Annotated in this window: 52 protein-coding genes and 1 pseudogene (1 of these 53 running past the window's edge); 19 read left to right on the top strand and 34 right to left on the bottom strand. The window is 57.9% G+C overall.

Annotation, left to right across the window (positions count from 1 at the left end; translation table 11 throughout):
* The 5 genes from dusA to VJ956_RS04345 all read left to right on the top strand — a co-directional run.
* A protein-coding gene (gene dusA / locus VJ956_RS04365) for a tRNA dihydrouridine(20/20a) synthase DusA (RefSeq protein WP_324082035.1) crosses the window boundary here: on the top strand, positions 1 to 754 show its 3' portion. 305 nt of this gene lie to the left of the window's left edge; only the last 754 of its 1,059 coding nucleotides appear in the window; its start codon lies off the left edge, out of view; it ends in the stop codon at positions 752 to 754.
* A gap of 241 nt (positions 755 to 995) precedes the next feature.
* A complete protein-coding gene (gene tal / locus VJ956_RS04360) occupies positions 996 to 1,961 on the top strand; it encodes a transaldolase (protein ID WP_324082033.1) in 966 nt (321 codons plus the stop codon).
* Between the two features lie 23 nt (positions 1,962 to 1,984).
* Complete coding sequence (locus VJ956_RS04355) at positions 1,985 to 2,431, top strand: TerB family tellurite resistance protein (protein ID WP_324082030.1); 447 nt, start codon at positions 1,985 to 1,987, stop codon at positions 2,429 to 2,431.
* Between the two features lie 47 nt (positions 2,432 to 2,478).
* A complete protein-coding gene (locus tag VJ956_RS04350) occupies positions 2,479 to 3,606 on the top strand; it encodes a 3-deoxy-7-phosphoheptulonate synthase (RefSeq protein ID WP_324082028.1) in 1,128 nt (375 codons plus the stop codon).
* Positions 3,603 to 4,382, top strand: a complete 780-nt coding sequence (locus VJ956_RS04345; protein WP_324082026.1) for a glycerophosphodiester phosphodiesterase — start codon at positions 3,603 to 3,605, stop codon at positions 4,380 to 4,382. The genes VJ956_RS04350 and VJ956_RS04345 overlap by 4 nt, the downstream gene beginning before the upstream one ends.
* Here the strand turns inward: VJ956_RS04345 and VJ956_RS04340 are convergent.
* The 10 genes and pseudogenes from VJ956_RS04340 to VJ956_RS04295 all read right to left on the bottom strand — a co-directional run.
* Positions 4,383 to 4,475, bottom strand: a pseudogene (locus VJ956_RS04340) (oxidoreductase); the annotation flags it as partial.
* The gene (gene nqrM, locus VJ956_RS04335; protein WP_324082024.1) at positions 4,472 to 4,717 is read right to left on the bottom strand and encodes a (Na+)-NQR maturation NqrM; all 246 of its coding nucleotides are present in this window, start codon (positions 4,715 to 4,717) and stop codon (positions 4,472 to 4,474) included. The pseudogene VJ956_RS04340 and the gene nqrM, both read right to left, overlap by 4 nt.
* A gap of 13 nt (positions 4,718 to 4,730) precedes the next feature.
* Positions 4,731 to 5,774 (bottom strand): FAD:protein FMN transferase, encoded by a 1,044-nt coding sequence (locus VJ956_RS04330; protein WP_324082022.1) that lies wholly within the window; start codon positions 5,772 to 5,774, stop codon positions 4,731 to 4,733.
* A 21-nt stretch (positions 5,775 to 5,795) separates the two neighbouring features.
* Entirely contained in the window at positions 5,796 to 7,022 is a 1,227-nt protein-coding gene (gene nqrF / locus VJ956_RS04325; RefSeq protein ID WP_324082019.1) for an NADH:ubiquinone reductase (Na(+)-transporting) subunit F, read from the bottom strand.
* Positions 7,023 to 7,058: 36 nt separating this feature from the next.
* Positions 7,059 to 7,667: an NADH:ubiquinone reductase (Na(+)-transporting) subunit E gene (gene nqrE, locus VJ956_RS04320; protein WP_324082017.1), complete on the bottom strand. Its 609-nt coding sequence runs from the start codon at positions 7,665 to 7,667 to the stop codon at positions 7,059 to 7,061.
* Positions 7,667 to 8,332, bottom strand: coding sequence for an NADH:ubiquinone reductase (Na(+)-transporting) subunit D (locus VJ956_RS04315; protein WP_324082016.1), 666 nt, complete (start codon positions 8,330 to 8,332; stop codon positions 7,667 to 7,669). Before VJ956_RS04315 ends, nqrE begins: the two co-directional genes overlap by 1 nt.
* 2 nt (positions 8,333 to 8,334) lie before the next feature.
* Entirely contained in the window at positions 8,335 to 9,141 is an 807-nt protein-coding gene (locus tag VJ956_RS04310; RefSeq protein ID WP_324082014.1) for a Na(+)-translocating NADH-quinone reductase subunit C, read from the bottom strand.
* Positions 9,134 to 10,339 (bottom strand): NADH:ubiquinone reductase (Na(+)-transporting) subunit B, encoded by a 1,206-nt coding sequence (locus VJ956_RS04305; RefSeq protein WP_324082012.1) that lies wholly within the window; start codon positions 10,337 to 10,339, stop codon positions 9,134 to 9,136. Before VJ956_RS04305 ends, VJ956_RS04310 begins: the two co-directional genes overlap by 8 nt.
* Before the next feature lie 3 nt (positions 10,340 to 10,342).
* A complete protein-coding gene (locus VJ956_RS04300; protein WP_324082009.1) occupies positions 10,343 to 11,689 on the bottom strand; it encodes a Na(+)-translocating NADH-quinone reductase subunit A in 1,347 nt (448 codons plus the stop codon).
* Between the two features lie 248 nt (positions 11,690 to 11,937).
* The gene (locus VJ956_RS04295; protein ID WP_324082007.1) at positions 11,938 to 13,407 is read right to left on the bottom strand and encodes a glyceraldehyde-3-phosphate dehydrogenase; all 1,470 of its coding nucleotides are present in this window, start codon (positions 13,405 to 13,407) and stop codon (positions 11,938 to 11,940) included.
* 204 nt (positions 13,408 to 13,611) lie between these two features.
* On the opposite strand from VJ956_RS04295, the gene mfd reads away from it, so the two are divergent.
* Together mfd and VJ956_RS04285 are read left to right on the top strand one after the other, a co-directional pair.
* Positions 13,612 to 17,163, top strand: a complete 3,552-nt coding sequence (gene mfd / locus VJ956_RS04290; protein WP_324082005.1) for a transcription-repair coupling factor — start codon at positions 13,612 to 13,614, stop codon at positions 17,161 to 17,163.
* Positions 17,160 to 18,197: a CsiV family protein gene (locus VJ956_RS04285; RefSeq protein ID WP_324082003.1), complete on the top strand. Its 1,038-nt coding sequence runs from the start codon at positions 17,160 to 17,162 to the stop codon at positions 18,195 to 18,197. Before mfd ends, VJ956_RS04285 begins: the two co-directional genes overlap by 4 nt.
* Here the strand turns inward: VJ956_RS04285 and VJ956_RS04280 are convergent.
* Genes VJ956_RS04280 through VJ956_RS04260 form a run of 5 tightly spaced genes read right to left on the bottom strand, consistent with a single transcriptional unit; the run spans position 18,154 to position 22,296 of the window.
* Positions 18,154 to 18,939 carry an S-methyl-5'-thioinosine phosphorylase gene (locus VJ956_RS04280; RefSeq protein WP_324082001.1) on the bottom strand — a complete coding sequence of 262 codons (786 nt, stop codon included), beginning with the start codon at positions 18,937 to 18,939 and terminating at the stop codon, positions 18,154 to 18,156. The genes VJ956_RS04285 and VJ956_RS04280 overlap by 44 nt on opposite strands.
* Positions 18,932 to 20,143 carry a mechanosensitive ion channel family protein gene (locus VJ956_RS04275; protein WP_324081999.1) on the bottom strand — a complete coding sequence of 404 codons (1,212 nt, stop codon included), beginning with the start codon at positions 20,141 to 20,143 and terminating at the stop codon, positions 18,932 to 18,934. Before VJ956_RS04275 ends, VJ956_RS04280 begins: the two co-directional genes overlap by 8 nt.
* 20 nt (positions 20,144 to 20,163) lie before the next feature.
* Positions 20,164 to 20,670 (bottom strand): L,D-transpeptidase, encoded by a 507-nt coding sequence (locus VJ956_RS04270; RefSeq protein ID WP_324081997.1) that lies wholly within the window; start codon positions 20,668 to 20,670, stop codon positions 20,164 to 20,166.
* Between the two features lie 56 nt (positions 20,671 to 20,726).
* Positions 20,727 to 21,404, bottom strand: coding sequence for a TetR/AcrR family transcriptional regulator (locus tag VJ956_RS04265; protein ID WP_324081995.1), 678 nt, complete (start codon positions 21,402 to 21,404; stop codon positions 20,727 to 20,729).
* A 16-nt stretch (positions 21,405 to 21,420) separates the two neighbouring features.
* Positions 21,421 to 22,296: a hypothetical protein gene (locus VJ956_RS04260; protein ID WP_324081993.1), complete on the bottom strand. Its 876-nt coding sequence runs from the start codon at positions 22,294 to 22,296 to the stop codon at positions 21,421 to 21,423.
* A 132-nt stretch (positions 22,297 to 22,428) separates the two neighbouring features.
* On the opposite strand from VJ956_RS04260, the gene VJ956_RS04255 reads away from it, so the two are divergent.
* Entirely contained in the window at positions 22,429 to 23,055 is a 627-nt protein-coding gene (locus VJ956_RS04255) for a riboflavin synthase subunit alpha (RefSeq protein WP_324081991.1), read from the top strand.
* On the opposite strand, the gene VJ956_RS04250 is transcribed toward VJ956_RS04255, so the two are convergent.
* From VJ956_RS04250 to VJ956_RS04230, 5 genes are all read right to left on the bottom strand, one after another.
* Entirely contained in the window at positions 23,034 to 24,221 is a 1,188-nt protein-coding gene (locus tag VJ956_RS04250) for a class I SAM-dependent methyltransferase (protein WP_324081988.1), read from the bottom strand. The two genes, VJ956_RS04255 and VJ956_RS04250, sit on opposite strands and share 22 nt — an antisense overlap.
* Positions 24,222 to 24,471: 250 nt before the next feature.
* The gene (locus VJ956_RS04245; RefSeq protein ID WP_324081986.1) at positions 24,472 to 25,518 is read right to left on the bottom strand and encodes a class I SAM-dependent methyltransferase; all 1,047 of its coding nucleotides are present in this window, start codon (positions 25,516 to 25,518) and stop codon (positions 24,472 to 24,474) included.
* Between the two features lie 115 nt (positions 25,519 to 25,633).
* Complete coding sequence (locus VJ956_RS04240; RefSeq protein WP_324081984.1) at positions 25,634 to 25,810, bottom strand: hypothetical protein; 177 nt, start codon at positions 25,808 to 25,810, stop codon at positions 25,634 to 25,636.
* Between the two features lie 124 nt (positions 25,811 to 25,934).
* Positions 25,935 to 26,612, bottom strand: coding sequence for a carbonate dehydratase (can, locus tag VJ956_RS04235; RefSeq protein WP_324081981.1), 678 nt, complete (start codon positions 26,610 to 26,612; stop codon positions 25,935 to 25,937).
* 81 nt (positions 26,613 to 26,693) lie between these two features.
* Entirely contained in the window at positions 26,694 to 31,583 is a 4,890-nt protein-coding gene (locus VJ956_RS04230; protein ID WP_324081979.1) for an NAD-glutamate dehydrogenase, read from the bottom strand.
* Between the two features lie 143 nt (positions 31,584 to 31,726).
* On the opposite strand from VJ956_RS04230, the gene VJ956_RS04225 reads away from it, so the two are divergent.
* From VJ956_RS04225 to VJ956_RS04190, 8 genes are all read left to right on the top strand, one after another.
* On the top strand, positions 31,727 to 32,689 hold the full coding sequence (locus VJ956_RS04225; RefSeq protein ID WP_324081977.1) for a MoxR family ATPase: 963 nt from the start codon (positions 31,727 to 31,729) through the stop codon (positions 32,687 to 32,689).
* Between the two features lie 11 nt (positions 32,690 to 32,700).
* A complete protein-coding gene (locus VJ956_RS04220; protein ID WP_324081975.1) occupies positions 32,701 to 33,648 on the top strand; it encodes a DUF58 domain-containing protein in 948 nt (315 codons plus the stop codon).
* A gap of 21 nt (positions 33,649 to 33,669) precedes the next feature.
* Positions 33,670 to 34,137, top strand: coding sequence for a DUF4381 domain-containing protein (locus VJ956_RS04215; protein WP_324081973.1), 468 nt, complete (start codon positions 33,670 to 33,672; stop codon positions 34,135 to 34,137).
* Positions 34,131 to 35,153, top strand: coding sequence for a VWA domain-containing protein (locus tag VJ956_RS04210; RefSeq protein ID WP_324081971.1), 1,023 nt, complete (start codon positions 34,131 to 34,133; stop codon positions 35,151 to 35,153). Before VJ956_RS04215 ends, VJ956_RS04210 begins: the two co-directional genes overlap by 7 nt.
* Positions 35,146 to 36,954 carry a VWA domain-containing protein gene (locus VJ956_RS04205; RefSeq protein ID WP_324081969.1) on the top strand — a complete coding sequence of 603 codons (1,809 nt, stop codon included), beginning with the start codon at positions 35,146 to 35,148 and terminating at the stop codon, positions 36,952 to 36,954. Before VJ956_RS04210 ends, VJ956_RS04205 begins: the two co-directional genes overlap by 8 nt.
* Positions 36,948 to 38,696 carry a BatD family protein gene (locus VJ956_RS04200; RefSeq protein WP_324081967.1) on the top strand — a complete coding sequence of 583 codons (1,749 nt, stop codon included), beginning with the start codon at positions 36,948 to 36,950 and terminating at the stop codon, positions 38,694 to 38,696. Before VJ956_RS04205 ends, VJ956_RS04200 begins: the two co-directional genes overlap by 7 nt.
* 245 nt (positions 38,697 to 38,941) lie before the next feature.
* Entirely contained in the window at positions 38,942 to 40,267 is a 1,326-nt protein-coding gene (locus tag VJ956_RS04195) for a flagellar hook-length control protein FliK (protein ID WP_324081966.1), read from the top strand.
* Complete coding sequence (locus VJ956_RS04190; protein ID WP_324081964.1) at positions 40,264 to 40,569, top strand: EscU/YscU/HrcU family type III secretion system export apparatus switch protein; 306 nt, start codon at positions 40,264 to 40,266, stop codon at positions 40,567 to 40,569. Before VJ956_RS04195 ends, VJ956_RS04190 begins: the two co-directional genes overlap by 4 nt.
* Positions 40,570 to 40,578: 9 nt before the next feature.
* Here the strand turns inward: VJ956_RS04190 and VJ956_RS04185 are convergent, their stop codons facing one another.
* From VJ956_RS04185 to flhA, 14 genes are all read right to left on the bottom strand, one after another.
* Complete coding sequence (locus VJ956_RS04185) at positions 40,579 to 40,971, bottom strand: DUF2802 domain-containing protein (protein ID WP_324081962.1); 393 nt, start codon at positions 40,969 to 40,971, stop codon at positions 40,579 to 40,581.
* Between the two features lie 61 nt (positions 40,972 to 41,032).
* Positions 41,033 to 41,521 carry a chemotaxis protein CheW gene (locus VJ956_RS04180; protein ID WP_324081960.1) on the bottom strand — a complete coding sequence of 163 codons (489 nt, stop codon included), beginning with the start codon at positions 41,519 to 41,521 and terminating at the stop codon, positions 41,033 to 41,035.
* Positions 41,522 to 41,657: 136 nt separating this feature from the next.
* A complete protein-coding gene (locus tag VJ956_RS04175; protein ID WP_324081958.1) occupies positions 41,658 to 42,410 on the bottom strand; it encodes a chemotaxis protein CheW in 753 nt (250 codons plus the stop codon).
* Positions 42,403 to 43,200: a ParA family protein gene (locus VJ956_RS04170; RefSeq protein ID WP_324082182.1), complete on the bottom strand. Its 798-nt coding sequence runs from the start codon at positions 43,198 to 43,200 to the stop codon at positions 42,403 to 42,405. The genes VJ956_RS04175 and VJ956_RS04170 overlap by 8 nt, the downstream gene beginning before the upstream one ends.
* 181 nt (positions 43,201 to 43,381) lie before the next feature.
* Positions 43,382 to 44,164 carry a flagellar motor protein MotD gene (gene motD, locus VJ956_RS04165; RefSeq protein ID WP_324082180.1) on the bottom strand — a complete coding sequence of 261 codons (783 nt, stop codon included), beginning with the start codon at positions 44,162 to 44,164 and terminating at the stop codon, positions 43,382 to 43,384.
* Positions 44,164 to 44,904 carry a flagellar motor protein gene (locus tag VJ956_RS04160; protein WP_324081956.1) on the bottom strand — a complete coding sequence of 247 codons (741 nt, stop codon included), beginning with the start codon at positions 44,902 to 44,904 and terminating at the stop codon, positions 44,164 to 44,166. Before VJ956_RS04160 ends, motD begins: the two co-directional genes overlap by 1 nt.
* Entirely contained in the window at positions 44,904 to 46,046 is a 1,143-nt protein-coding gene (locus VJ956_RS04155; RefSeq protein ID WP_324081954.1) for a chemotaxis response regulator protein-glutamate methylesterase, read from the bottom strand. The genes VJ956_RS04160 and VJ956_RS04155 overlap by 1 nt, the downstream gene beginning before the upstream one ends.
* Before the next feature lie 50 nt (positions 46,047 to 46,096).
* Positions 46,097 to 48,214, bottom strand: coding sequence for a chemotaxis protein CheA (locus VJ956_RS04150; protein WP_324081952.1), 2,118 nt, complete (start codon positions 48,212 to 48,214; stop codon positions 46,097 to 46,099).
* 16 nt (positions 48,215 to 48,230) lie between these two features.
* Positions 48,231 to 49,025 (bottom strand): protein phosphatase CheZ, encoded by a 795-nt coding sequence (locus VJ956_RS04145; RefSeq protein ID WP_324081950.1) that lies wholly within the window; start codon positions 49,023 to 49,025, stop codon positions 48,231 to 48,233.
* A gap of 20 nt (positions 49,026 to 49,045) precedes the next feature.
* Positions 49,046 to 49,429 (bottom strand): chemotaxis response regulator CheY, encoded by a 384-nt coding sequence (gene cheY, locus VJ956_RS04140; protein WP_324081948.1) that lies wholly within the window; start codon positions 49,427 to 49,429, stop codon positions 49,046 to 49,048.
* Positions 49,430 to 49,535: 106 nt separating this feature from the next.
* Positions 49,536 to 50,261, bottom strand: coding sequence for an RNA polymerase sigma factor FliA (locus VJ956_RS04135; protein WP_324081946.1), 726 nt, complete (start codon positions 50,259 to 50,261; stop codon positions 49,536 to 49,538).
* A 36-nt stretch (positions 50,262 to 50,297) separates the two neighbouring features.
* Entirely contained in the window at positions 50,298 to 51,110 is an 813-nt protein-coding gene (locus VJ956_RS04130) for a MinD/ParA family protein (RefSeq protein ID WP_324081944.1), read from the bottom strand.
* Between the two features lie 55 nt (positions 51,111 to 51,165).
* Positions 51,166 to 52,455 (bottom strand): flagellar biosynthesis protein FlhF, encoded by a 1,290-nt coding sequence (flhF, locus tag VJ956_RS04125; RefSeq protein ID WP_324081943.1) that lies wholly within the window; start codon positions 52,453 to 52,455, stop codon positions 51,166 to 51,168.
* A 60-nt stretch (positions 52,456 to 52,515) separates the two neighbouring features.
* On the bottom strand, positions 52,516 to 54,681 hold the full coding sequence (gene flhA, locus VJ956_RS04120; protein WP_324081941.1) for a flagellar biosynthesis protein FlhA: 2,166 nt from the start codon (positions 54,679 to 54,681) through the stop codon (positions 52,516 to 52,518).
* A 222-nt stretch (positions 54,682 to 54,903) separates the two neighbouring features.
* Here flhA and upp point away from each other — a divergent pair, with 222 nt between their 5' ends.
* From upp to VJ956_RS04105, 3 genes are read left to right on the top strand one after another with little or no spacing between them, the layout of a single operon-like run.
* Positions 54,904 to 55,542: a uracil phosphoribosyltransferase gene (gene upp / locus VJ956_RS04115; RefSeq protein ID WP_324081938.1), complete on the top strand. Its 639-nt coding sequence runs from the start codon at positions 54,904 to 54,906 to the stop codon at positions 55,540 to 55,542.
* A gap of 2 nt (positions 55,543 to 55,544) precedes the next feature.
* Complete coding sequence (locus tag VJ956_RS04110) at positions 55,545 to 56,798, top strand: uracil-xanthine permease family protein (RefSeq protein WP_324082178.1); 1,254 nt, start codon at positions 55,545 to 55,547, stop codon at positions 56,796 to 56,798.
* Positions 56,779 to 57,648, top strand: coding sequence for a class I SAM-dependent methyltransferase (locus VJ956_RS04105; protein WP_324081936.1), 870 nt, complete (start codon positions 56,779 to 56,781; stop codon positions 57,646 to 57,648). The genes VJ956_RS04110 and VJ956_RS04105 overlap by 20 nt, the downstream gene beginning before the upstream one ends.
* Positions 57,649 to 57,671 lie beyond the last annotated feature (23 nt).

Below are 57,671 nucleotides of genomic sequence, written 5' to 3'. Positions count from 1 at the left end.
GCAATATGGCTTTGATGAAGTGAATCTTAACGTCGGCTGCCCCAGTGACCGGGTGCAGAACAATATGATGGGCGCCTGCCTGATGGAACATCCGGACCGGGTTGCTGAAGGGGTAGCGGCGATGATCGCGGCCACCAGTCTGCCGGTCACGGTAAAACACCGGATTGGCATTGACGGTCACGAATCCTGGGCGAATCTCTGTGAGTTCGTCGAAAAGGTCTCCGCCGCTGGCTGCCGGACCTTTATTGTTCATGCCCGAATCGCCGTGCTTGAAGGCCTGAGCCCGAAGGAGAACCGGGACATCCCGCCGCTGAAATACGCCTGGGTTTACGATCTGAAAGCACGCTATCCACACCTGGAAATCATCATTAACGGTGGCATCAAAACCTTTGATGAGTGTCATCAGCACCTGCAACACACGGATGGTGTGATGCTGGGGCGCGAGGCTTACCATAACCCCTGGCTACTGGCCGGGGTCGATGCCGAGTTCTTCGACCAGCCAGCTCAGGTCGGTTCGCGCCACAATGCGCTTCGCCAGGTATTACCCTTTATTCAGGAAGAACTGGACCGGGGTGTTTATCTCGGTCACATAACCCGTCACCTGATGGGCCTGTTTCATGGCCAGCCCGGCGGCCGCCAGTTCCGGCGTTACATCAGTGAAAATGCGCACCGGCCGGGCTCAGGTATTGAGGTGATTGAGGCGGCCATGGCGAAAGTCCCGGAGCCGGGAGTCAGGGCCCCAATCCCCGCATGACACCTTTTGCCATCTTGTTACCGCAGTATCAGGCCGTTATTGTAGGCGTAATATGAAAGCGTCGGCAGACCGGCCAAGCTTACTAAGCTGAAAGAAAGTAGGCGGACAAGTCCATTCAGGACACGCCGTGAATACATCCATGTAGGCTCGGATGCAGCATCCCTGCTGCATACGGTCCTGAATGGACTTGTCCGCCTACTTTCTTGGTCTCTACTAATAAAATATCAGGATGCGAGGACGAATGACCAGCAAGCTCGAACAACTGAAAACCATGACCTCGGTCGTCGCCGACACCGGCGACCTCGATGCCATTGCCCAATGGCAGCCTCAGGACGCCACCACCAACCCGTCGCTGTTGCTGAAAGCCGCCGCATCGGACGCCTATCGGCCGATGCTGGACGAAGCCGTCGCGGCCGCGCGGACACAGGGCGGGTCTGACGCAGAGCAACTGACCCATGCCACCGACATGCTGGCCGTGCTGGCGGGGCGGGAAATCCTTGGGCGGGTGCCCGGCGTGGTTTCCACAGAAGTGGATGCCCGCCTGTCTTTTGACACCGACGCCACTCTGGCAAGGGCTCGCCGTCTGATAGAGCTTTATGACAAGCTTGGCATGGACACCAGCCGCGTGCTGATCAAGATTGCCTCGACCTGGGAAGGCATCCGCGCTGCCGAGCAACTTCAGCGGGAGGGCATCAACTGCAACCTTACTCTGCTGTTTTCCTTTATTCAGGCAGCCGCCTGCGCCGATGCCGGTGCCTTCCTGATCTCGCCTTTTGTTGGCCGTATACTGGACTGGCACCTGGCCGCCTCCGGACGGGACAGCTTCCCTGCCGATGAAGACCCGGGAGTTCGGTCGGTCGCGCGCATCTACAATTATTACAAGGCCAATGGCTACAAAACCGTGGTTATGGGCGCCAGCTTCCGCAATGCCGGCGAGATTGAAATGCTGGCAGGTTGTGACCGGCTGACCATCAGCCCGGCCCTGCTGGAAAAGCTTGATGATGACTCCGGCGAACTGACACGCCGGCTCTCTCCGGACACTGCCAGGAGCCATGACGACCCCGGCCGGATCGATGAAAAACTGTTCCGCTGGGAATCCAACGAAGACGCCATGGCGACCGAGAAGCTTGCGGAGGGTATTCGCCGCTTTACCAGCGACCAGATCGAACTGGAAAACCGGGTCAGACGTCTGTCCAACGCAGCCTGACTCTGCCGAACGCGAGGAGCAACATGATAGAGCGCCTGAAGCAGCTGTTCTCAACCGCTGACCAGAAGCCCGGAAAGCCTGACGCCCATCAGCTGACCGTGGCCGCAACAGCGCTGATGGTTCAGCTTTCGCGGGTAGATAACGATGAAGACCAGGCCGAGCTGAAAACCATTGTCGACTGTGCTGTGCGCAGCCACGAAGTTACCCGTGAGGAAGCCGAAGAGATACTGGAAGACGCGCTGAGTCAGGCCGACGATTCCACCTCTCTCTACGAGTTTACCGGACTGATCAATGAGCATCTCGATCAGCAGGAGAAACAGGCTTTGCTGGAGAGCATCTGGCGGGTTGCCTTTGCTGACGGACGCATTGACAAGTATGAAGAGCACCTGATCCGGCGCATGGCGGACCTGCTTCACCTTAACCACCGGGAATACATGCAGGCCCGCCACCGGGCTGAAGGCCAAAGCTGAGACCGGCAGATCAACCATGCAAGTTCAAGAGCGCCTGAGGAGACACCATGTTAGCGATACTCCATCCTGATACGGCCAGGGACAGCGAAGCCTATCGACAGACCATGCACTTTCTCGAAAACCTGCCGGGCGTGTCGGTGCGGGTGCATGAAATTCAGGGCGAAAGGCAGCGCCTGACCGAAATTTATCTTCTGGGCGACACCAAGGGCCTGAACAAGGAAGAGATTGAGGCGCTGCCTGCGGTTGAACGCGCTATCCGCATTTCCGATGACTACCGCATACTTGGCCGCCACAAGGACGACCTTCGCCAGAGTGGCTTTACCTACAACGGCGTCACTTTTGACCAGAGCAATCTCAATGTCTTTGCCGGCCTTTGCGCGGTTGATGTACCGGAACACGTTGAACAGATGATGCAGGCACTGCAACAGCATGGCGAAGTCTGCACCCGCATGGGCGCTTACAAGCCCCGGACCAATCCCTATTCGTTTCAGGGCCACGGCAAAGGCTGTCTGCCCTGGGTTTTCGATAAAGCCGGCAAGCATGGCATCAAGGTGATCGCCATGGAAATCACCCATGAAAGCCATATTGAAGAGATTGATGAATGCCTCGAAAAACTGGGGCGGCCCACTGGTGTCATGCTGCAGGTGGGTACCCGCAACACCCAGAATTTCGAGCTGTTGAAAGCCATCGGCCGCCAGAACACCTACCCGGTGCTGCTGAAAAGAGGCTTCGGGATTACCCTCAACGAATCATTGAACGCGGCTGAATACCTCGCCAGCGAGGGTAATGCCAACGTTATTTTCTGCCTGCGCGGTATGAAGACAGAGGCCGGCCAGCCGCACCGGAACATGGTGGACTTCGCTCATGTGCCGGCCGTCAAACGGCTGACCCGCATGCCGGTCTGCGTTGACCCGTCGCACTCTGTCGGCAGTCGTGAAAAATCGCCCGATGGCATCCTTGATGTCATGCATGCCACCGCCCAGGGCGTGATTGCCGGCGCCAACATGGTACTTGCAGACTTCCACCCCAAACCCGAAAAAGCGCTGGTCGACGGACCCCAGGCACTGCTGATGGACGAGCTTCCGGCTTATCTGGAAGACATCCATCTGTGCCACGAGACCTGGAAGAAACGTCAGCAGATCTACCGCAGAATGAAGGATGCCCGGGCAGAATGATTGTTTACGGACACCGTGGCGCAAAAGGTGAAGCGCCGGAGAACTCCCTGGCGGGATTCAGGCATGCCTTTCGCCACGGCATACGTCATTTCGAGCTGGACCTGGTGCTGTCAAAAGACGGCAAACCGGTAATTATTCACGACCTGACCGTTGATCGCACCACCGACCAGACCGGCGAGGTGTATAAATACACAGCCTCAGAGCTGGCGGGCATGGACGCCCGTCGCAACACCACGGCGTGGCCCTCAAGTGTCGGGGTACCAGGCCTGGAGGACCTTCTGAACGAGTTTCCGGAAATCGAGCACCTGCAGCTTGAGGTAAAGAAGGATGCCCGCCAGCGCCTTAACGTGCTTTGCAACCGGATAATAGAGGTCATACAACGTCGCGGACTCTATGGGCAGGTCGTAGTCACCTCCTCCGACACCCGCTTCCTGCGCGAGGTCCGACGGCGGGACCGGAAGGTGAAAACAGGCCTGGTCAGCAACCGGAAATTTCCGCGACCAACCAAGGTAGCTGCAAGAATGCATTGCGACTATTTGTGTCTGGGCTGGAGAATCTGCAGCAGGGGACTTGTTGACGAGGCCCACCGTCGAGACATGAAAGTGTCAACATGGACCGTCAACCGGATTCACGACATGCTTTATCTTGAGGACATGGGCGTGGACAGCATTATCACCGACTACCCGACCAGTACCCGCATATACTTCGATAACCGCGCTCGTAACCCGTTACCGCTGGCGACCGGCACCAGCCGCGAATCCGCAACCACCGCCTGATCAGAAAATACGATTCAGACCGTTCAGCGCCGCGAGCCGGCAGGCTTCCGCCATCAACGGATAGTTAAACGTCGGGTTAATGAAATAATTCATTTTCCGGATTTTGATGCATCATAGGTAAGCTCGTCTGCAGACTGCCCCCCTGCGGACCTGCGTTCATTTTCTTCTTCGCATTTCTGGGGGCTACCGCCGCAGATATCACACGTTTTACTGATGCCCATGGCGCCGAGACCGCCGCAGGAGCCACTAATGGGCTTGCGCCCCATCATGACGCCAACGGACATGGCAGCGACCAGAAACATCACAATCATCAAAACCAGCAGAAAAGTACCCATAGCACCCTCCCCATCATTGAGTCAGAAACGAGGAAAAAGCCGGCGAATAATCCGTTTCAAAACCGTCTTCTCCACGAACAATAAAGTAAGCGGCGATATTCTCCCGTGTCGCCAACGCTATCGCTTTGTCAGAACCCATCACATTGAACGCCGTTGCCAGCGAATCTGCCGTCATGCAATCCTCGGCAATAACAGTCACGGACGCCAGATCATGATCGATCGGCCTGCCATCAACGGGGTCAATTGTATGGGAAAAGCGCTTTCCATCCGATTCGTAATAGTTACGATAGTCACCCGATGTTGCCATGGCCCTGTCACCGATCACAACCACCCGGTTGACCTGACGCTGAGCAGACAGAGCCGCTGGCTCCTCAATGGCAAGACGCCAGGCATTGCCGTCGGGCTTGCGGCCCTGAACGCTGACTTCGCCACCAATTTCAACCAGAAATGCCGACAAACCCTCCGACTCCAGGTAACGGGCAACCTCATCCACCGCATAACCCTTGGCAATGGCAGACAGATCCACATACTGCCGTGGCTCCGCCCGTAATGCTGGTGGTTCAGCTCTGAGATCCAGCTTCTGATACCCGATCCGCGACAGTAATAACGCCAGTTGCTCTTCTGTGGGGACGTCTTCCGGCCTTGCCTCCGGACCAAAACCCCAGAGGTTGACTACCGGACCGATGGTAACATCAAAAGCTCCTTCGGTTAGATCCGAGATCTGGCGGCTTCTGGCCAGTACCCGGTAAAGCCCGGGTGAGATGGTTGTCCACTGACTCTGATCTGGCAACTGGTTGAAGCGCGACAGTTCCGAGTCGTCGCGCCACGTGGACATGGCCCCATCCACATCCTTGAGGACCTCTCCAATCCCCCTGGCGACGGATTCCAGCCTTGCCTGATCGTCTTCCATGACCACGTTGACGTGATACCCGGTCCCGAACACAGGGCCGGATATTTCCCAGACTTTTTCCTCTGCCTCGAACGAGCAACCCGCCAGCACAACCAGGGCCAGAACCCCCAAGGTTCTGGCCACTGCTACCCTGACGGGCCCGGTCATGCAGCACGCCATGCGAGTTGCTTAACCCCCGAAGTCATCCAGCATGATGCTTTCGTCCTCGACACCCAGATCCTTCAGCATCTTGATGCAGGAAGCATTCATGATGGGTGGCCCGCACATGTAATACTCACAGTCTTCAGGAGCCGGGTGGTCCTTCAGGTAATTTTCATACAACACATTGTGGATGAACCCGGTCGGACCCTGCCAGTTATCGGAAGGCAAGGCATCGGACAGGGCCACATGCCACTCAAAGTTGTCATTTTCTTCCTGCAGCATGTCGAAATCCTCGACATAGAACATCTCGCGTACACTGCGGGCGCCGTACCAGAAACTGATCTTACGATTCGTATTCAGGCGCTTGAGCTGGTCAAAAATGTGTGAGCGCATGGGTGCCATACCGGCACCACCACCGATGAAAATCATTTCCGCATCGGTCTTCTTGGCGAAGAACTCGCCGAATGGACCCATAACGGTGATCTTGTCGCCCGGTTTAAGAGCGAACACATAGGAGGACATGATACCCGGCGGATGATCTGTGCCCGGGGGCGGCGTTGCTATACGGATATTGAACTTGAGAACGCCCTTCTCTTCCGGATAGTTGGCCATGGAATAGGCACGAATGGTCTCTTCCTTGTTGACCGCCTTGTAACGCCAGATATCGAGCTTGTCCCAGTCTCCCCGGAAATCCTCTTCGATATCGAAATCCTTGAACTCGATTTCGTAGGGAGGACATTCCAGCTGGACATAACCTCCTGCCCGGAAATCCACTTCCTCTCCTTCCGGCAGCTTGAGCACCAGCTCCTTGATGAAGGTGGCCACGTTGTGGTTAGACTCTACAACGCATTCCCACTTCTGCACACCGAAGAATTCTTCCGGAACCTCTACTTTCATATCCTGCTTCACCGGAACCTGACAGGAAAGACGCCAGCCCTCCTTTTCTTCGCGGTTGGTGAAATGAGTCTTTTCCGTGGCCAGCATGGCACCGCCACCTTCCAGAACCTTGCACTTACACTGGGCACAGGTCCCGCCGCCACCACAGGCAGAGGACAGGAAGATACCGCTGCCGGCAAGCGTACCCAACAGCTTGCCACCGGCTTCGGTTGTTACCGTATGTTCCGGGTCGTCGTTTATTTCAATCGTCACGTCACCAGTGCTAACGAGCCTGGATCTTGCCGCGAGGATGACTGCGACAAGGGCCAGCACGATAACGGTGAACATGACCACGCCGAGAATAATTTCTGTATTCATGGTCTCGCCTTTTCGTTAAACCCAATCACCGGGTTGTTACAGTGAAATACCTGAGAATGACATAAAGCCAAGGGACATCAGCCCAACCGTGATGAAGGTGATGCCGAGGCCCCGCAGCCCTTCGGGTACATCGCTGTACTTGAGTTTTTCACGGATACCGGCAAGGGCAATAATGGCAAGCGCCCAGCCAACACCGGCACCGAATCCGTAAACCAGGCTTTCGCTGAAGGTGTAATCACGTTCAACCATGAACAGTGAGGCACCCAGAATGGCGCAGTTCACTGTGATCAATGGCAGGAACACGCCCAAAGCAGCGTAGAGAGCCGGAATATACTTATCCATGATCATTTCCATGATCTGGATAAGAGCGGCTATTACCCCGATATACGTGAGCAGGCCCAGAAAGCTCAGATCGACATTGGGCAAACCTGCCCAGTCCAGTGCGCCTTCTCTAAGGATGGTGTTATAGAGCAGGTTATTCACCGGCACGGTAATCGTCAGTACTACAATAACCGCGATACCGAGACCCGTTGCCGCTTCAATCTTCTTGGAGATCGCCAGGAATGTACACATTCCCAGGAAGAAGGCCAGCGCCATGTTTTCGACAAAAATAGCCTTCAGAATCAGACTGATATAATGTTCCATCAGAATGCCTCCTTGACGGTATGGCGTGACATCTTGAAGTCAGCCTCTTCAACCTGCTCAGGCTTCCAGACCCGCAGTCCCCAGATTGCCAGGCCGATAATAAAGAACGCACTCGGCGGCAGCAGCAACAGACCATTGGGAATGTACCATCCGCCTTCGTTGACAACCGGCATGATGGAAACCCCGAACAGCGAGCCCGCGCCCAACAGTTCGCGGAAGAACGCCACAAAGATCAGCAGGACCGAATAGCCCAGGCCGTTACCGACGCCGTCGAGGAAGCTCAGCCAGGGGCCATTCTGCATCGCAAAGCCTTCAGCCCGACCCATAACAATGCAGTTGGTAATGATCAGGCCAACGAACACCGAAAGCTGCTTGCTGATTTCATAGGCATAAGCCTTGAGTAGTTCATCAACCACGATAACCAGTGAAGCGATGATCGTCATCTGAACGATGATCCGGATACTTCCGGGAATCTGTGCCCGAACCAGCGAAACTGCAAGGTTGGAGAAAGCTGTAACCGCAATAACGGCTGCACACATGACCAGCGTCACGTTCATGCTGGTGGTTACCGCCAGCGCGGAACAGATTCCGAGAATCTGCAGAGCGATGGGGTTATTACTGAAAATCGGTTCGAAGAGAACCTGTTTGGCGGTTGCGTCTGCCATGGTCAGACCTCCCCTTGGCGAAGTTTTTTCAGGTAGGTTTGGTAGCCCCGGTCACCCATCCAGTAGTTGACCAGATTCTCAACGCCCCGGCTTGTCAGTGTAGCGCCGGAAAGCGAATCAACCTTGTGTTCCTTGTCAGCCGCATCAGCGCTTACGCCACCTTTGACCAGCCTGATTTTGGGCTCCTGCAGTTGATCACCATACACTTCCTTGCCGACCCATTGCCTTTTCCAGCGAGGGTTATCAACCTCGCCGCCCAGACCGGGGGTCTCGGCATGGTCATAAAACCCGAGTCCCTCAATGGTATTGGCATCGCCTTTCAACGAAACAAAACCATAAAGCGTGGACCAGAGACCATAACCGTGAACCGGAAGTACAACCCGAACCAGCTCGCCATTCTCCGACAGAGTGAAAATCTTGGCTACGTCGGGACGGCTTTTGATACCGGCCGGGTCCTCCGCCGCAGACAGAATTCTGGTGGACATTTCCGGGTCCGATGCTGCTTTGTACATGTCGTACTTCATCGGGTCATCAACGCCTACTGCACTCGGATCGACATACTCACCGGAATCCAGATCCAGTAGACGAACATCAAAGCGGGAGAACGCCTGCTCAATCTCTTCCGGACTTGCGCCCGGCTCGAGCATCCCGGCAGCCGCCAGAATGTTCGTACGGATATCAAGATTCTGGTTCTTGATCTGGGCTGGCCGCAGCAAAACCGCAGCCGTTGAGACCACAACAGAAAATGCAATACTCAGCACCAACGCTACCATCAGCGTTCTGGAGACAGTTTCTTTAGCTTTAGCCACGTGCAAGCCTCCGTTTGATGTTGGCCTGGACCACATAATGATCCATCAGCGGTGCAAATAGGTTGGCAAACAGAATTGCCAGCATGATGCCTTCAGGAAATGCCGGGTTAACCACGCGAATCAGCACCGTCATTACGCCCACCAGGATACCGAAGCCCCAGCGGCCGGTATTGGTCATGGCGGCAGACACTGGGTCCGTGGCCATGAACATCATGCCGAAGGCAAAACCTCCCATAACCAGATGCCAGTGCGCGGGCACATCGAACATCGGATTGGTTTCGGATCCGACGATGTTCAGAAGCAGCGTCATGCCGATCATGCCAATCAGCACGCCGCCGACGATACGGTAGGAAGCAATTCGCATCACCACCAGTACTATGCCGCCGAGCAGTATGGCCAGCGTGGAGGTTTCACCGATCGAGCCCTGGATCGAGCCCATGAACGCGGACATCCAGCCAATCTGGGTTTCAAGGGCTTCAAGGCCGCCGCTGGCAGCCCAGCTCAGGGCCGTTGCCCCACTGAACCCATCCACCGCAGTCCAGACCGCATCCCCTGAAATCTGTGCCGGGTAGGCAAAATACAGGAAAGCACGGCCGGTAAGCGCCGGGTTAAGAAAGTTCTTGCCGGTACCACCGAACACTTCCTTACCGATCACCACACCAAAGGTGATGCCCAGCGCAGCCTGCCATAACGGAAGGTCCGGCGGACAGATAAGTGCAAACAGAACCGAGGTGACGAAGAAACCTTCGTTTACTTCGTGACGGCGAACTGTTGCAAACAGAACTTCCCAGAAACCACCAACAATAAACGTTACTGCGTAAATCGGCACAAAATACGCCAGGCCGTAAACGAAGTTATCCCAGATGCTGGCCGCGTCGTTTCCGGCCAGTGCGCTGATGAAAGCCGTTCTCAGCCCGCCATCAGCCATCATTGCGTCGGGGTTTTCGGCCAGGAAACTGTTGGCCTGAAAGCCGATATTCCACATGCCGAAGAACATGGCCGGAAAGGTACATATCCACACCGTGATCATGATGCGCTTCAGGTCCACGCCATCGCGGACATGAGAGGTCGTCGATGTCACCTTGCCAGGTGTATAGAAAATTGTATCGACCGCTTCGAAGAGCGCGTACCAGCGCTCGTACTTGCCACCCTTCTCAAAGTGGTGCTCGATGCCATCGAGAAACTGCCGAATTGCCATCTGTTAGCCCTCGATCTCGATTCGGGTCAGATTCTCACGGAGAATCGGACCGTATTCATATTTACCCGGGCACACGAAGGTGCAGAGCGCCAGATCTTCTTCAGCCAGTTCAAGCGCACCCAGTTTCTGCGCCATTTCGGTGTCGCCTACAATCAGCGAGCGCAACAACTGGGTTGGCAGAATGTCCAGTGGCATCACTTTTTCGTATGACCCGACCGGAACCATGGCCCTTTCGCTGCCGTTGGTGGTGGTGGTGAAGTTGAACAATCGGCCCTTGGTCAGACTGGACAGGTAGATGTTCAGCACCGAGAAGCGATTGGACCCTGGTGACAGCCAGCCCATGAATTCGCGTTTGGTGCCCTCTTCAAGCACGGAGATCTGATTGGCAAACCGCCCCAGATAGGCACAGGCGTCATCGCCCCGACGACCACCGAAAACAGACCCGGAAATCGTGCGCACTTCGCAGTCAGTGGCAATTTCACCTTCCAGCAGTTCAGTCAGGCTTGCACCGATACGGGTGCGAAGCAGGCGGGGCCTGGTTGCCATCGGTCCACCGACGGCGACAATCCGGTCAACCGGCAATTCACCGGTTTCAAACAGCCTGGCTATATCAATGACGTCCTGATAACCAATACTCCAGACCACCTTGTCCCCCACAATCGGATCAAGGTGATGAATATGCGTTCCGACGTTACCGGCCGGGTGCTTTCCATCAAACTGATGAACTTCCACCGAGTCCGACTTGGGCACCGGAACATCAGATCCGGGCCTGCCTGTCACGAATACCTTGCCATTCGTCAGTCGGGTGAGAATTTCCAGGCCATGCTCGAACGCTGACTTGTTTTCGCCAATGATGACCGTCGGGTCTGCGGCAAGCGGATTGGTATCCATGACCGAGACAAATATCGAATGGGGTGCAGAGTCAATCGCCGGGACCTTGCTGTAAGGCCGCGTCTTGAACGTTGTCCACAAGCCAGATTCCACCAGATTATCAACTACTTGCTGTCGCTCCAGAGAGGCAAGATCAGACTCGCTGTAACGGGCAAATGATTCTGCTTCGTCGCCTTCGACTTCGATCACAATGGACTGGAACACGCGGCGTTCGCCGCGGTTGATTTCTTTTACCACACCGGCAGCCGGTGAGGTGTAGCGAACGCCCTCGGTCTTCTTGTCCGTAAACAGCAACGTGCCGCGCTTGACGCGGTCTCCTTCTGATACAGCCATGGTCGGTTTCATACCGATGTAGTCAAAACCGATCAATGCCACATGGCGAACGGGATTGCTATCTGTGATGGTCTGCTCAGGAGCGCCGCTGATGGGAAGATCCAGGCCTTTTTTGATTTTGATCATTAGCCTATCCAATCATCAGAACTGTTCGATGGATTTGACCGTCCGGCTTCCCGTGCCAATCGCCTGTCGGAAACTTCGGTGGCTGCGTGCCGGAGGTACCTAAAATCATCGCAATTATAGGGTCTAAGGAACACTATTTCCACTGAAAACCCGGTCGAGTGTTCCGGTGGCAGCATATTCCCACCATAAAAAAACCCCGAACGCTGAAAGGCCGGGGTTTTATTCTGGAGCATGAGTCAGCCCGGGAGTCAGCCGCGAACCCGCTTGGGAAAAATCGCATAATCCACGCCGGCCATCTGACTGACAACGCGAATCACCTGCGCGCTGTAACCTGCCTCGTTGTCATACCAGACGTAAAGGATCAGACGTTTGCCGTTAGCAATGGTTGCCTGCGCATCCACGATGCCTGCATGGCGGGAACCCACAAAGTCGGTGGAAACCACTTCCGGAGAGTTTACAAAATCAATCTGCTTCTGCAGCTCGGAGTGCAGGGCCATATCCCGGAGATAATCATTCACACCCTCAACTGTCACCTCTTTTGAAAGATTCAGATTGAGAATCGCCAGCGACACGTTCGGCGTCGGTACCCGGATAGCGTTACCAGACAGCTTGCCCTTGAGTTCCGGCAACGCCTTGGCAACTGCCTTGGCGGCGCCGGTCTCGGTAATGACCATATTGAGAACCGCGCTGCGGCCGCGGCGGCTGCCCTTGTGATAATTATCAATCAGGTTCTGGTCGTTGGTGTAGGAATGGACTGTCTCTACATGACCATCTTCCAGACCATACTCATCGACAATGGCCTTGAGCACCGGCGTAATGGCGTTGGTGGTGCAGGAAGCGGCCGAGAGGATCCGGTCCTCCTCGGTAATCCAGTCGTTGTTGATGCCATAGACAATATTCTTGATCTCGCCTTTGCCCGGCGCTGTGAGTATGACCCGGCTCACACCCCTGGATTTCAGGTGCAACCCGAGACCTGCATCATCACGCCAGATACCGGTGTTATCGATCACGATGGCATTATTGATGCCATACTCGGTGTAATCCACCTGATCCGGGCCCGGCGAGTAGATCACCTTGATAAAGTTGCCATTGGCAATCAGCGCCGAATTTTCCTCGTCCGCGGTGATGGTGCCGTTGAACGGCCCGTGAACCGAATCCCGCCGCAGCAGGCTCGCCCGCTTCTGCAGATCGTTGGCTGCGCCGCCGGGGCGGACCACAATGGCACGCAGGCGCAGGTTGTTACCGCCACCGGCTTTCTCGATCAAAATGCGCGCAATCAGCCGGCCAATACGGCCGAACCCATACAGCACGACGTCCTTGGTATCACGCTCTGCATCCTCGGCGGACTGGGCATGATAATGCCCGACAATCGGCCCGATTTCCTGCCTGAGAAAATCCTCAAGCGAACCACCAGTTTCCTTGAACTTCACCGCCAATTTGCCGATGTCCACATGGCCGCGGCCCAGCTCCATGCTGTCCATGGCCTGCAGAATAGGTAGCGTGTCATGAACGGACAGCCCGCGATCCTCAACCTGACGCACAAAACGATGCGCACGGATGATGTCGATCACCGACTGGTTGATCAGTTTTCGGCCGTAAACGGAGGTCACCACATTGTTCTTGCGGTAGAGCCGGCCTATGAGCGGAATCATTGCTTCCGCTGTCGATTCCCTCTCCGTCCAGTTGGACAGGTGCTGATTGATCTGCTCGTGACTCACGCTTTAACCCCTACGTTTTTTTGAACCTGGAAAAGTGGGCGCACATTATCCAACGGAATTGCCCCCACGGCAAATACGCAATGCTCCTGAGTAAAAGGACACTCGCTTGCCTGCCATGACAGTAGCTTTATGGGCGGTTAGAATACCCGGTTTCCGACATCCACATCGAGCTCGGACAGCCATCCCGGGAGTTCCAGATCGGCCATGATTAATGCTGAAAAACAGCCCAGCTCACAGCTCAGACTGGTATCGCCACCGGCTCCGGTCAAGCCCTCAGATCACCGGCACTGGGGACAGCTTCATGGCAGCAGTGACGCCCTGGCCATTTGCGAAAGCGCCCGGGAGCATCATGGCCTGACCCTGGTCATCACCCGCAACACCGACGAAGCTATCCGCCTTGAGCAGGCGATGCGGTTCTACCTGGGGCTGCCCACTGACGAAGACCAGCCCGCTGTTACGGCAGAAGGGCTGGAACTGTTGTCCCTGCCCGATTGGGAAACCCTGCCCTACGATCTGTTTTCACCCCATCAGGACATTACATCCAGGCGTATCCGCGCGCTGCACCGGCTACCGGCTACCCGTCATGGCGTTCTGGTAGTACCTGCCAGAACCCTGATGCACCGGTTGCCACCGGTCAGTTTCCTGCAGGGCAATACACTGCTGCTGGAAGTCGGTCAGCCGCTGGACATCAGCAACTGGCGCCGGCAACTGGAAGCGGCGGGCTACCGCCACACCGAGAACGTCTATGAGCATGGGGAGTACGCCATCCGCGGCGCTATCCTCGATATTTTCCCGATGGGCGCCACCCGACCGTTCCGCATCGACCTTTTTGATGACGAGATTGAAACCCTGCGCACCTTCGATCCTGAAACCCAGCGCTCCATCGACAGGATCGGGAAAGTCGAGCTTCTGCCCGCCAATGAATTTCCCTGGCATAAAGAAGCCCGGTCAGGATTCCGCAACCGCTGGTTTGAAGCCTTTCCCCATGCGGATAAAGACGCTCCGATATATCAGGACGTAACCCGGGCGATTACGCCGCCCGGCATTGAATACTATCTGCCCCTGTTTTTTGACGAGACAGCCACGCTGTTTGACTACCTGCCCGAAGAAACGCTGGTATTCACCGCCGCCGGGCTAACCACGGCGGCCGAACAGTTTACAGCTGACACTGCAGCCCGTTACGAGGAGCGCCGCCATGACCGCATGCGGCCTATCCTGCCGCCCTCCCGGCTGTTCCTGAGAGACGAGGAACTGTTCGCCCGACTCAAGCACTACCCGCGAATCACCACCAGCGATCAGCCGGCACAAGGCGCGGGAGCCGTAAACTGCCAGACCGAACCGCTACCGGATATTGCCATGGACGGGCGAGCCGCTGACCCTGCCGGCCGGCTCAAACGTTATATCAGGGAATTTCATGGCCGGGTGCTGATTGGCGCTGAATCCTCCGGCCGTCGGGAAGCACTGATCAGCACCCTGGCGGATCATGGCCTGTCCCCGGACACCCTGGACAGCTGGCAGTCTTTCCTGTCAGAGCCGGATTGCTCGCTGGGCATTACCATTGCACCCATGGAACTCGGGCTGGTGTTGCCCGCACAGCACCTGGCACTGATTACTGAAACTGCATTGTTCGGCGAGCGTGTGCTGCAGCGCAGGCGCCGGCAGAAGCCAACGGAAGCTGACGATGCCGGTTACCGTGACCTTTCCGAACTGCGTATCGGCGCGCCGGTGGTCCACATCGATCACGGGGTCGGTCGTTACCGTGGGCTGGAAACCATTACCCTGGACGGCGATGCCAACGAATTTCTGATGCTCGAGTACGCCGGCGGCTCGAAGCTCTATGTTCCGGTGTCCAGCCTGCACCTGATCTCCCGTTATACCGGCTCCGACATTGATCATGCGCCGCTGCATAAACTGGGCACCGAGCGCTGGAGCAACGCCAAGCAGAAGGCTCTGGAAAAAATTCGCGACACCGCGGCCGAACTGCTGGACGTCTACGCCCGTCGCGAGGCCCGCAAAGGCTTCGCGTTCGAGGATCCGAAAGAAGCCTATCGCGCCTTCGCAGCAGGGTTTCCCTTTGAAGAGACCCCGGACCAGCAACTGGCCATCGAGTCCGTGTTTGCCGACATGATCAGCGAAAAACCCATGGACCGGCTGGTTTGTGGCGATGTTGGTTTTGGCAAGACCGAGGTGGCCATGCGCGCGGCCTTCATGGCGACATATTCTGGCAAACAGGTAGCCGTGCTGGTACCCACAACCCTGCTGGCGCAGCAGCACTACGAATCCTTCCGCGACCGCTTTTCCGATACTGCGGTCAGCATTGAGCTGCTGAGCCGCTTCCGCAGCGGTAGCCAGACCAGCAAAGCGGTGCAAGCCATCGAGGAAGGCAAGGCCGACATCGTGATCGGCACCCACAAGCTGCTGCAGGGGGATGTGAAGTTCAGGAATCTCGGCCTGGTGATTATTGACGAGGAACACCGTTTCGGCGTCCAGCAGAAAGAAAAGCTGAAAGCGCTGCGGGCAGAAGTGGACATGCTGAACCTGACCGCAACTCCGATTCCCCGAACCCTGAATATGGCCATGGGTCACCTGCGGGATCTGTCGATCATCGCCACGCCACCCGCCCGCCGCCTGTCAGTGAAGACCTTCGTGCGCCAGCGTGACGAGGCCATGGTGAAAGAAGCCATCCTGCGGGAAGTGTTGCGTGGCGGTCAGGTGTACTTCCTGCACAACAACGTGGCAACGATAGAAAAAACCGCAGAGGACCTGCGCCGGCTGATTCCGGAAGCGCGGGTCGGGGTCGCCCATGGTCAGATGCGCGAGCGTGAGCTGGAGCAGATCATGTCGGACTTCTACCACAAACGCTTCAACGTGCTGGTGTGCACCACCATCATCGAGACCGGCATCGATATTCCCAGCGCCAACACCATCGTGATCGAGCGGGCGGACAAGTTCGGACTGGCACAGCTACACCAGTTGCGGGGCCGGGTCGGCCGTTCGCACCATCAGGCCTACGCCTATTTGCTGACTCCGCCACCCAGGGCTATCACCGCCGATGCCAGAAAACGGCTGGAAGCCATTGCCGAGGCCCAGGACCTGGGTGCCGGGTTCATGCTGGCCACCCACGATCTCGAAATCCGCGGTGCCGGAGAATTGCTCGGGGAGGAACAGAGCGGACAGATCGAAAGCATCGGCTTCACGCTATACATGCAGTTGCTGGATGAAGCTGTCGAGGCGATCCGCGAAGGACGTACCCCCAACGCCGATTTGCCACTGAGCCACGGCACCGAAATGAATCTCAGAATTCCGGCCCTGATTCCGGAAGACTATCTGCCGGATGTCCATAACCGGCTGATGCTTTATAAACGCATTGCCAGCGTGGATAACAGCGAAGGATTAAAAGAACTTCAGGTAGAAATGATCGACCGCTTCGGATTACTGCCGGAACCGGCGAGGAACCTGATGCACCAGTCGGAACTGAGAATCCGGGCAGAAGCCCTCGGCATCACCAAAGTCGATGCCGGCGGGGAATGGGCAGGATTTGAGTTCGGCAGCTCAACGCCGGTTGACCCGCTGGTTCTGGTTAAAAAAGTGCAATCCGCGCCCGATGACTATCGGTTGGAAGGTGCCAACAGTTTCCGTTTCCGGCTGAACGATACTTCAACCAGTGGTAAGCTTGAGGGCATTTCCAACATGCTCGGGCAGTTAGCACCGGCAATGAGCCAGCAGCCTGCCCCCGGTAAAAAGAAGCGCCGATGAACAACAGCCAAAGTGAGTCCAGACCCTTGCAGACACCCGGTAGACCAACATCCAGAACTCTGGTTCTGACGATTGCCGCGATTGCCGTCACCCTGGTGTTTGCACCGACATCCCGGGCCCAGGAGACGGCTGCAACTCCGGCCCCGGCCGAGGTTCCCGGCGTTATGCCGCCAGCGCCTGAATTGACGCCGGAACAACAGGCCCTTGCCGAGGATTTCTATCGGGCAGAGTTCATTATTCTCGAGCGCATGATAGAGCCCTCCGCCGTTGACGAAAAGATGGCCAATAGAGTGCCAGAGCCACCGGATCTGGAAGCCGAAAAAGTCCTGCGTCATACCGATCACAACGGAGACGTTCAGACCACGCTGGAGCTGGTCCCTCGCGCCGAGCTACACCTGAACAGCGCAGCAGAACGTCTGGAACGCAGTGGCCGCTACCGCGTTTTACTGGCTGAGGGCTGGTACCAGGCATTTCCACCGGATTTCACGGGTAAACCGCTGTGGGTAACGATCGGGGACTGGTTGCCAGGCGCGGAGCACACCGACGTTCAGGGCATGATCACCATCGACCGGCAGCGCTATCTGCACGTTGATGTCCGGCTCAATCACTGGGTGCCTGAAGCCCCGACGGAAAGCCTTCTGGGCATTGACCTCAATGCCGAAACCCCGACCCGGCCCCACCCGCCAAGGATCGCAATCGAACCGGCAGGCCTGAAAGACACTCCCCCGGAAGATGAGACCGCTATTGACCCAGCGGAAGCACAAGCCGGTACAGCTGATTTAACGCCGGATAACGCAGAGACCGGGCAACCACGGGCACTGATCGCGGGCCTCAACTGGCCCCGTGCAGAACTGCTGACCTGGATACGGGAAACCCGCCGTATGCGCAGTGAAGAGGTGCATTTTCTCGACGCCCCTACCCTGGGGGTGCTGATTTTCTTCAAAAAGATCGAGCCGGAGGATGCCGCCCCACTGATCCGGAAACTGGGCCTTACGGGCGATCAGGAGCCGGAAGAGTCCCAAGAGGCGCCATAGCAACCTCCAGCAGTTTCCGGACACCGGACATGCCGGTAGCAATGGCCGCTTCAATGTCCGCCATGGTGATGACCTGATCGGTTTTTCCCGCTGCCCAGTTAACGACCAGCGCCAGGCAGACATAATTCATGCCCAGTTCAGCGGCCAGCGCGGCCTCAGGCATACCGGTCATCCCGACCAGGTCGCAGCCATCGCGCTCCAGCCTGCAGACTTCCGCCGCCGTCTCCAGGCGTGGACCCTGGGTGGCCGCGTATACGCCAAAGTCAGAAACTGACATGGATTCATCGACTGCGGCACGGATCAGTAGCTGGCGCGCGCGCTCTGAATAGGGGTTGGTAAAGTCGATGTGGGTGGTACGGTCAAGGTCGTCTTCAAAAAAGGTGCTCGCCCTGCCCCAGGTGTAATCAATCAGCTGGTCCGGTATTACAATCCGGGCCGGGCCCATTTCCGGATGAATGCCACCCACGGCATTGACACCGACAACCGTGCGAACGCCCGCATCGTATAGCGCCTGCAGGTTGGCCCGGTAGTTTACCCGGTGCGGGGGTATCCGGTGCGGGTCGCCGTGCCGGGCGATAAAAACCACCGGCTGGTGCCGGATAGCACCCTCTGCAAGCGCTGATGAAGGCGATCCCCAGGCGTTCTTGACCTCATACCGACGGCTGATTTCCAGCCCGGCAAGCGTGGTCAGGCCGGTGCCACCAATAACACCGACCGGTGCAACGGTCCCGGGCTCAGTCATCCTGGGCGCCCTCACTTTCACCGGACGTTGCCGGGGCGGCAGTTTGCCTGCTGCCGGATCGCCCCTGCTTCTCCGAATGCGCGGAAGGGGCGAGATCCAGGTCCGGCTCGGCATTGCCGGCAAGGTGCAGCGTCCGCGTCGGAAACGCAACTTCCGCTCCGTGGTCTTCGATGATCTGGCTGATTTTCAACAGGACGTCCTGTTTTACCTCGTGGAAGTTCACCCAGTTTATGGTTTTGGTAAAGGTGTAGACCATTATATCGAGGGAGGACGCACTGAAAGTCTCGAAATTCACAATCAGCGTCTGGTTTGCATCAATCTCTTCGTGGTTCTCAAGCATATCCTTGATATCGGCAACAATTGTGGCCATCTGGCTGACGTCTGCGTAGCGGATACCGATGTTCTCATAGATCCGGCGATTGAACATCCGCGACGGGTTTTCAACGGCAATGGTGGTGAATACCGAATTCGGAACGTAAAGCGGGCGCTTGTCGAAGGTGCGAACGGTGGTCAGCCGCCAGCCAATGTGTTCAACCGTACCCTCAATGTTCCGGTCCGGTGAGCGCACCCAGTCACCGACCTTGAAGGGTCTGTCCAGATGGATAATGAACCCCCCGAAAAAGTTGGCAAGCAGGTCTTTTGCCGCAAAACCAACAGCAATACCACCCACACCACCGAAGGCCAGCGCACCGGAAATCGAATACCCCAGCGACTGCATGGCAATCAGCGCTGCGGTGATGATGACCACCGCCCGGGCAAGTTTGCTGACCGCCGTCACCGTGGTGTAATCCATCGGTGTTGTCATCTTCGTCGGCGAAGACAGGATACCCTCACCTTCCTTGATCAGACGCAGGATGGTCCAGACCAGAATCCAGACAAAACCCAGCTGGAGTACGGTGTCATTTACTTTGAAAATCTCCGCCTGGGAAAACCGGTGGGCAACTTCTGCGGCCCAGTAAACGCCCTGAAGCCATACGAAAGCGACAATCGGTTTTCTTGCGGCATGAAGCAGTGCATCGTCCCAGAGGTTGCCGGTGCGCTGAAACCGCTTCTCCAGCACATAGACCACTCTGCTGGCCAGATAGGCAACGGTGGCTGTGGCAAATACCAGGCCAAAGACCACAAGGCTGACCCGCCAGCTTTCGGATAGCAGGCTCCAGTCCTGAACCAGGCTTGCGATAATGGGGGGAGTTTCTTCAATCATCAGCAGCCTCGGCCATGCGCTCAGGTGATGTCAACGGGAGTACCGGGCCGGACCTGACGGAACAGTTCCACAACCTGGTCATTTCGCATCCGGATACAGCCGTGGGATTGCGGGACGCCCATCGGTTCGGTATCCGGCGTGCCGTGAATGTAGATGAACCGACGAAAACTATCGACTGACCCCAACCGGTTTTTCCCCGGCTCGAGCCCGCAAAGCCAAAGGATACGGGTCAGAATCCAGTCCCGCTCGGGGTAACGGGCGGCAAGCTCCGGGGTGAGAATTTCCCCGGTAGGGCGTCGCCCGACAAACACCGTATTCAGCGGCCGGCCGGTGCCAATCATGGCTCTGACATAGTGTTTGCCGCGAGGCGTACAGCCACTGCCGTTGCGCTCTCCGGAACCATTCAATGCGGTCGATACCGAGTAGCGTAAGGGCCGGGTATTTGCCGTTTTCCAGAGCAGCAAAGTCTGATCGTCCAGACAGACCTCGATCTTTGGATAGCTGTCCCGGGCGGGAGCCTGTGGCATGCGCAATTGGCCTCTCGGTAAAAACCAGAGACGAAGACTAACCGAGTGAGCGGCGCTCAGGCAACTGAGGATTTACCGGCATGGGGCATCATCAGCATCGGATCTTCTGCCTGCATGCCAGCCGCAAGAAATGGCACCAGGCGAGCGGCGATTTCCTGCACAGTGGTATCGATACCAAGCTTGTTCTGGAGAATACCCCTCAGCGCATCGCTGCTGGACATGGTGAACGCGGTCGCACCGAGCATGAACTGAATGCGCCAGTAGCGGTCAACGGCCGACAATTGCGGCGTGGATTCCTTGAGCAGCCTCATGAAACGGCTGAAAGGCTGACTGTATTCCTGCTCCAGAAACCTGCGTAAATGTCCCTGGGACTGGGTATAGGCCAGACCCAGAAGCCGCATGAATATAGAGATACCTTTTTCATTACGCTGGGGCATGCGAATCGCGCTTTCGGTAAGCGCCCAGAGGGTCTGGTTAAGTGTCGGCGGCTGCCCGTCACACCGGGCCTCGAGATCGTCGAACGCGGTTTCCAGGGTGGCGGAAAATGGTGTCAGGAAACGGGCGAATACGGCATGAATCAGCGCATTCTTGGAACCAAAATGATAATTGACAGCGGCCAGATTTACCTTAGCCTTACTGGTAATCATACGAAGAGAAGTTTCGGAGAATCCGCGTTCTGCAAAAAGCTCCTCTGCCGCATCCAGAATCCGGTCAACCGTATCAGTCTGAGCCATAACAGTTTCAGCGCCTCTACCACACGTCTGTTTTAAACATACGTTTGATCCGACGTCCTGTCAAGCGCGCCCCCCCGGAGCTTGCCGCAGCCGACTCCCAGCCGTTATCAAGAGCCTGCTGGTGGCCTGCAAAAAAGGCCTTTTCCGCGCGCCCATAAGCTTTTTCTGCTTCCAGCAGATAGATCAGATAGAGCCGAATATGTTCCCGACGTTTCAGGCTGTTTGCCAGTACCCGCCGCTCTGATAGCGCCAGCAGCTCGCTGAAACGGGCGTCGCGCAGGGTGTTATTGAACTCTGCCAGGCGCGCGCACTGCCAGAGCAGCCCATCACTACCCTCAAGGTGGCGGATGTGTTTGCGTGCATCCTGCAGCATTCGCCTGCGCTTGATGAGCAGGTCCAGAAAGGAAGGCTTGCGCGTCAGCAGGCCACGAACAGAAGGCAGTCCGGAAACCAGCAGAATGACAAAAACGCCAAAGCCGCCACCTGCGATCCAGGCCGGTACCAGGCCAGTCATACCACTCAGAAACACAAGACCTGCCAGCAACGAACCGAACAGCCAGAGATCCCGGCGCCGGCGTGCCAGAGTCATGGTATAATTGCCTGGCCAGTCGGCCATGGCTAGAATCTCGAAATCCATCAGCACCACCCGATCGCACTGCCGCAACATCAGCCGGAGCTTTCTCTGGCGCGATTCGGACCGGGTTTTCTCATTACCGGCGCCCGATCCCGACGCTTCAATGGCTGGCTCTTTCCCATGGTCAGGATCTTGTTGATGGTCTGGTGGGGCCGCTGTTACCACAGGCACGGGATCAGCCTGTCGCCCCTGGCGGAGCAAGGGCTCCTCCGGGGGCGTTTCGGATTTTCCGGGTTGGTAACGCGTGTTTTCAGCCATGAAGGTGTATCGGCCAGGGCTGCCATTTCTTGAGTGTCCAATAGCTTGGCAGAGCCTTGCCTTGCCGGTATCCTTTGCGGACTACGGGCCCGGCAGACCAGTACCGGCGCCGGAACCAGTATAAGGGTTGTCATGTTTACAGGTATCGTTCAGGGTGTCGCCGTCGTTGAAGATGTAAAAGCGGCCCCGGGGCTGAGCAGTTTTGCCATCCGGTTTCCCTCAGACAAGGTTCAGGGCGTCACCATCGGCGCTTCAGTTGCCATCAACGGCACCTGCCTGACGGTGACCCGGCAGGAAACCGATCTGCTGTTCTTTGACGCCATGCAGGAAACCCTCGGGCTGACAACCCTGGGGACACTGAAGCCCGGTGACCGGATAAATTTCGAGCGGGCGGCCCGCATTGGTGATGAAATCGGCGGGCACCTGCTGTCAGGGCACATCCATACCACAGCTGATACCGTTGCCATCGACAGGCCTGAAAACAATTGCACCCTGACCTTCGAAGTGCCCGGTCATTGGGCCCATTATATTTTTCCCAAAGGTTATATCGCAATAAACGGGGCCAGCCTGACTATCGGTGAGGTCACCGAAAACCGGTTCAGTATTCATCTGATACCGGAGACCCTTCGTGCCACCACCTTTGCGGATATTGCCGTGGGTGACAGGGTCAATATTGAAATAGACAGCCAGACCCAGACCATTGTTGATTCTCTCGGCCCCATTCTGGCCCGTCTGGGTTACACTCCCCCCGCCTCCTGATGGGCAGCCTCGAACACCACAAATTTCGGGGTTGAAGCCAGCTGATGCACCCGGCGGAAGGAATGTTTCAGGGTGTGGTGATACCCCAGGTGGCGATTGCCGACCAGCAACAGGCGGCCCCCGGGCGCCAGCATTCCAGCGGACTGTTCGAACAGTGTCAGCGCGATGTGATCACCGACCACACCGCCCTCATGAAAGGGCGGGTTGAGCAGAATCAGATCAAACCCGGACGCCGCGGCGGGCAACCCGTCACTATGGGCAAAATGTACTGTTGCGCCGGGGAATCTCCGCTCGACGTTGTAACGGGTGCTGATTACGGCCTGACTGGACACATCAGAGAAAGTAACGTCAAGGTCCTGACGCTGCGCCAGGGCCACCAGACCAAGAACACCATTGCCACAGGCCAGATCCAGTACGCGACTGCCCGGGGCCAGGAGTCCCGCCTGCTGGCGCACGAAAGGCAGCAGTTCCCGCGTGCCGATATCCAGTTTGCGGCGGGAAAACACGGCGGGCAAGGCGTCCACCCGCAGGCCGGGTTCCGGAAGATGGTATCCCTGCCACTGATCACTCCAGCCCGCAAGCGTCTTTGCTCCGGGTTCCGAGACGATTACCCGTGCCTTTTTACGGGCCCGGGTAACCGTCCGGGGGTTTACCAGTTCATCGAAAACCTCGGCGCTGCTGGCCGGCAGATGTTTGATCATTCCGCCGGCGATGATCAGTCCCGACGGATCCAGCACCTGATTGATCCATCGCAGCAGCCAGGCCAGGTAATCGGTCTGTCTGGGAATTCGCATGATCACCAGGTCGAACCCGTTCTTCGGCGGGTTGATCCAGCTCACAGGCTCAGCAAAAGACGCTGACAGGCGGGTGTCGCGAGTGGGGTTGAGCCGGTGATTGGCGCGCAACGCAGAGGCCAGGGTGGCGCTTTCTGCCAGGGTGACGGGCGAAAACTCGCTGAATCCCAGCGTAAGAGCGCCGAACTGATCATCAAGGATCAGTACCCGGGGACTTCCGCGGCCCTCCGATTTCAGGCCCGCAAGAGTGTCCAGCCCGTGCCCGAGCAGCAATTCATCGGCCGCATCCCAGCCACGTAGTCCGGATGCATGATTTCCCGGCCTGCGGATACACAGCTCAATGCCATTAATCTGAAGGGTTTCAGCTGCCATGGTCGTCAGTATTTCCCCTTCGTTTACTTTTTTTATCAGTATTTGCGGAATCCGGCACGTCAGACGACGTTCTAGGCTGATTACTCTAGAAATTCACTTTAACCTTGGCAACACTGGTTTTAAACGAAGCATTCTTGCAACAGATGTTGCGCCCGGATCCGGCCAGAAATTTTCCCGGTTTACCGTTTGGTCCTTTTGTCGGGACACAAACTTTTGCCCCTCACCCCAGGGGCTTTTTTTTGCCTCGAAATCAGCCTTTTCTGGCGGACCAGACCGTAAACCTGTGGTCTTCCGCCAGGACTTTGACCGGGCCAAGGTGCTGCCGGATCAACGCCTGATAGGGCAAGAACCGGTTAGCAACCAGCCGCAGCTCCCCGCCTTTTACCAGGTGACGATTGATGCCCTGCAAAAAACGTTCGGTCACAGATGTGTCGGTGCGAATCCCGGAATGGAAGGGCGGATTGGTCACCACCGACTGATACTGGCCTTCAACATTTGCAAGGCCGTCGGAAGCGATGATGTTACCCTCCGCACCCGCCCGGTTATAGGTCGCCCGGGCGCATGCCACTGCCTGGAACTGGGCGTCCACCCCGTCCACCGACGAAATGGGATCGCCCCGCTGGGCCTGCAGCCGCTGCCACCAGCAACCAATCACCCCGGCACCGCAGCCAAAATCCAGAATTCTTCCCGAATCCAGCGGAATCCGGCCCAGGGTATCGAGCAGCATGGCGGTTCCGGCATCCAGCTCGCCGTCACTGAAAATTCCGGGTAAGGCGGCGACGTCAAGGCGTATGCTGCCATGTTCGACCCCATGCCACTGCAGCCAGTCTGAAACCCAGAAAGCCGGGGATGGCGGCAGGGTATCCGCCTGCCACACCTGACAGTGGCGTACGCTGTCTATCTTTTCCGATTGCGGGAAAAGCTCACGCAGTTGCCGCACGGCCCCGGCAATTCCTTCTTTTTTTTCGCCCACCACAATTACACGACCGTTCTTTCTGGTCAGCGAACGGGCCAGGGCAAGACGCATTGACATTTCAGCCCGTGATTTCGGCACAAAGATAACAACTGTGTCGGCACAGTCAGGGACCAGAGCCGGGTGGTCATACCCGAAGCTGACGGTCCATGGTTCATTGGCCTGCAGAAGCCCGAAAATGCCCATGTTTTCAGTCATCGCCAGTCCATCACCGGCAATCTGTTGCAGCAGTCCCGGGTCAGTCGGGCCGATCAGAGCCAGACGACCGGACACACATTCCCGGTTTTTCAACAGGGCCTGATGGGAATTGGGCATAGCAGACATGGATTAAAGCAGCCTCAGGCAAAAGCGGGAAGCTACTTTAAACCGAAGTGAAGCAGGAGGTAAACGCCGTACTCTGCCAGATCCTGCCCGCAGAGCGGCGGCGCGAAGCAGGAATTTACTTGTAACCCGAGACCATGGTGGCTTTCAGGGCATCTTCCGGGGACATCCCCCAGTCTTCAGAGGATGCCGGTTGTGATCGATCCGCACCCACATAGCGGGTCCTGCGGCCTGACGCTTTTGTCCCCCTGCGCGCATTCATGGCACTCAGAGCTTTCTGCATCATTTCTCTCATGGTTCATCTCCTGAATTACTACACCCGCAGTGTAACAACCGGAAGAACCGATAACTGTGATGACGCCGAGGGTCACCAAGTGACGCTTGTCACGAATTTTTGACAAAGTTTGACAATCGATTCGTCACTGTCTTTGCCGCCCGGAGCGAACCGGGCGCGACACCAGTTCCTTGATACTGCTCTGTTTTATCACATCTTTTTCATCATCAGAGCCAATATGCAAGCCCATATCCCGCAGCAGGCCATCCCTGAGGTCATAGACAAAACCGTGAACAGTCAGCGCCTGACCCCGCCGCCAGGCTTCCTGCACGATGTTGTTCTGACACACATGGGTGACCTGCTCGACAACGTTCAGTTCACACAGGCGGTCGACCCGGTCCTGCTCTCCGGCAACGCCGGCCAGTACGTCCTGATATTTATCCCTGACGTCCTGCACATGGCGCAGCCAGTTGGCAATCAGCCCGAAGCCTTCATTATAAAGTGCCGCCTTGACACCCCCGCACCCGTAATGGCCAACAACCAGAACGTGCTTCACTTTCAGCACATCAACGGCGAACTGGAGCACCGACAGGCAGTTGAAATCTGTATGAACCACCACGTTGGCAACATTGCGGTGCACAAACAACTCACCGGGCATCAGATCAACAATCTGATTGGCCGGCACACGGCTGTCCGCACACCCGATCCAGAGGTACTCCGGAGCCTGCTGATCGGAGAGCTTGCTGAAGAATTCCGGATTCTGCTCCTTGATACCCGCTGCCCAGGCTCTGTTTTTGTCCATTAAGGTGTCGAGTTGTCCCATGTCGCTTATCTCTTGTTCAGAAGGTTTCAAAACCTGCCAGTCAGGGCGACATTGAACGCTGGCAATGCCGCGACCCGAAAACTACTGGACCGGGTTGATCACTTCCTCATGCTGGGTGTGCATGGTGGTCTCGGCAAGGTCCAGCAACTCCCGCAATGCCACAGAAAACATCGCATATTCCGGTTCACGGACGCCTTTGAGTTCATTGAGCATGGATTCCCAGCGCTGTATCAGCGGTTCATACCGCTGCATCCAGCCGTCAACACAAGGACCGACTTCCTCGGGTTTGCCGGCGATGCGCAGAACACCCGTCGTCAGTGCACGCTGCTGCCAGTCCAGGTCTTCCCGGAAACTCTCCCTGGCAAGAGCCTGCCAGTGTGAGGCCGGTACCAGGTTTGCGATGGCGTTGGCAAACCAGTTCAGATCCAGCTTGTCGCCCAGATCATAATACAGTTTCGCGACGGTTTTCAGCGGCATGCCGGTTGCCTCATGGGCCTCGATGATGCCCAGTGAAGAATAGAGATAGTTGGTCCCCGAGACTACTGACGCCAGATCCTCAGGAACCCCTGCGTCAACCAGTTCATCGTGGCGCTTCTTCCATTCTTCGCGAGCCCGATCACCCAGATACTCTGGCAGATCAGAGGTGATCATCCATACGTTATCTGCAAACCGCTCCAGGTGGCTCTGGATGCTGAGCTCGGCTCGGCGGTTCCGCAACAGCCAGCGCACGGCGCGGCGAATCAACCGCATCAGATCGTTCATCAGCTCCATCTGAAGTTTGGCCGGAATAAAGTAATCCAGATACTCGATCTTGTCCCACCAGGTGTCCAGGCGGAACACGTCACGGGCAATGATCCAGGCCAGCGCCACGGAGGCCGCATCTGCCCCGGTGGACTGTTTCAGCCGCTCCACAAAAGTAATGCCCATATGGTTCACCATGTCATTGGCGATCTGGGTCGAAATGATTTCGCGGCGCAACTGGTGCTCGTTCAACTCCTTGACGAACTTACGGGTGAGTTCCCGGGGAAATACCTTGTACATCTCGCTGGCCAGCATCGGGTCGTCCGGCAGGTTGCTGGCAATAAGCGTCTGTTTGAGATCGCCCTTGACATAGGAAATGAGCACCGAAAGCTCCGGCCGTGTCAGGCCTTTCCTGTCGAGTTTGCGTTCAGTGAGCGTCTCGTCATCTGGCAGGAACTCAAGGCTGCGATTGAGTTTGCCTTCACTCTCCATGGTGTTCATCAGCCGGCGATATTCCTCCATCCGGGTAGCAGCACCCACGCTGGCGATGCTGATCGCCTGAACCTGCCGGTAGCTGTTTTTCAGAACCAGTCTGGCGACATCATCAGTCATTTCCACCAGCATCACATTGCGCTGCTTATGCGTCAGATCGCCCATGGCAACGGCCTGATTCAGCAGAATCTTCATGTTCACTTCGTGGTCTGAACAATCCACACCACCGGAATTGTCAATGAAATCGGTATTCAGGCGTCCACCGCGCAAGGCAAATTCGATACGGCCAAGCTGGGTCATGCCCAGATTGCCACCCTCGCCGATGATCTTGCAGCGCAGTTCGGAACCATTGATACGAAGTGCGTCATTGGCCTTGTCGCCGACATCGCCGTGGGACTCGCTTTTCGCTTTCACGTAAGTGCCAATACCGCCGAACCACAACAGATCCACCTGGGATCTGAGAATATGGCTGATCAGCATATTCGGCGGCACACGATCCGACTTGATGCCCAGCAACTTCTTCATTTCGGGACTGACCGGTATCGACTTGGCACTGCGGTTGAAAACACCACCGCCCTTGGAGATCAGCTTGGCGTCGTAATCTGTCCAGGACGACCGGGGCAGCCCGAACAGCCGCTTACGCTCTTTATAGCTCGCCTCCGCGTCAGGCGACGGATCAATAAAGATGTGCATATGGTTGAAAGCCGCCACAAGCTTGGTTTTTTCCGATGACAGCAGGCCGTTACCAAAAACATCGCCAGCCATATCGCCAATACCGATGGCGGTGAACTCGTCCAGTGCCGGGTTTATCCCCAGCTCGCGGAAGTGGCGTTCCACCGCTACCCATGCACCACGGGCGGTGATGCCCATTTTCTTGTGATCGTAGCCGTTACTGCCGCCCGAGGCGAACGCATCCCCCATCCAGAAGCCGTACTCCGCTGCCAGGCCGTTGGCAATATCGGAGAACGTCGCCGTGCCTTTATCGGCAGCCACCACCAGATAGTGATCATCTCCATCGTGACGTACCACCGCCTCCGGTGGCTTGATTCCACCAGCCTCCGCCAGGTTATCGGTAATATCCAGCAGACCACGGATAAAGGTTTTGTAGGCAGCTATGCCCTCGGCCTGGAAAGCCTCACGGTCCGATATGTCCGGCAGCCGCTTGGCAACAAAACCACCTTTGGCGCCCACCGGCACAATGACTGCGTTTTTGACCTGCTGGGCTTTTACCAGTCCCAGAATCTCGGTGCGGTAGTCCTCGAAACGATCCGACCAGCGCAGGCCACCCCGGGCCACCTTGCCGCCCCGCAGGTGAACCCCCTCCACCCGTGGCGAGTAAACGAAAATCTCGAACATGGGTAGCGGCAGCGGCATATCCGGAATCTTGTGGGGGTTGAGTTTCACGCTGATGTAGGGTTTGTTTTTGCCGTTTTCGTCAGGCTGGTAGTAGTTGGTACGGAGCGTGGCCTGCATCAACTCGATATACAGCCGCAACACCCGGTCTTCGCTGAGGTTTTCGACCGCATCAAGACCGGCATTGAATTCGATCTCCAGCTTTTGCTGCGCGGCCTTGCTCTTGCCCGGGCTCTGGTAGCGCTCCGGGTTGAAGCGAACCTCAAAGAACTCCAACAGCAGGCGTGCCAGATCCACATGATGAACCAGGGTGTTGGAGATGAAAGTCTGACTGTTGGACACCCGGATCTGACGCATGTAGCGGGCAAAGGTCCGGAGCAGGGCAATTTGCCGCCAGCTCATGTAAGACGACAGCAACAGACGGTTGAACGCGTCGTTTTCGGCATCGCCATACCAGACCCGGGTGAAAAGGTCCTCAAAAATCGGGCGAATCCGGTGAATATCCACCACTGTTTCGCCAGTGGTCTTGAGCGTAAAATCATGTATCCAGACAACGGCCCCGCGGCGGTCAGTCACTTCAAATGGATGCTCGCCAATCACCCGGAAACCCAGGTTGTCGAAAATCGGCATGACATCCGACAGCGGCAGGGTAACGTCCGGATAGAACAGCTTGAAATGAAGCGTGCTCTCATCTTCTTCCAGTGCCCGGTAGAAGCTCATGGTGAGCGTCTTTTCGCTGGTACTCCTGGCAATGTGGTCCAGATCGATGGCGGCCCGACGAGGCGAGAACATATCCTTGTAACTGGCGGGAAACGCTGAGGAATAGAGACGGTACATCTCGTTGCCCGGCTCCTCGCCATAAGCCTCGTTCAACGCCTCCAGCAGTCCGTCACGCCAGGACTGGGCGAGGGCAAAGACCTTTTCACGGATTTCCTGATACGGAATCTGGCGGTTTTCCATCTGGGGGACCCGGATAGTAAACTGCACCCGGGCCAGCACCGACTCAGAGAAATGCGTAACGAACTCGATATCTTCTGCGCCCAGGGTATCTTCCAGCACCCGCTCAACTTTCAGCCGCAGTTCAGTGTTGTAAATATCCCGTGGAAAGAAAGCCAGGCAGGTCACAAACTGACCATAGACATCCTCGCGCATGAACAGCTCAATACGGCGGCGCTCCTGGATATACAGGATATTCTTGGCCACCGCTAGCAGGTCAGAGGACTCAATCTCGAAAAGCTCGTCCCTTGGGTAGACCGTCAGAATCTGGTCCAGCTCCTTGCCGGCATAGTCATCCCGCATGAACCCGGAGCGCCGCATGACGGTCTGAAACTTTTTCCGGAGTAACGGAATTTCGTCAGGGCGTTCGTTGTATACCCTTGCGGTGTAGAGGCCAAGAAAACGCCTCTCACCGACGACTTCGCCCTTGCTGTCAAACTTTTTCACCGCAATGTAATCCGGGTATGCCGGCCTGTGCACGCGGGAGCGCTGAGCGGATTTGGCAAAAATGAAGATGTCATCAGTGCGGGTCATTTCATGCCGGGTTCGCTTGGGCAGCTCGTTAAGCCTGACCATGTCGGCCCGCTCATTATTAACCCTGAGAATGCCCAGTTCCGAGTTCTCGACCCTGCGCACGACCAGGCCTTTCTTGTCTTTGACAAAGTCGTACTCATCGTAACCAAGAAACGTGAAATGCTCTTTCACCAGCCACTCCAGAAAGGCCATGGCCTCCTGCTTGTCATCGTCGTCAATGCGGGCTGCAGTGCTGTCCAGTTCTTTACTGATCTCGGTTACTTTTTCTTTCACGATCGGGAAATCGTTTACCGCAATCCGTACTTCATGAAGCGTATTCTGGAAGACCTCTTCCAGTGCACGCAGGTCCTCCATGCTACTGTGACGATCAATCTCAAGGGCAATCAAAGCCTCGTAATGGGTCTCGCTGGCTTTCTTTTTGGGCGGATACACATTTACCAGTCTGCCTTCGCTGTCGCGCTGAACCTGGAGAACCGAGTGCTGGATGGAATGGGTCCCGATTTCCCGCTGATTGATGGCGATCCGCAAGGAATCGATAATAAACGGCATATTCGGATGCAGGATGAAAATCACGGTATGGGTCGACTGCCAGCCGTCGCTCTCGAGGTCCGGGTTGAATACCGACACCGGCGACTCATAAGGTTCGCGCTTCTGCAAAAACTGCCAGGCCGAGAGAATACCGCCATAGGTATCGGAAAATCGTCGGTTGGCCAGTTCTTCAAGAGGGATATGGGCGAAGTGCTGCTTGGCAAAATCCGTGATTTTCTTCGCTTCTGTCTCTGGAATCTTCTCAGCAAAGGCATCGGCCAGCTTTTCGAAAAACTGTTCCTTGCTGGCAATCGTCAGCGCATTCATAGTCAACCTCTGAGAATGTGAAATAAACGTAACCGTCCGGTTGCCACTTAAGCATAGTCAAACCCTTGATTTTTGCCGCACAGATGCGAAAACTGCGGCATCTACTTACGCAAATCTTCCCGGAACCGGAGTGACTCATACCCATGGCATTGCAGGATACGTTCGGCGACCTGAGAACTCAGTTAGCGAAAAGGATAATCGGCCAGGAAAAGCTCGTTGACCGTCTCCTGATAGCGCTGCTGGCAGATGGTCATCTGCTGGTGGAGGGCGCACCCGGTCTTGCCAAGACGACAGCCATCAAGGCTCTGGCAGATCACATTGAGGGCGACTTCCACCGCATCCAGTTCACCCCGGACCTGCTTCCCTCCGATGTCACCGGCAGTGAAATCTACCGCGCAGCGACCGGAAAATTCGAATTCCAGCACGGGCCGATTTTCCACAACCTGGTACTGGCGGATGAAATCAACCGGGCACCTGCCAAGGTTCAGTCGGCGCTGCTGGAAGCGATGGGCGAACGGCAGGTCAGCGTCGGCATGCAGACCTTTCCGCTTGCTCGTCTGTTCATGGTCATGGCCACCCAGAACCCCATTGAGCAGGAGGGCACTTATCCGCTGCCCGAAGCCCAGCTTGACCGTTTCCTGATGCATGTAGTGATTGACTATCCATCAGCAACAGCGGAAAAGGCGATTCTGCACCTGGCCCGGGATGACTTCCGTCGGGGTCAGACCGAAGTGGAAAACAAAGTTTCCGCAGAGCAGATCTTCGAGGCCCGCAATGAGGTGTCGGATATCTACATGTCAGAAGCTGTCGAGCAATACCTGCTGGCGCTGGTGCTGGCTACCCGTTCACCGGTTTCTGTAGACCCTGAACTGGCCCGCTGGACAGCCTTCGGCGCCAGCCCCCGCGGCACCATCGCACTTGACCGGTGCGCCCGCGCCTATGCCTGGCTCGATGGCCGTGATTACGTCAGCCCGGACGACATTCGCACCATCGCCTTTGACGTGCTCAGGCACCGGATACTGTTGACCTTCGAAGCAGAAGCAGAAGGTCTGACAGCGGACGCGATTATCAGGCGCCTGATTGAAAATGTTCCGGTAACCGCCTGACCGTCGTGACCATGAGCTCCCTTGAACCCGCCACCACCCATATTGCGCTGCCGCAGCTTATCCGCCTGCAGGCGGACGCCCGCGCTCTGAAGCTGCCGGCCGCAAAGCAGGTCCGGTCACGCCAGGCGGGACTGCAGCGATCACCCCGGCGTGGCCGGGGCATGGCCTTTGCGGAAGTGCGACAGTATCAGCCGGGGGATGACATTCGCAGCATTGACTGGCGGGTCACCGCAAGACGGCAGTCGCCCCACACCAAATTATATGAGGAGGAACGGGAGCGGCCGGTCCTGCTGCTGTGTGATCTCGGGCCATCGCTGTTTTTCGCCAGCACTGGCGCCTACAAGCAGGTTCGCTGTGCGCAACTGGCGGCCATACTTGCATGGCTGGCGCTCTGGGCCGGCGATCAGGTGGGGGGCATCGTATTTGATGGCCAGACCCTGACGGTCCAGCGCCCGGCCCGCCGCAAAAAATCGGTGTTGCAGCTGCTGGACACCCTGGCAAGCCTTCAGCGCATCCGTGGTCAGCGCCAGGAGGCATTATCGTCAGACCGGCCGGGGGCAGGTCTCGACACCGCCCTCGGTGAGGCCAGACGCGTGGCCCATACCGGCAGCCGGATCTTTGTCATCAGCGATTTCATCCACCTGAGTGACGACACCTCGCGTCTGCTGGGGGCATTGGCAAAGCATAATACCGTCAGCGCACTGCAGATCGTGGACCCACTGGAACTGAAGCTGCCGGACAGCGGCCGATTCGCGATTGCCGGAGACGACGGGCCAGTCTGGTTCGACGGCAGCAACCCGAGGTTCCAGCGGGCGTACGGGGAGAAAGTGGCCCGCCACCAGGCGCAACTGCAAGAATGCTTCCGCACGGCCGGGGTAAGTCCGGCAACGGTCATGACCGCTGACGAGCCCGCGGTTGCGCTCCAGGCACTGCTTGGCCCTCGGGGCCGAATTGGTTAACCGATTACCTGCGGAATGATTATGGAACAGGACCCGCTGAGCCAGCTCAGAGACATTCATATCCCGCCGCCGGAAGGCTTCTGGCCCCCTGCCCCCGGCTGGTGGTTTGTGCTGTTGCTGGTGATCGGGCTGGCCATCGCTATCACGGTATGGCTCCGCCGTCGCCGACAAAAAAACGCATGGTATCGAATAGCCCGGCGCCGACTCGACCGGCTGGCCGAGGGCGCCGCCGGGACCAGTCGGTGGTTCAACGAACTCAATTCACTGCTGAAACAGTCCGCGCTTGCCCGCTACCCGGACCGGCAACCGCAATCCCTGAGCGGATCCGGCTGGGTGGATTTTCTGCTGGAAACCAGTCCTGCAGACCCTGCCGCCTCGCGGCCGGTTGTCTCGGCGATGGTTGCAAGCTGTTACCAGCCCTCGCCCACCTGCCCAACAGACGACGCCATCCGGTTTGCCCGGGTGTGGATCGGAGGGCAGAAATGTTGAGTTTTGCCTATCCCTGGGTGCTGGCCCTCATTGCCCTGCCGCTGCTGGCAAACGCCCGTAAGCGGCCTGCACCCGCTGTGGAAGCGCCGGTACTGCCGACCGGACACTGGCTTTCGGACCTGCCTGGCGTCAGTCGCAGCGGTAGCCGCAATTCACTGCTGAAGCAACTCTTGCTGCTGCTGATCTGGATTCTGCTGGTAACGGCGCTGGCCCGCCCCCAGTATGTTGGTGAACAGGTCCAGCTACCGGTCACCGGCCGGGATCTGCTGCTGGCGGTGGATATCTCACCCAGCATGGATGAACAGGACATGGTGGTTCAGGGCCGGAGTATAAACCGGCTACAGGCGGTAAAGCGGGTGCTCCACGATTTTATCGAACGCCGGCAAGGTGACCGCCTGGGGCTGCTGTTATTCGGCACCGAGCCCTATATTCAGGCGCCGCTGACCTTTGACCTGAACACGGTCCGCACCCTGCTGGATGAATCCGGCATTGGCATGGCCGGCCGTGCGACGGCCATCGGTGATGCCATTGGCCTGGCGATCAAACGTCTTCGCGACCGGCCGCAGCAGCAGCGAGTCGTCATCCTGCTGACTGACGGTGCCAACACCGCCGGCGAAATCCCTCCCGACAAAGCGGCCGAGATTGCCAAAGCCGCCGGGGTCCGTATCTATACCATTGGCATCGGCGCTGAATCGATGATCCAGCGGGGGCTTCTGGGTTCACGACGGGTCAATCCATCCAGGGACCTGGACGAGGGTCTGCTGACCCGCATGGCCCAGCAGACCGGCGGCCAGTACTTCCGCGCCCGCAGCCTGCCGGAACTGGAGCAGATCTATCAAAGCATTGACCAGCTTGAGCCCATTGAGCTCGAAGGCAAGCGCTACCGTCCAGTCACCGAACTCTATGTCTGGCCAGCCGGTCTGGCCGTGCTGATCTGGCTTGCATGGCAACTCGGCCGGGCGCTGATTCTTGCCAGGGCAAACGGGGCCCGGCGCGAGGAGGCCGACAATGGATGATTTCCACTTTATTCGCCCACTGTGGTTGCTGCTGCTGATTGCCGCACTGGTTATGCCTCTGGTTCTCCGCAGATTCCGCAGCGTCAACAGTGGCTGGAACCGGATCATCCCGGCAAAACTCCTGACTCCGCTGATCCGTGCTTCCAGGGCCGTTGGCGCCGGTGCCCGCTCTCCCATCCTCCCCCTCGCTCTGGCGCTCGCAGTGCTGGCAATTGCTCTCGCCGGTCCGTCCTGGCGCGAGGCCCCAACACCCCTCCAGCAACAGAACGACAGCCTGGTAATAGTGCTGGACCTGTCACTGTCCATGCTGGCAACCGATGCAGAACCGGATCGCCTGACCGTCGCCAAACGCAAGATCCGCGACATTCTCGATGCCCGCGAAGGCAGCCTCACGGCCCTCTTGGTCTACTCCGCCGACGCCCACGTGGTAACCCCGCTGACCGACGACAGCCAGACCATCAAGGGCATGCTGGATGTGCTGGACCCGGTTATCATGCCGGCCGCCGGTAACCGCGCGGACGCGGGTATACGCCGTGGGCTGGACCTGCTGGAACAGGGCGCGCCCGGCAAGGGAAGATTGTTGCTGATTACCGATAGCGTAGCCGACCGATACCAGGAGAACATCCGATCCGCCCTGGCCGATAGCCGTTTCTCCCTCAGCACGCTGGTGGTTGGAACCACCGGGGGCAGCCCGATACCGCTTGCCGACCAGGGCTTTATCCGTGACGGCGGCGACATCGTTATTTCCCGCGCCGACCCCGAATCCCTTCAGGTCCTGGCCGAAGCAGGCGGCGGCAGCAGCCGGGCCCTGACCCTTTCCGATGCCGACATCCGGGCTCTGGAGCTGCGCGCGCAGGACTCGGACGACTGGCAGGAAAGTGACCGGGAACTAACCGTCAATCGCTGGCAGGACGATGGCTACTGGCTGCTGTGGCTTGTTATCCCCCTGGCATGGCTGGGCTGGCGCCGGGGCGCAGTGCTTGTGGTGGCATTCGCCTTATTACCACTGACGCCCCGCCCTGCCCAGGCCCAGTCCTGGGAAAGCCTGTGGCTGCGCGAGGACCAGCGAGCGCCAGCAATGATCCGCAACAACCCGGAACAGGCGGCGCAGGATCTTCAGGACCCGGATCTTCGGGGCAGCGCGCTCTATCGTGCCGGCGACTATAAACGTGCCGCCGAGGCTTTTTCCCGGGGTGACGCTTCCTCTGCCGTTTATAATCGGGCCAATGCGCTGGCGAGGGCCGGCGAACTGGAGGAAGCGCTGAGCACCTACGATCAGGTCCTCGCCGGGCAACCAGATCATGAGGACGCCCGGTTCAACCGTCAGCTGGTTCAACAGTTGCTGGAACAGCAGCAGAATCAGTCGGGGCAGGAGCGCGGCGACTCCGGGGATCAGTCCGATCAACAGCAAGGCAGTGAACAGGGGGATTCCGAAAGCCAGCCTGATACCCGGTCCGGCAATCAGGACCAGTCGGGCAATCAGGGCGAGTCCGGAGAGAACCGCAGCGAGCGTGAACAGGCGCAGAATCAGCAGCAAAATGGCCAGAATGGTCAGCAGCCACAGCAGCAGCCGTCATTGCAGGATGAGGAACGGCAGCAGGCCGGTAAGGAACCGGAACAGACCACCGGCAAACAGCAGGCTCCGGTTCCGGCCGAACTGGACCCGTCTGCCCTTTCCCAGGGTCAGGAGCAATGGCTACGGCGGGTTCCCGATGATCCCGGCGGTCTGCTCCGACGAAAATTCCTCCAGCAGTATCAGCAACGGGACACCCGGACCGACAAGGGCGACACACCATGGTAAACCGTCTGGTTTTTGCATTCATACTGATACCTGTTCTGTGGGCCCTGGTGCCCGGCGTCACGGCCGCCGGGACCCTGTCGGTTGAGCCTGATCGCGAGCGCCTTTACCAGGGTGAAGTGCTGACCCTGACGGTTAAAGGCTCCACGGAGATCGAAATCAACCTCGGTAATATGATTGAATTCGACGGCTCCAGCCTGCCAACACCGGATATTGAAAAAGTTGAGGACGATTTCGAAATTCTGGAGCGCAAGCAGCGGTACTCGATCCAGACGATCAACAACCAGACGAAGGCAAGGGTAACCTGGACCTACCAGCTTGCCCCGCGGAGATCAGGTCAACTGACCATTCCCGCCCTGCAATTCCGGGATGCGACATCCATGCCGATCACCATCGAAATGATTGATGGCCGTCCGCCGGAACAGACCGGCAGCGCCCGTGACAGTTTTATCGAACTGTCGACCGACACAGACAGGGTCTACGTCCAGGAGCAACTGGTACTTTCGGTAAAGCTGTTTTTCAAGGGCAACCTGATCCGGGGCGAGCTGTCCGAGCCGTCGCACCCCGACGCGATTATAGAAAGCCTGGGCAGACAGATTCAGTACACGCGCTTCCGGGATGGTGAGCGTTATCGGGTGGTGGAGCGCCGCTACGGGGTTTTCCCGCAGCAGCCGGGCGAGCTCCGCCTGCCGCCGATACGTTTCGAGGGCCAGGCCCGGGACCCGTCGGGCCGGCTGAAAGTCCTGCGCGGCAGCAAACAGCTGTTCACCGTACCAGTGAAGGATGTTCCCGCCAGCTTTACCGGCAAGACCTGGCTGCCTGCCAAAGAACTGACGCTGTCCGAGTCGGGGCTTCCCGGCGACGCGGACATCAGCACGGGACAGAATCTGTCCCGCAGCCTCGAGCTGGTTGCTGCAGGACTGCCGGCGGAGGCCCTGCCACCATTTACTTATGAGCTGCCGGATGGCATCCGGGCTTACCCGGAGAGTCCGGAGCGCAAGACGGTCCCCACCCAACAGGGGCTCACCGGCAGGCTGACCCAGACCGCGGCCCTGGTCCCTGTGACAGCGGGCGAACTGACACTGCCGGCAATCCGCATCCCCTGGTGGGACACCACTACCGATTCCGAAAAAGTGGCGGTTATCCCGGCCCGGAAGTTTCAGGTCCAGGCCATGCCCGGCCAGCCGGCATCAACCGGCAGCCCGGCAAAGAACGCTGACCAGCCAGCGCCAACGACACCGCCCTCTGCCCCGGAAGAAAATGCGCTGCAATCAGAATCAACAGGGCCCTGGTTCTGGCAAACAGTCGCGCTTGTGCTACTGGCCGCATGGCTCATCACCGGGTTCGGTTTGTGGTATTCACGACGCCAGCATACCGGCGTCAGAACACCCGCTCAGAAACCCGGGAACACCGAAAAGGCCCTGTTCTCGACGCTCTGCGAATCCGCTATGGCGGGGGCACCGGAAACCCCCGACCACCTCATCCGGTGGGTGCAGCAGCTTGAGCCACAGCGCTCGATCCTCAGCCTTGAGGACGCCTACAGGGCGCTCGGTAATGATCTGGTTGATCGCAGAATCCGTGAACTGCAGGCCAGAATTTACAGCCCGCAGGCGGGAGCCGCAGAAAGCTGGCAGGGGAAGCCGCTGGTTGACGCCCTGACCCGCTGCCGGGAACGGCTGAAGTCGGAGCCGGGCGCCAGAAATCCACTGCCTCCGCTCTACCCGGATGAGCTCAGCGCCCGTTAGGCCGGGCAATTGCTGAGCCGTGAATGCACGACCACAGGCTGTTCATGGCAAACCAGTGCCCCCTCGACACGGATCGGGGTAGCGGGCAGTATGGGAACAAAAGCGCGACCAGAATACGTTGATCAGGCAGCCATTCAGATGCGATGAAAGTACCCAACGGTAATCCCCCAGCCCCGCAGAATCCGGACGCTCAACTCAAAGCGGTCCGCCCGGCCGGGGTCGCCCCGGCTACAGGCTCGTCAGCCGTGAATCCGGCGATACCAGCCAGTGCCCAGCTTGCAGAGCTCAAGCTCGCCAATCGCGAAACCGTCCTGGCACGGGTGGCGGAAATCAGCAATCAGCAGGCCCCGGGCGCCAGCCGCCTGTTGCTGGATGTCCGCGGCCAGAGCATCGCCGTTAACGCCAGCATTGGTGAAACCGCACTGGCGACCGGCGACTGGGTCAAAATCATGCGCGCGGACAATGAACTGCAACTGCTGGGCAAACTCGCGCCAGCCGCGGAATCAACCATCGCCAGGGCCCTGGCCCAGCGCCTGCCGTGGCAACAGTCTGTCGACGCAGGCCTGATGAGAGCTTTCGCCACGCTGACAGCCGGGTTGAAAGCCGACGCCAGCACCAGCGCCGGGAGTGCGCTTTCCGGCGCAGCCCGGCCGTTGCCGCCGGGAGTCAGGCAGGCCATCGAACAACTGGTGACGCTGCTGCCGGGTCGCCAGACACTCGCTAGCCTGGCATCAGCGGCAGCCGGGGGTCAGCCTCTCACGACTCCGGCTACCGCAGCACCAACGCCTGCCACCGCATCTGGAGCACAAGCGGCGGAGCAGGTGCGCCAGTGGATCAGCCAGAGCGGCCTGTTTGCCGAATCCCGCACGGCCCGTGCAACCGATGCTCCGCCGGCAGATCTCAAACTCGCGGTGGGAAGAGTGATCCATCAACTGCTGGAATATCAGGGGCAGGCGCCAAACGGCTTCAATCGCCTGACCCCGATCCCCAGCCCGGAGCTGGTTCAGTCGCCGCTGCAGTTTCCGGGTGCGGCGGTCACCGGCCGTACGCCACAAGTCACCGCCGAACCGGTCAGCGTGGGGCAGATGCTCAGATTGCTGGCCGGGGTATTAAACCGGATTACCGTCAACCAGCTTCACAGCCAGGTGCTGTCTGGCAGAACCACTGCCGACGCTCCTGCACCCAACAGTACGCTGCTGATTGACCTGCCTTGGCTGAACCAGAACAACGAACCGCGCCTGATGCAATTACGCGTCGAAGAAAAGGCCGGACAGAATGAGGCAGCAAAGAAAAACCCGTCGGGAAAAACAGAGTGGAAACTGTCACTGGCCATGAACCTTGATCAGGCCGGGCCAATGCATTTTGACGTCGTTCTCGGCTTCGGGCGAGTCTCGGCCCGGGTGTGGGCCGAAAAACAGTCGACACTGCATCAGGCCCGGGGCCTGTTGCCCGGGCTTCGCAGGAGTCTGGTCGATATCGGCCTGGAAGTCACAGATCTGGAATGCTGCAAAGGGATTCCTCAGGGCGCAACAACCCAGCTTGAACATCGCCTGGTGGATACCCGCGCATGACCGACAATAACCAGAAACCATCGACTCCGGCAGCTGTAGCCCTGAAATACGACGGCAAATCCGCGCCAACTATTGCCGCGACCGGCAACTTTGAGCTGGCGGAAGAGATTATCCGGATAGCCCGTGAACACGGTGTGCCACTCTACGAGAACGCAGAGCTTGCCGGAATTCTGGCACGGCTGGATCTGAATGAGGAAATCCCTGAAACCCTTTACCGGGTCATTGCCGAGATCCTGGCGTTCGCCTTCAATCTGGAGGGACGGACACCCGAAGACGCCGGCCAGCCTCCCGGCCGCGGTTAATCTGTCAGCTCAGGCAGCCTGACGTTTGCGTAACGCCGAGACCAGCTCTGCTTCCGGTCGGGAAATGCCACAGGTGTTCATCAGATCTTCAATATCGGCGCCGAGATCGACCAGCCGCGACGCTTCATCATAGGAAATCCGCAGGGGATCATTCTGGCGCATTTCATCCACAGTGCCGCGCAATTCGTGCAGTTGCCGCTCGCAGCTCACAATCCGCTGGCCAACTCCCATGCTTCCGCTTGCCGTGGCATGAATCTCGCGCCCCAGATCTTCACTGCGTGTCTTTAACTCGACGCGCACTGCGCGAATCTGGCGGCGGCAGGCAATACCCTGAGCAAACATCAGGCAAAGAATGGCAACAGTCAGGAACCACGGGGCCTGAGCAGCAAAAATTTCGGTCATTACGAACGTCCTCGTTGATGTGACGCGGGCGTCCTTCCTGTGCAAGGCTGTTAAGCTGCCTTTACAGTCCGGAAATTTCAGCCCACTCGGTATCTGACAACATCTTTTCGAACTCGACCAGAATGATCAGTTCGCCATTTTTATTGCACACGCCCTGTATAAACCTGGCGCTTTCCTCGTTACCGACATTCGGTGCTGTCTCGATTTCACTGGCCTTGAGGTAAACCACCTCGGCCACTGAATCCACCAGAATTCCCATCACCTGACTGGAGGTCTCCATGACCACAATCCGTGAGGAGTCGGTCACTTCCGCGTCGGACAACCCGAAGCGGCGACGGGTATCGATCACTGTGACAACACTGCCCCGCAGGTTAATGATGCCAAGCACATAATCCGGCGCCCCCGGCACAGGAGCAATTTCGGTATAGCGCAACACTTCCTGGATGTGCATTACATCAATGCCGTAGGTTTCCTCATCCAGCCTGAAGGTCACGTACTGCAGTACCTGATCGTCATGAGCCTGTTTCTGTTGTCCGCTGGGGGATGCCATAACCCTGTCTCTCCTTTTCGGCCGCCCGGCGGGCAACCAGATCGTCAAAAAATCATCATCAGTGCCCCTTACTATAGTCGGGAGCACAAACCGTGCCAGTAACGCAAGGCGTTACCACATAAAGAACCGCATCGCGTCAGCTCAGATCCAGATGGTGTTCGCGTTCGGCCCGGACCAGCAGGTCGGCCATTGACCGGACATCCACCAGCGCACACATCTGCTCAATCACCGTACCAGCCAGCCATGGTCGTTTGCTGCGGGCCGAGCGCCAGCGCACCGCCTCCGGCCTGAGGGTAAAAGATTCGGCAACGTGATCACAGGCCAGACCCCACTCGCTTCGGTCCAGCCGGATAATGAATTTATAGTGATCACGCGCATCCGCCGGGGCGCGCCCCGCCATGATCCACTCGGCGGAATCCACCACCCGCAGATTCTGCACGGGATCCGGTCTTATACCCATGTACCATCGCGGACTGCCCGGTATCGACTTTACCGGCCGATCAATACGGTGAATGGCTCCCAACAGTATCAGTGGGACCGCCAGTTTTAACCCCGCGACCGAGAAAATCAGACACTCAAACGGTTTGTAGGACCACTCCGGACGGCCCGGTGGCTGCTGTTCCTCCTGCACAGGTGCTTCGCTGTGCTCAACCGCAACCCCCTGCTTGCAAGCCTGCCCGTTTTCCGGGGTAGCCCTTGGCTCCGGCTCCGTTTCTGTTTCTGGCTGTCGTTCAGGTTCCGCAACGGCAGACCCGTCCGCAGGTTCTTCTTCGGCGCTAACGGTGGCGGTATGAAGCAGCTCGTCAAAATAACTGACAATGGCTGAGGCGGGACTGGCCACCTGTGTCAATGTTTTGTCAGTCGTTCTCCCGACCCTGTTATCAGCCATTGCGCCGCTCCACCGCCGCGCTGGCCATTTCCGGCAGATCCCTGAGCAGGTGGGCGTAGGCCCGAACCCCGCGGGTTTCGGCAGCAAGCGCCGAAGGCGTCAGCCCTGCCTGACTGGCGTCCCGAAATTTTGTATCCACCGGAATGGCCGATTTCCAGAGCGTATCGGGGTAGCTTCTGCGCAAATGATTCAGGCTTCTGACCGATGCCTGGGTGCGACGATCAAACATCGTCGGCATAATGGTGTAGGATGGAGCGTTTTTCTGGGAGCGCATGATCATTCCCAGGGTGTGCAGCATTCTCTCCAGACCCTTGATCGCAAGAAATTCCGTCTGCACCGGTATGATCAGGTGCTGTGCAGCCGCCAGCGCATTCACCATCAACACCCCCAGCGATGGCGTAGTATCCAGCAGTACATAATCGAAATCATCCCAGAGCAGGGCCAGGGTACGGGAAATGATCCGGCCCATGCCTTCGACACCGACCAGTTTGCGCTCGAGTGTGGCCAGTGCCGTGCTGGCGGGCAGCAACGACATGCCCTCACAGCTGGTTCCGGTAATCAGCTGAGCCGGGAGGCCGTCCGGAACCTTACCCTGATGCTGGAACAGGTCAAACACACTACGATTCAGGGTGTCCGGGTCATAACCAAACCAGCTGGTCAGAGACCCATGTGGGTCCAGATCCACAACGAGCACCCGCTTGCCGCGCTCGGCAAGCAATCCACCGAGCGTGACCACAGAGGTTGTCTTTCCCACCCCACCTTTCTGATTGGCGACTGCCCATATCCGCACGCTGTGTTCCCCCGGTTTGACTGGCCCGGAATCACCGGCTGCCATAAAGGATTGTCGGCCGTCATCGGCCTGACTTGAAGCATTTTTGGCAAGCATTTGCCGAAACAGGATTTCCGGAGCACAGATGCATATACTGATATTGTGCCAGCCTCCCGGACCCCTCCGGCCAGATGCAACCGCGCTATCGCAGGGCGCCACGGATACTGGCATCACGGGAAACCAGCAGGACCACCCGGCGGTTCCGGCGGCGCCCTTCCTCGGTGTCGTTACGGGCAACCGGCTGGTGTTGGCCATAGCCGACCGCCGCCAGGCGCTCGGCCTCGATTCCTTCCATCGTCAGCATGCGCACCACAGCAGCGGCTCTGGCCGCCGACAGCTCCCAGTTGGACGGGAAGGCACTGGTGCGAATCGGCTGGTTATCGGTAAAACCTTCCACCCGGATCGCGTTATCGCGGTTGACCAGAACCGATGCAATGGTTTCCACAACCGGAAAAGCATCGTAGTGAGGCTCAGCGTCACCACTGCCGAACAACAGGCTGTTGCGAAGGCTGAGCTCCAGCCAGGCTTCGTTGCTTTCGACGGTGATCACACCCTGGCTGATGAGCTCATCAAATGCCAGTGTCAGCTTGTCAGCCATCGCCCTCAGGGCTTCCGTCCGGCCCTCTTCACTGATCGCCGGGTTACGGGGCGCTGCCCTGACCTGCGGCTGAATGACATCGTCTGCAGAGCCGGGAACGTCAACCGCTGGCTGGTCGCCGGCCTCGATGGGCCGGACAGAACGCTGGGGCGCGTTGAAAACGCCGGTCAGTGTTTCCGACAGTACCTTGTATTTGCCTTCGTTGACCGAAGACACCGAGTACATGACCACGAAGAAAGCAAAAAGCAGGGTAATGAAATCCGCATAGGAAACCAGCCAGCGCTCCTTGTTGTGCTGATCGTCTTCCTCAATTCTGCGCCGCCGGATCACTGTAGGAAGCCCCGCAGCCTGAGCTCTATGGACTTCGGGTTTTCCCCTTCGGCAATGGCGATGATGCCATCAATCATCATGTCCTCATAACGGCTGCGTTCTCTGAGGATACCTCGCAGCTTGTTGGCCACGGGGAAGAACAGCAGATTAGCCAGCGCAACACCATAGATGGTCGCGACAAAGGCCGTGGCAATGCCGCTGCCCAGGGATTCAGGGTTCTCCAGGTTGGTCATCACCTGGATCAGCCCCATCACCGCGCCGATAATTCCGATGGTGGGGGAATAGCCCCCCATGGCTTCAAACACCCGGGCGGATTCCATGTCCCGCTGTTCACGGGAGTCCAGCTCCACTTCCATGATGCTGCGAATGGTTTCCGGCTCTGAGCCATCGACCAGCAATTGCAGGCCTTTCCGGGCAAAGCGCTCCGGCTCCTTTTCCGCCAGGCCCTCGAGTCCGAGCAATCCCTGCTTCCGGGCTTTCACACTCCAGTCGATAACCTTGCCAATGCCGTCTTCCAGGCTCATATAGGGCGGGAAAAGGATCCAGCGTGACTGGCCGAATGCGCGCTTCAACAGCGGCCAGGAAGTCTGCAGAATGGTTGCTGCCAGGGTACCGCCGATCACAATCAGGGCGGCGGGCCCGTTAAAAAGCGAGTCAAGCGCACCACCCTCCAACAGGTTACCGCCCAGAATCGCCACAAAGGCAAGAATTATCCCTAGCAGACTGAGAATATCCATCAGCTGACCCCTTCCTGCAGTCGGGGCCCTATGTCCTGTAAAGCAAGAACCTCATCGGTCAGCCCGGCCTTGGCAACTGCCATGGGCATGCCGTAAATCACTGACGACTTCTCATCCTGGGACCAGATATCAGAGCCACTCTCCTTCATCAGACGACAGCCTTCTTTGCCGTCGGCGCCCATACCCGTCAGGATCACACCCAGTGTCTTACCGGGGAATGCCCTCGCCAGAGACCCGAATGTCAAATCCACGCAGGGTCGGTAATGCAGACGATTGTCGCCGGGCAGAATCCGGATACGGGCCTGGCCACCCCGGTTTTCAATGATCATCTGCTTGCCACCGGGCGCCAGTAACGCCAGCCCGGGTTTGAGCAAATCACCCTCCTCGGCCTGCCTTACTTCTATTTGACACATCTTGTTCAAACGCTCCGCGAACGCGGGGGTAAAGCTGGCGGGCATATGCTGAACCAGCACCAGAGGCGCCGGAAAGGACGCGGGCAAGCCGCTCAGGACCTTTTGCAGGGCCACCGGCCCACCCGTTGACGTACCGATGGCAACGACACTGTAGTGTTTTGCTGCGCCGCGACGAAGAATGCGGCGCGCGGCACTGACCGGCGCAGGCTTTTCCTCAGGCGTCATCACCGGCGGCCGTGGTCTGACCGGCCGTTCGCGGGGCCGGTCAGCGCCCCCCGCCGCGGCGGAACCGGCCGGGGTAGCTGTCGGTGCTGGTGACTTTTTGCCCGGGCTGCTGCGAGCCACATCCAGAATGCGCTCGATCAGAATTTTCTGCAGCTCACTGGTATCGCGGGCGATTTCTTCAAAGTTCTTGGGCAGGAAATCCACAGCCCCGGCTTCCAGGGCGTCCAGGGTAACGCGGGCGCCTTCATAGGTCAGTGAGGAGAACATCAGCACCGGAACCGGGTGTCGGGTCATGATTTCCCGTACCGCAGAAATACCGTCCATAACCGGCATTTCGTAATCCATGGTAATCACATCAGGGCGGAGTTTTTCGGCCATCTCCACACCTTCACGGCCGTTGGTGGCAGCACCAACTACCTTGATCTGACCAGATACCGTGAGGATTTCCGTCAGTCGTCTGCGGAAAAACCCTGAATCGTCAACGACCAGGACCGAAACCGTCATTCATTTCTCCTAAGCCCTGGCATGCTGCGTCTGCTTCAGAACCTGACGTACTAGCCGTAATGCTGCAGCAAGCTTGGAACATCAATAATGAGGGCGATGCGGCCATCGCCGGTAATCGTTGCCCCGGCCATCCCGGGCGTGCCCTGCAAGGCATGGCCCAGGGGTTTGATCACTACTTCTTCCTGACCAACCAGCTGGTCAACCACGAAGCCCACACGGTGAGTGCCCACCGCAACAATCACCACGTGACCGTTGCGGGGTTCCGCTGCGCCGCCACCCCGGACCAGCCAGCGCTTGATGTGAAATATCGGGAACACCTTGTCTCTGACCACGATACACTCGCGGCCGTCGACCACATTCTTCTTGCTCAGGTCCAGGTGAAAAATTTCCACCACATTGACCAGTGGCAGGGCGAATGACTGATCGTCCAGCTTGATCATCAGCGTGGGCATGATAGCCAGGGTCAGGGGGACCTTGATGATGACCTGGGAGCCTTTGCCCAGTTCGGATTCCACCCTGATCTGGCCATTGAGCTGGCTGATCTTGGTTTTGACAACGTCCATGCCCACACCGCGGCCGGACACATCGGATATCTGATCCTTGGTCGAGAAACCAGCGGCAAAAATCAGGTGGTAACACTCATTGTCCGATAACCGGTCAGCGACATCCTGCTCGTAGATACCCTTCTCGACCGCCTTGCGCCTGAGCACGTCCGGATCCATACCGGCGCCGTCATCACTGATGGACAACAGGATATGATCCCCTTCCTGTTCTGCCGACAATACCACCTGACCCTGCCTGGGCTTGCCGGCCCGCTCGCGGACATCGGGCATTTCAATGCCGTGGTCTACCGAATTGCGGACCAGATGAACCAGGGGATCAGACAATGCCTCAACCAGGTTTTTATCAAGGTCGGTCTCCTCACCGTGCATCTCGAGACTGATTTCCTTGCCGAGGCTGCGGGCAAGGTCCCGCACAACCCGCGGGAAGCGGCCGAATACCTTCTTGATCGGCTGCATCCTTGTCGCCATCACGGCGGACTGAAGATCGGTGGTGACTACATCCAGATTGGAGACCGCCTTGTGCATATGCTCGTCTTCACTGTCAGCACCCAGTCGCTGCAGGCGGTTCCGCACAAGCACCAGTTCACCCACCATATTCATGATGTCATCCAGGCGGCGGGTATCGACCCTCACAGAGGTTTCTGCCACTGGCGCACCGGCTTCCCGTGGTGGCATGGCAGCGGCAGCAGAGGCGGCCCCGTCTTTCGACTCGGAGCCGGAAGCCGCTGTAGCAGAGGTTTTTGCGGTCCTGTCCGCCGTTACCTTGTCTGCACTTGCGGAATTGCCGGCCGCGGCCGGCTTTTTGTCAGTCGCCGTGGCGCCATAACCTCCGGTGGGGCTACCCCCCTTGCCGTGCAGGTCATCCAGCAGGCTTTCGAATTCATCATCACTGATCAGCTCAGGGTCCGTCGACGGCTTTTCTGACGCTGGTGGCCCGGTAAACCTGCCTTTGCCGTGAAGTTCGTCCAGCAGACTTTCAAACTCGTCATCAGAAATTTCGTTGTCGGAATCCTGGCCACCAGATTCAGATCGGCCCCCAGATCCGGGCTCTGAGGTTTGACCCGAGTCGCCATTTTTACCTTCCAGCGCATCCAGAAGCTGTTCAAATTCTTCATCGGTGATATCACCACCTTGCGCTTGCGTGCTTGCCGAATGTTCATCAACGGTATCGTCTGCATCGTGGTCGCTCTCATCAGTCGCCGCAGTGTCCTCGCTGGCGGGTATCGCCAGCCTGTCGAGAGCCTTGATGAGTTCGTCCGGGGCGGGCGTCGGTTGCTCCTGATGACGAACCTGTTCGAACATGGTATTGACATGATCCAGAGCCTGAAGAACGACATCCATCAGGTCGGAATCGACCTTGCGTTTGTGGTTTCTGAGGGTGTCGAACACGTTTTCCGCTGAATGACAGCAGTTTACCAATGCATCAAGCTGAAGAAATCCGGCACCGCCTTTGACTGTGTGAAACCCGCGAAAGATCGAGTTCAACAGCTCACTGTCATCCGGTCGCTGCTCGAGCTCGACCAGTTCTTCAGACAGTTTTTCGATAATCTCACCAGCCTCAATCAGAAAGTCCTGCAGAATCTCGTCATCAGCATCCAGCGCCATGGGCTATCCTCTCAACTCAAAAACCAAGACTGGACAGCAGATCGTCCACATCGTCCTGTCCGGACATAACATTGCCCAGTTCATCCGCTTTTATCTGCGGACCCACGCCCTGTTCGGCGGACTCGGTTTTGCGCTCCTCGTCGACCGGTTCATAAACGGTTCCGGTGATCTTATCGACATGGCTTGCCATCATTACCAGGCTTAACAGGTGCTCTTCCACCTCCTTGACCAGGGTCGTTACCTTCTCGATAACCTGACCGGTCAGATCCTGAAAATCCTGGGCCATCAGTATTTCCGAGAGATTCTCGTAAGTGGCATTGGCGTCGTGATTAAGGGTGACGAAAAACGTATCAATGCGAGCATACAGGGCCCGGAATTCAGCAGGCTTCATTTCCCGCCGGCGCAGCCTTTGCCATTCATCCCGCAGTTCCGCAGCCTCATCACGCATCGAGCTGGCCAGTGGCATGGCTTCCTCCACCAGATCCATGGTGCGATTGGCCGCCTTGCCGGTCATCTTCACCACGTATTTCAGCCGGTCAGAAGCGTCGGTCATCTTTGACAGCGCTTCCGACTGCTCGTCATTACGCGGGTCTATCTGAAAATTACGTATCGCTTCATGAAGGCTTCGGGTCAGCCGACCCACTTCCCGGTAAAGGCTGCGGTCCCTCACTTCGCTCAGATCGTTAATCACGGTCATCGCCGCGGCATAGTCGCCAGCGTTTAACTGTTCAACCAGTGCCGCCGCCTGGCTATGAAGCTTGTCGGTAACCTCGGAGTCGAGGCCTTGATGGTCTGTCTCGTGCTTGCTCATGGAGCCCACCCGGCCTCTGGTTACTCGATTCGCTCGAAAATTTTCTCGATCTTTTCTTTCAGCACCGCGGCTGTAAAAGGTTTTACAACATAGCCGTTGACGCCTGCTGTTGCTGCCGCAACTATCTGGTCGCGCTTGGCCTCGGCGGTCACCATCAGAACGGGCAGTGTTTTCAGCTTTTCGTCTTTCCGCACTTCTTTCAGCAAGTCCAGGCCGGACATGCCCGGCATGTTCCAGTCGGTGATCAGGAAGTCGTATTTGCCACTCTTGAGCAGGGGCAATGCCGTGTTGCCATCATCGGCCTCATCGGTGTTGGTAAAGCCCAGATCTCTGAGAAGATTCTTGATAATCCGCCTCATGGTGGAAAAGTCATCCACGATCAGGATGTTCATGTTCTTGTCCAATGGGACCTCCCTTTAGCAATGCCCGAAATTCGTCGTTAGCGCCAGCTTGAAATCTTTATTGCCATCCCGGCGCGCCCTCTGGCTGGCCATTGTCTGCGCCACCGAGTTACTGATGCCAGTCTGACAGGCGGCCTCTGAGGCGTAACGCCGCCTGACTGTGAATCTGGCTGACCCGGCTTTCACTGACGCCCAGTACAGCACCGATTTCCTTCAGATTCAGTTCGTCCTGATAATAAAGGCTCAACACCAGTTTCTCGCGCTCGGGTAATTCGTCGATCGCAGCCGCCAGACTGGCTTTGAAATTGTCGGTAGCCAGGCCTTCCAGCGGGTTATCTCCCGCGTCCTGTTCGTCTATCGGCAGATCGCCGGATTCATTGAGTTCATCCAGACTGAAAAGTCGTCCGCTGTTGGCATCGTTCAGTCCTGCATAATATTCATCCAATTCGAGGCCCATTTCTTCAGCCACTTCCCAGTCCTGGGCCTCGCGACCCATGCGATCTTCCACGACCTTGATGGCACTGGAAATCCTGCGGGCGTTGCGGTGAACCGAGCGCGGTACCCAGTCGCCCTTGCGGATTTCGTCAACCATGGCCCCGCGAATGCGAATGCCGGCGTAGGTTTCAAACGTGGCACCTCTGCCGGGGGTATAACGGGAGGAGGCCTCCAGTAGCCCCATCATCCCGGCCTGCATAAGATCTTCAAGCTGAACGGAAGGCGGCAGACGGGCCATAAGGTGGAGTGCGATTTTCTTGACCAGCGGCGCATGTTCTTCAACAAGTGCTGAAGGACCACCAGCGCCGGTTATCGTGTAGATTCCTAGTTCTTTCGCCAATCTCGTGTATCCGGTTACTCAGTGTCTGGATCGGAATCAGACTTCGACGAGCCGCTCGACAAAGAATTCCAGGTGACCCCGGGGGGAAGTCGGCAACGGCCACTTGTCGACTTTTTCGGCAAGCGCTTTGATAGCCAGTGACGCCTTGGCCCGGGGATACGCATCCAGGACCGCTTTTTGTCTCTGGACCGCTTTCCTGACCGCTTCATCGTAAGGAACAATACCCACGTATTGTAGTGCCACATCCAGGAATCGCTCGGTCACCCGCGTTAATTTCTCGAACAAATGACGGCCTTCCTGCTCGTTGCGGACCTGATTGGCAAGTATCCGGAAACGATCGGTGCCGTAATCCCGGTTCATCAGTTTGATCAAGGCGTATGCATCGGTAATCGAGGTGGGTTCATCACAGACCACCAGCAGCAGTTCCTGCGATGCCCGCAGGAAGCTCACCACGGATTCTGAAATACCGGCGGCGGTATCCACAATCAACACATCAATCTGATCACCGATTTCGCTGAATGCATTGATCAGACCGGCATGCTCAAGATTGGAAAGCTGGGTCATTCTCTGGGTGCCGGAGGAGGCTGGTACAATCATGATCCCGCCGGGACCCTTGACCAGCACATCACGCAGGTCGCACTCACCGGAAATAACGTCCTGGAGGTTACGGTTGGCGCTAATGCCAAGAAGCACATCAATATTGGCCAGACCCAGGTCTGCATCCAGCAGCACCACCCGACGCCCCATCTGGGACAGCGCAATACCCAGGTTCACTGACACATTGCTTTTGCCAACGCCCCCTTTGCCACCTGTTACCGCAATCACCTGAACCGGGTGTGGTTTGCTCATACTCTCTCTTGCCTCTGAAAGCCGAGGGCCATGTTTTGTCGTTGGAATTATGTTTTCAGACTGCAACTGCCGGTTGCTGCTGAAGTTTTTTCAGCCTGTCTATCGCCATGCGCACCATCGGAACAGACTCGGCACGGTGCAGGTCCTCCGGAATTCTCTGCCCGTTCGTGTAGTAAGCCACGGGCAGGCCCGTTTCCATGACGAACCCGAGAACTTCTCCGAGAGTCAGCGCCTCATCGGTTTTGGTTACCACACAACCGGACAGCCCTGCCATCTTATAGCAATGCCAGACGGATTTCATAATCCGCGGCTGGCTGGTGGCAGAAGCAACCAGGTGAGTCTGGATATTATGTTGGCTTCGGGCCAGTTCCCCGAGCTGCTCGTCATAACCCTTGTCTGAACTGGTCAGCCCGGCGGTATCAATCAGCACCAGATGCCGGTCAGACAGTTCGTCGAGAATATCATCGATTGAGTGGCGTTCATCAACCACCCGCACCGGAACGTTCAGGATACGACCGAACACGAACAGTTGTTCATGGGCGGCAACCCGGTATCGATCTGTGGTCACCAGCGCCAGGGATTCCGGACCATGGCGCAGAACATAGTGGGCGGCAAGCTTGCCGATGGTGGTGGTCTTGCCACAACCGGTCGGGCCCACCAGCGCATAGACACCGCCCTCACTGCACCATTCGTCGCGGGATGTTTTCAGACCTGCAGTCAACATTTTCAGGCTGTGCTTCCAGCCATCTTCCAGCCGGCCATCACGATGACGCCGGGCCAGACTGTCTGCCAGCTCCATGCCCAGACCGAACTCCTGAAGCCGCTCTGACAGCCGCTGCTGAACCGCGTTTGTGGCGGGTCCGGGGGGAGTTTCATCGCGCTGGGCGCTCATCATATCACGCAGTGAGCTGATTTCGGCGCGCATCCAGGCCAGTTCCCCGGAATAGGCACTTTCAGCAAACCCGTTAGCAGCCTCAGCACCGGATACCGGGCAGGCTCCGGCAGATTCACCAGTGGCGGCCTGTCGCGGCGTTTCCGGGTCGTGGTTTTCCGCCTGGCCATCCCGCACTTCCCGGATACGGTTCCGCGAACGGTCAAGCTCCGCCTCAAGCTTGCAGTGCTGCTCCGCCTGGAGCTGTGCAAGATGTGATCCGTTGGTTGCCGCTTTCGCCGCGTCACCCAGGCGTTGACGCGCCATATTCTCGTCGTAGTCCAGAGCGGTCACGATTTCAACGCCGCCATCCACCCGCCGGTTCGACAGAATCACCGCATCCTGTCCCATCTGATCCCGGACCTGACGCAGAGCTTCCGACATGCTTTTGGCAAAAAACCGCTTCACTTTCATGATCAACTTTCCTCCGGGGCCGGCAGATCTGGTCGCCGGCCGCTCTGTGAACCGCAGCTATCACTGACCAACGGATGCCACAATCGTTATCTGTTTGTTATCGGGAACTTCCTGGTAAGACAACACGTGCAGGCGCTCGACGCCATAGCTTGCAAAGCGTGCGAGCACTGGCCGGAGAGGTCCGGATACCAGAAGAATGGCCGGTTTGCCCAGCATTTCCTGCCGCTGCACGCTGTCCCTCAGTGACCGCTGCAGCTTTTCAACCATATTCGGTTCCAGCACCAGCCCGATGTCATCCTGGCCGCCAGATTGTTGACTCTGTTGCACCGACTTCAGCAATAACTGTTCCAGGTCGGGATCGAGTGTAATAACAGGAATTTCACTCTCGTTACCGCAGATGCTCTGGATAATCATCCTGCGCAACGCCTGCCGGGCCATGGTCGTCAGGGTTTTCGGGTCCTGGCTCCGGGGATGGACGTTAACAATGGCTTCGGCAATGGATCGCATATCCCGGATCGGCACCTCTTCCCGCAGCAGGTTCTGCAGGACTTTCAACAGCAGGCTCAGGGACACGGTGGTTGGCACCAGTTCCTCCGCCAGCTTGGGCGAAATCTTTTCCAGCTGATCAAGCCATTTCTGGACTTCTTCATGGCCCAGTAACTCATGGGCATGTTTCTGCAGAACCTGGTTCAGATGGGTGGCCACCACCGTGCTCGCATCCACCACGGTGTAACCCAGGGTCTGGGCCTGGTCCTTCTTTTCCGGCTCGATCCAACTGGCATCCAGACCAAAGGCTGGGTCCTTGCCCTCAATACCTTCAATCCTGCCAAAAACCTGCCCGGGATCGATAGCCAGTTCACGATCCGGATGAATGTCCGCCTCGGCGATGGTCACGCCCATGAGAGTAATGCGATAAACGTTGGGCATCAGGTCCAGGTTGTCGCGGATGTGCACTGACGGCATGAGAAAGCCCAGATCCTGGGACAGCTTCTTGCGCACGCCCTTGATCCGGCTGAGCAACTGGCCACCCTGGGACTTGTCCACCAGCGGAATCAACCGGTAACCCACTTCCAGGCCGACAATGTCGACGGTAGACACATCGTCCCAGCCCAGTTCCCGGGTTTCAGGCGGGGCCGGCAACTGACCGCCCTGCTCGGTGGTCTCGCCGCCGGCAGGCATATCCCGGCCCGCGGAACGGGCGCCGGCCCGGGCCGGGAATACCGACTCTTCCTCTATGGTCTGTCGGTCTTTCTGCCATATGTACCAGGCAATAGCCGCTGCAACACCGCCCAGCCCCAGAAAAGCCAGATGCGGCATGCCCGGGATAAGCCCCAGAATAATCAGAATCATAGCCGCAATTCCGATCGCCTTCGGGGCCGTAAACATCTGCTCCAGGATCTGGCCGCCCATGTCCTGGCTGGAGGTAACCCGGGTTACCATGATGGCTGCGGAAGTAGCCAGCAGGAGCGAGGGAATCTGGGCGGCGAGGCCGTCACCAATGGTCAGCAGCGCGTAGTTCTGCATCGCCGTGGCAAATTCCAGATCATGCTGGATCATGCCAATGGCCACGCCGCCGATAATATTGATGGCAAGTATCAGCAGGCCGGCGATGGCGTCGCCTTTTACGAACTTGCTGGCGCCATCCATGGAGCCGTAAAAGTCAGCTTCCTGGGCTATTTCCGCGCGACGGAACTTGGCCTCATCCTGATTGATCAACCCCGCGTTCAGGTCGGCATCGATTGCCATCTGTTTGCCCGGCATGGCATCCAGAGTAAAGCGTGCGCTGACCTCTGATACCCGGCCGGCGCCCTTGGTCACCACCAGGAAGTTGATGATCATCAGAATCGCGAACACAATCAGACCAACCGCGTAGTTACCGCCAATCAGCACGGCACCAAAGGCCTCAATGACCTTGCCGGCCGCGTCTCCACCCTCCTGACCGTTCAACAGCACAACCCGGGTAGAGGCAACATTCAGGGCGAGACGGAACAGAGTGGCAACCAGCAGAACCGTGGGGAAGGCGGCAAAATCGACGGGCCGCAGGGCATAGACGCAGACCATCACAATGATAATGGACAGCGTAATGTTGAACGTGAAAAACACGTCCAGCAAAAACGTGGGCATCGGCAGAATCATCATGCCCAGCAGGCCCATCAGCATCACCGGGATACCGATATTACCCTGCGTCAGGGATTTGACATTATCTAGGACTAACGCTCGGTCCATGCCGGAAAATTCTCCGATTTCTGGTCAGTTGCGGGATAGCGCCGGTCGGTTTTTTGACGCCAGAGGCTCGTTTCCACAGACTCTCGCAATATCCGTACCACTACTGAACCAATTTGTTCCGGCCCGGCCTGACGCTACTTTTAAGATGCGGTATCCTTGCGCTTTCCCGGGCGTCCTGACGCCCTGACCCTGTCCGCCACTGAATAAAATGAAGGTAAGCTCATGCCAATCCACGAGGTAAAACATCCGCTGATCCGCCACAAACTAGGCCTGATGCGCCGGGCCGAAATCAGCACCAAGAATTTCCGGGAACTGGCGCAGGAAGTGGCAGCGCTTCTCACCTACGAAGCCACCAAAGACTTTTCGCTCCAGCCCAAGACCATTGAGGGCTGGGCCGGGCCCGTCGATATCGAGCAGATTCAGGGCAAGAAAATCACCATCGTTCCAATCCTCCGGGCCGGCCTGGGAATGCTGGATGGTGTATTGAGCCTGATCCCCGGCGCCCGGGTAAGCGTGGTCGGCCAGGTCCGCAATGAAGATACCCTGCAAGCCAGTACCTATTTTGAAAAACTGGTAGGTGAACTCGACCAGCGGATGTCCATGATCGTTGATCCCATGCTCGCCACCGGCGGTTCCCTTATCTCCACCATCGACCTTCTAAAGCAGGCGGGCAGTACGGAAATCCGCGCCCTGATTCTGGTTGCGGCTCCCGAAGGCGTAAAAAAGGTGCTGGAGAAACACCCGGACGTATCCATCTACACCGCTGCAATAGACGATGGCCTGAATGACAAGGGCTACATTCTTCCGGGTCTTGGCGACGCCGGCGACAAAATTTTCGGCACCAAGCAGAAGGACATCTGATGATGCAGGACCACACCAACGACCCGACCTGGAAACAGGCGATCGGCGGTTCCCAGATGCTGCTGGTCGCTTTCGGCGCCCTGGTTCTGATGCCCCTGATTACCGGGATGGATCCGAACGTGGCGCTGTTTACCGCCGGCATCGGCACCCTGATCTTCCACCTGGTGACCGGCGGCCAGATTCCCATTTTCCTGGCATCCTCCTTTGCCTTTATCGCGCCCATCATTGCCGCCAAAGGGCGCTTCGGAATGGCCGAAACCCTTGGTGGGCTGATGGCAGCGGGCATTCTTTACATCATTCTCAGCGGTCTGGTCCGGGCCAGAGGCACCGGTTTTATCACCCGGCTGCTGCCACCGGTGGTAATCGGCCCGGTAATCATGGTGATCGGGCTGAGCCTTGCGCCAGTGGCGGTGCACATGGCCTCCGGTCGCACCGGTGACGGTTCCACCCAGCTTATCCCCTACGACACCGCGATCTGGATAGCCATGATTTCCCTGCTGGTCACGATCGTCATGTCAATATGGGCTAAAGGCTTCCTGCGCCTGATTCCGATCATGTTTGGTATTATCGTCGGCTACCTCAGCTCGTTTTTTGCCGGTATTGTCGACTTCGCCCCCATAACCAATGCGTCCTGGCTGGCAATTCCCGATTTTGTCGCGCCTGCATTCAGTTTCAACGCCATCCTGTTCATGGTTCCGGTGGCCATTGCACCCGCCATCGAACACATCGGCGACATCCTGGCCATTGGCAACGTGACCCATAAAAACTACCTGAAAAAACCCGGTCTGCACCGCACGCTGCTGGGCGACGGCCTGGCCACCAGCGCCGCCGCTGCATTCGGTGGTCCGCCCAACACCACCTATTCCGAAGTCACCGGCGCGGTGGTACTGACCCGCAACTTCAACCCCAGAGTGATGATCTGGGCCGCTGTCATTGCCATTGTTCTGGCGTTTGTCGGCAAGTTCGGTGCGACTCTGCAGACCATTCCGGTACCGGTAATGGGGGGCATACTGTGCCTGCTGTTCGGCTCGATTGCCGTTATCGGCCTGAACACGCTGATACGACATCAGGTAGACCTGTCCCAGTCGCGCAACCTTGTGATCGTGGCCATCACCCTGGTATTTGGCATTGGCGGCATGGCCCTGGGTCAGATCGAAGGCATTGCCCTGTGCGCCATTGCAGCCATCGCCCTCAACCTGGTTCTGCCCGGCAAGGGCGAGGCCTGGGGAAATATCGATGAAACGCCAAGCGCCTGAACACGGCTCACCGCCAGACAGCACCGGCATCAGCTTCACGGCGCTGTACACCGGTGCCGTCTGGCACCGCCACGGCCTGTCCGATGATGCCCTGGCGACCGCCCCGGGGCAGTGGCTATACCACCTGATGACGCCCCTCGAGGCTACCGGCATGGCGGTGCTCGGCGCCAACCTCCGCATCTTTCTGCTGCAGCGCCATCTGATTATTGATCATCTGGTCGAGCAGGCGGTCAACCGCGGCGTCACCCAGGTCCTGGAAATCGCCTGCGGTATGTCACCCAGGGGGATTCGCCTGCGCCAGAAATTCCCGCAGCTCCACATGGCCGAAGCCGACCTGCCGGCGATGGCCACCCGCAAGGCCTCACGCCTGTTGGTCACGGGTAACCTTGGCCCCCGTCACCAGGTCATGCCGGTAGATATCCTGGCGCCGGCGGGAGATCATTCACTGGAAACCGTGGTGGCGCGAACCTTCGACAATCGCGAGCCAGTGGTGGTCATCACGGAGGGACTGACCAGCTATTTCTCACTACCGGTCATCTCCGGCTTCTGGCAACGCCTGGCCAGTGTACTGAAAGAACGCCCCGGCTCGGTGTATCTGTCGGAAAGCTACCTGATGCCAACCCAGCTCTTGCTCCGTAGCAATCTGAAATTCTTCGGCGGCCTGCTTGGCGCGATCACCCGCAGTGACGTCAGCTTCCACTTCCGGGATGACCAGCAGGCCGCCGAACACTTCTCATCCTGCGGCTTCCCCGCAGTAACCGTCCACAATCCGGCCGATTTCTATGGCCGCCTGGCCATTCCCCAGAGCCGCCATGATCCTATGGTTCGGGTGGTTGAGGCTCGGAGTTAGGCTCTTTGTAGCCTGTAAATTGT

The organism is Marinobacter sp. (assembly GCF_035268745.1).
Classification (GTDB): Bacteria; Pseudomonadota; Gammaproteobacteria; order Pseudomonadales; family Oleiphilaceae; genus Marinobacter.
The sequence above is the reverse complement of the archived record's forward strand: the minus strand, read 5'-3'. Positions and strand labels throughout refer to the sequence as shown.

Coding starts and splice junctions, on each gene's coding strand:
- VJ956_RS04155 (WP_324081954.1), bottom strand. CDS start 46,046: ATGACGGTTTCGGTCCTGGTCGTTGACGATTCAGGGTTTTTCCGCAGA.
- VJ956_RS04315 (WP_324082016.1), bottom strand. CDS start 8,332: ATGGCAGACGCAACCGCCAAACAGGTTCTCTTCGAACCGATTTTCAGT.
- VJ956_RS04270 (WP_324081997.1), bottom strand. CDS start 20,670: ATGCCACAGGCTCCCGCCCGGGACAGCTATCCAAAGATCGAGGTCTGT.
- flhF (WP_324081943.1), bottom strand. CDS start 52,455: ATGAAAGTGAAGCGGTTTTTTGCCAAAAGCATGTCGGAAGCTCTGCGT.
- VJ956_RS04225 (WP_324081977.1), top strand. CDS start 31,727: ATGGCATTGCAGGATACGTTCGGCGACCTGAGAACTCAGTTAGCGAAA.
- VJ956_RS04160 (WP_324081956.1), bottom strand. CDS start 44,904: ATGGATATTCTCAGTCTGCTAGGGATAATTCTTGCCTTTGTGGCGATT.
- VJ956_RS04105 (WP_324081936.1), top strand. CDS start 56,779: ATGAAACGCCAAGCGCCTGAACACGGCTCACCGCCAGACAGCACCGGC.
- nqrF (WP_324082019.1), bottom strand. CDS start 7,022: ATGAATACAGAAATTATTCTCGGCGTGGTCATGTTCACCGTTATCGTG.
- can (WP_324081981.1), bottom strand. CDS start 26,612: ATGGGACAACTCGACACCTTAATGGACAAAAACAGAGCCTGGGCAGCG.
- VJ956_RS04190 (WP_324081964.1), top strand. CDS start 40,264: ATGACCGACAATAACCAGAAACCATCGACTCCGGCAGCTGTAGCCCTG.
- upp (WP_324081938.1), top strand. CDS start 54,904: ATGCCAATCCACGAGGTAAAACATCCGCTGATCCGCCACAAACTAGGC.
- VJ956_RS04220 (WP_324081975.1), top strand. CDS start 32,701: ATGAGCTCCCTTGAACCCGCCACCACCCATATTGCGCTGCCGCAGCTT.
- mfd (WP_324082005.1), top strand. CDS start 13,612: ATGATTAATGCTGAAAAACAGCCCAGCTCACAGCTCAGACTGGTATCG.
- VJ956_RS04260 (WP_324081993.1), bottom strand. CDS start 22,296: ATGGCTGAAAACACGCGTTACCAACCCGGAAAATCCGAAACGCCCCCG.
- VJ956_RS04345 (WP_324082026.1), top strand. CDS start 3,603: ATGATTGTTTACGGACACCGTGGCGCAAAAGGTGAAGCGCCGGAGAAC.
- VJ956_RS04185 (WP_324081962.1), bottom strand. CDS start 40,971: ATGACCGAAATTTTTGCTGCTCAGGCCCCGTGGTTCCTGACTGTTGCC.
- VJ956_RS04215 (WP_324081973.1), top strand. CDS start 33,670: ATGGAACAGGACCCGCTGAGCCAGCTCAGAGACATTCATATCCCGCCG.
- VJ956_RS04200 (WP_324081967.1), top strand. CDS start 36,948: ATGGTAAACCGTCTGGTTTTTGCATTCATACTGATACCTGTTCTGTGG.
- VJ956_RS04280 (WP_324082001.1), bottom strand. CDS start 18,939: ATGACTGAGCCCGGGACCGTTGCACCGGTCGGTGTTATTGGTGGCACC.
- VJ956_RS04110 (WP_324082178.1), top strand. CDS start 55,545: ATGCAGGACCACACCAACGACCCGACCTGGAAACAGGCGATCGGCGGT.
- VJ956_RS04250 (WP_324081988.1), bottom strand. CDS start 24,221: ATGGCAGCTGAAACCCTTCAGATTAATGGCATTGAGCTGTGTATCCGC.
- VJ956_RS04175 (WP_324081958.1), bottom strand. CDS start 42,410: ATGGCTGATAACAGGGTCGGGAGAACGACTGACAAAACATTGACACAG.
- VJ956_RS04300 (WP_324082009.1), bottom strand. CDS start 11,689: ATGATCAAAATCAAAAAAGGCCTGGATCTTCCCATCAGCGGCGCTCCT.
- VJ956_RS04240 (WP_324081984.1), bottom strand. CDS start 25,810: ATGAGAGAAATGATGCAGAAAGCTCTGAGTGCCATGAATGCGCGCAGG.
- VJ956_RS04145 (WP_324081950.1), bottom strand. CDS start 49,025: ATGAGCAAGCACGAGACAGACCATCAAGGCCTCGACTCCGAGGTTACC.
- VJ956_RS04150 (WP_324081952.1), bottom strand. CDS start 48,214: ATGGCGCTGGATGCTGATGACGAGATTCTGCAGGACTTTCTGATTGAG.
- VJ956_RS04245 (WP_324081986.1), bottom strand. CDS start 25,518: ATGTCTGCTATGCCCAATTCCCATCAGGCCCTGTTGAAAAACCGGGAA.
- VJ956_RS04230 (WP_324081979.1), bottom strand. CDS start 31,583: ATGAATGCGCTGACGATTGCCAGCAAGGAACAGTTTTTCGAAAAGCTG.
- nqrM (WP_324082024.1), bottom strand. CDS start 4,717: ATGGGTACTTTTCTGCTGGTTTTGATGATTGTGATGTTTCTGGTCGCT.
- nqrE (WP_324082017.1), bottom strand. CDS start 7,667: ATGGAACATTATATCAGTCTGATTCTGAAGGCTATTTTTGTCGAAAAC.
- tal (WP_324082033.1), top strand. CDS start 996: ATGACCAGCAAGCTCGAACAACTGAAAACCATGACCTCGGTCGTCGCC.
- VJ956_RS04255 (WP_324081991.1), top strand. CDS start 22,429: ATGTTTACAGGTATCGTTCAGGGTGTCGCCGTCGTTGAAGATGTAAAA.
- VJ956_RS04265 (WP_324081995.1), bottom strand. CDS start 21,404: ATGGCTCAGACTGATACGGTTGACCGGATTCTGGATGCGGCAGAGGAG.
- flhA (WP_324081941.1), bottom strand. CDS start 54,681: ATGGACCGAGCGTTAGTCCTAGATAATGTCAAATCCCTGACGCAGGGT.
- VJ956_RS04285 (WP_324082003.1), top strand. CDS start 17,160: ATGAACAACAGCCAAAGTGAGTCCAGACCCTTGCAGACACCCGGTAGA.
- VJ956_RS04210 (WP_324081971.1), top strand. CDS start 34,131: ATGTTGAGTTTTGCCTATCCCTGGGTGCTGGCCCTCATTGCCCTGCCG.
- VJ956_RS04305 (WP_324082012.1), bottom strand. CDS start 10,339: ATGGCAATTCGGCAGTTTCTCGATGGCATCGAGCACCACTTTGAGAAG.
- VJ956_RS04275 (WP_324081999.1), bottom strand. CDS start 20,143: ATGATTGAAGAAACTCCCCCCATTATCGCAAGCCTGGTTCAGGACTGG.
- VJ956_RS04205 (WP_324081969.1), top strand. CDS start 35,146: ATGGATGATTTCCACTTTATTCGCCCACTGTGGTTGCTGCTGCTGATT.
- VJ956_RS04330 (WP_324082022.1), bottom strand. CDS start 5,774: ATGACCGGGCCCGTCAGGGTAGCAGTGGCCAGAACCTTGGGGGTTCTG.
- VJ956_RS04355 (WP_324082030.1), top strand. CDS start 1,985: ATGATAGAGCGCCTGAAGCAGCTGTTCTCAACCGCTGACCAGAAGCCC.
- VJ956_RS04180 (WP_324081960.1), bottom strand. CDS start 41,521: ATGGCATCCCCCAGCGGACAACAGAAACAGGCTCATGACGATCAGGTA.
- VJ956_RS04130 (WP_324081944.1), bottom strand. CDS start 51,110: ATGAGCAAACCACACCCGGTTCAGGTGATTGCGGTAACAGGTGGCAAA.
- VJ956_RS04350 (WP_324082028.1), top strand. CDS start 2,479: ATGTTAGCGATACTCCATCCTGATACGGCCAGGGACAGCGAAGCCTAT.